Origin of the sequence: Rhodococcus sp. Eu-32 (assembly GCF_003336925.1) — a bacterium.
GTDB lineage: Bacteria > Actinomycetota > Actinomycetes > Mycobacteriales > Mycobacteriaceae > Rhodococcoides > Rhodococcoides kyotonensis_B.
Window position 1 is genome coordinate 1 of record NZ_QGNK01000026.1, and the last position, 56,686, is coordinate 56,686.

Annotated in this window: 54 protein-coding genes (1 of these 54 cut by a window edge); 22 read left to right on the top strand and 32 right to left on the bottom strand. The window is 65.9% G+C overall.

Annotated elements, in window-relative coordinates:
* The 6 genes from DK926_RS23330 to iolC all read right to left on the bottom strand — a co-directional run.
* The coding region (locus tag DK926_RS23330) for an aldehyde dehydrogenase family protein (RefSeq protein WP_114332373.1) at positions 1 to 283 on the bottom strand (283 nt) is incomplete at its 3' end.
* A gap of 8 nt (positions 284 to 291) precedes the next feature.
* Positions 292 to 1,167 carry a sugar phosphate isomerase/epimerase gene (locus DK926_RS23335; protein ID WP_114332374.1) on the bottom strand — a complete coding sequence of 292 codons (876 nt, stop codon included), beginning with the start codon at positions 1,165 to 1,167 and terminating at the stop codon, positions 292 to 294.
* Positions 1,168 to 1,183: 16 nt separating this feature from the next.
* Positions 1,184 to 3,136, bottom strand: a complete 1,953-nt coding sequence (iolD, locus tag DK926_RS23340) for a 3D-(3,5/4)-trihydroxycyclohexane-1,2-dione acylhydrolase (decyclizing) (RefSeq protein ID WP_114332417.1) — start codon at positions 3,134 to 3,136, stop codon at positions 1,184 to 1,186.
* Between the two features lie 2 nt (positions 3,137 to 3,138).
* Positions 3,139 to 4,035: a 5-deoxy-glucuronate isomerase gene (gene iolB, locus DK926_RS23345; RefSeq protein ID WP_068428315.1), complete on the bottom strand. Its 897-nt coding sequence runs from the start codon at positions 4,033 to 4,035 to the stop codon at positions 3,139 to 3,141.
* A 1-nt stretch (position 4,036) separates the two neighbouring features.
* Positions 4,037 to 4,939 carry an aldolase gene (locus DK926_RS23350; RefSeq protein WP_114332375.1) on the bottom strand — a complete coding sequence of 301 codons (903 nt, stop codon included), beginning with the start codon at positions 4,937 to 4,939 and terminating at the stop codon, positions 4,037 to 4,039.
* Entirely contained in the window at positions 4,932 to 5,918 is a 987-nt protein-coding gene (gene iolC, locus DK926_RS23355; RefSeq protein WP_114332418.1) for a 5-dehydro-2-deoxygluconokinase, read from the bottom strand. The genes DK926_RS23350 and iolC overlap by 8 nt, the downstream gene beginning before the upstream one ends.
* 264 nt (positions 5,919 to 6,182) lie before the next feature.
* On the opposite strand from iolC, the gene DK926_RS23360 reads away from it, so the two are divergent.
* Entirely contained in the window at positions 6,183 to 6,920 is a 738-nt protein-coding gene (locus tag DK926_RS23360) for a GntR family transcriptional regulator (protein ID WP_068428309.1), read from the top strand.
* Positions 6,921 to 7,080: 160 nt separating this feature from the next.
* Here DK926_RS23360 and DK926_RS23365 read toward each other — a convergent pair whose 3' ends face one another.
* The gene (locus DK926_RS23365; protein ID WP_114332376.1) at positions 7,081 to 8,082 is read right to left on the bottom strand and encodes a LacI family DNA-binding transcriptional regulator; all 1,002 of its coding nucleotides are present in this window, start codon (positions 8,080 to 8,082) and stop codon (positions 7,081 to 7,083) included.
* Between the two features lie 154 nt (positions 8,083 to 8,236).
* On the opposite strand from DK926_RS23365, the gene DK926_RS23370 reads away from it, so the two are divergent.
* Complete coding sequence (locus DK926_RS23370; protein ID WP_279387103.1) at positions 8,237 to 9,400, top strand: Gfo/Idh/MocA family oxidoreductase; 1,164 nt, start codon at positions 8,237 to 8,239, stop codon at positions 9,398 to 9,400.
* Positions 9,401 to 9,452: 52 nt separating this feature from the next.
* Here the strand turns inward: DK926_RS23370 and DK926_RS23375 are convergent, their stop codons facing one another.
* Genes DK926_RS23375 through DK926_RS23385 form a run of 3 tightly spaced genes read right to left on the bottom strand, consistent with a single transcriptional unit; the run spans position 9,453 to position 12,333 of the window.
* Positions 9,453 to 10,433: a Gfo/Idh/MocA family oxidoreductase gene (locus DK926_RS23375; RefSeq protein WP_114332377.1), complete on the bottom strand. Its 981-nt coding sequence runs from the start codon at positions 10,431 to 10,433 to the stop codon at positions 9,453 to 9,455.
* Positions 10,430 to 11,329, bottom strand: a complete 900-nt coding sequence (locus tag DK926_RS23380; RefSeq protein WP_114332378.1) for a sugar phosphate isomerase/epimerase — start codon at positions 11,327 to 11,329, stop codon at positions 10,430 to 10,432. Before DK926_RS23380 ends, DK926_RS23375 begins: the two co-directional genes overlap by 4 nt.
* Complete coding sequence (locus tag DK926_RS23385) at positions 11,326 to 12,333, bottom strand: Gfo/Idh/MocA family oxidoreductase (RefSeq protein WP_114332379.1); 1,008 nt, start codon at positions 12,331 to 12,333, stop codon at positions 11,326 to 11,328. The genes DK926_RS23380 and DK926_RS23385 overlap by 4 nt, the downstream gene beginning before the upstream one ends.
* Positions 12,334 to 12,443: 110 nt before the next feature.
* Between DK926_RS23385 and DK926_RS23390 the strand changes: the two genes are divergently transcribed.
* Positions 12,444 to 13,478, top strand: coding sequence for a LacI family DNA-binding transcriptional regulator (locus DK926_RS23390; protein WP_114332380.1), 1,035 nt, complete (start codon positions 12,444 to 12,446; stop codon positions 13,476 to 13,478).
* 61 nt (positions 13,479 to 13,539) lie between these two features.
* Here the strand turns inward: DK926_RS23390 and DK926_RS23395 are convergent, their stop codons facing one another.
* Entirely contained in the window at positions 13,540 to 14,565 is a 1,026-nt protein-coding gene (locus tag DK926_RS23395) for a Gfo/Idh/MocA family oxidoreductase (protein ID WP_114332381.1), read from the bottom strand.
* Between the two features lie 62 nt (positions 14,566 to 14,627).
* On the opposite strand from DK926_RS23395, the gene DK926_RS23400 reads away from it, so the two are divergent.
* Genes DK926_RS23400 through DK926_RS23410 form a run of 3 tightly spaced genes read left to right on the top strand, consistent with a single transcriptional unit; the run spans position 14,628 to position 17,853 of the window.
* A complete protein-coding gene (locus tag DK926_RS23400) occupies positions 14,628 to 15,605 on the top strand; it encodes a Gfo/Idh/MocA family oxidoreductase (RefSeq protein WP_114332382.1) in 978 nt (325 codons plus the stop codon).
* A gap of 14 nt (positions 15,606 to 15,619) precedes the next feature.
* Entirely contained in the window at positions 15,620 to 16,447 is an 828-nt protein-coding gene (locus DK926_RS23405; RefSeq protein ID WP_114332383.1) for an aldo/keto reductase, read from the top strand.
* 8 nt (positions 16,448 to 16,455) lie between these two features.
* Complete coding sequence (locus DK926_RS23410; RefSeq protein ID WP_279387104.1) at positions 16,456 to 17,853, top strand: MFS transporter; 1,398 nt, start codon at positions 16,456 to 16,458, stop codon at positions 17,851 to 17,853.
* Positions 17,854 to 17,930: 77 nt separating this feature from the next.
* Here the strand turns inward: DK926_RS23410 and DK926_RS23415 are convergent, their stop codons facing one another.
* Genes DK926_RS23415 through sdhC form a run of 4 tightly spaced genes read right to left on the bottom strand, consistent with a single transcriptional unit; the run spans position 17,931 to position 21,346 of the window.
* Positions 17,931 to 18,713: a succinate dehydrogenase iron-sulfur subunit gene (locus DK926_RS23415; protein WP_068428278.1), complete on the bottom strand. Its 783-nt coding sequence runs from the start codon at positions 18,711 to 18,713 to the stop codon at positions 17,931 to 17,933.
* The gene (sdhA, locus tag DK926_RS23420; protein ID WP_068428275.1) at positions 18,713 to 20,464 is read right to left on the bottom strand and encodes a succinate dehydrogenase flavoprotein subunit; all 1,752 of its coding nucleotides are present in this window, start codon (positions 20,462 to 20,464) and stop codon (positions 18,713 to 18,715) included. Before sdhA ends, DK926_RS23415 begins: the two co-directional genes overlap by 1 nt.
* A 16-nt stretch (positions 20,465 to 20,480) precedes the next feature.
* Entirely contained in the window at positions 20,481 to 20,936 is a 456-nt protein-coding gene (locus tag DK926_RS23425; RefSeq protein ID WP_068428273.1) for a succinate dehydrogenase hydrophobic membrane anchor subunit, read from the bottom strand.
* Entirely contained in the window at positions 20,936 to 21,346 is a 411-nt protein-coding gene (gene sdhC / locus DK926_RS23430; RefSeq protein WP_114332421.1) for a succinate dehydrogenase, cytochrome b556 subunit, read from the bottom strand. The genes DK926_RS23425 and sdhC overlap by 1 nt, the downstream gene beginning before the upstream one ends.
* A 264-nt stretch (positions 21,347 to 21,610) precedes the next feature.
* Here sdhC and DK926_RS23435 point away from each other — a divergent pair, with 264 nt between their 5' ends.
* Genes DK926_RS23435 through DK926_RS23445 form a run of 3 tightly spaced genes read left to right on the top strand, consistent with a single transcriptional unit; the run spans position 21,611 to position 24,465 of the window.
* Complete coding sequence (locus tag DK926_RS23435) at positions 21,611 to 22,024, top strand: cytidine deaminase (protein ID WP_114332384.1); 414 nt, start codon at positions 21,611 to 21,613, stop codon at positions 22,022 to 22,024.
* Positions 22,017 to 23,303: a thymidine phosphorylase gene (locus DK926_RS23440; RefSeq protein ID WP_114332385.1), complete on the top strand. Its 1,287-nt coding sequence runs from the start codon at positions 22,017 to 22,019 to the stop codon at positions 23,301 to 23,303. The genes DK926_RS23435 and DK926_RS23440 overlap by 8 nt, the downstream gene beginning before the upstream one ends.
* 37 nt (positions 23,304 to 23,340) lie before the next feature.
* On the top strand, positions 23,341 to 24,465 hold the full coding sequence (locus DK926_RS23445) for an adenosine deaminase (protein WP_114332386.1): 1,125 nt from the start codon (positions 23,341 to 23,343) through the stop codon (positions 24,463 to 24,465).
* Between the two features lie 22 nt (positions 24,466 to 24,487).
* Here the strand turns inward: DK926_RS23445 and DK926_RS23450 are convergent, their stop codons facing one another.
* The 5 genes from DK926_RS23450 to DK926_RS23470 are packed head-to-tail and all read right to left on the bottom strand — an operon-like array spanning position 24,488 to position 27,811.
* The gene (locus DK926_RS23450; RefSeq protein WP_114332387.1) at positions 24,488 to 25,750 is read right to left on the bottom strand and encodes a primosomal protein; all 1,263 of its coding nucleotides are present in this window, start codon (positions 25,748 to 25,750) and stop codon (positions 24,488 to 24,490) included.
* A 15-nt stretch (positions 25,751 to 25,765) separates the two neighbouring features.
* Entirely contained in the window at positions 25,766 to 26,068 is a 303-nt protein-coding gene (locus DK926_RS23455) for a YbaB/EbfC family nucleoid-associated protein (RefSeq protein ID WP_114332388.1), read from the bottom strand.
* A complete protein-coding gene (locus DK926_RS23460) occupies positions 26,065 to 26,391 on the bottom strand; it encodes a hypothetical protein (protein WP_114332389.1) in 327 nt (108 codons plus the stop codon). The genes DK926_RS23455 and DK926_RS23460 overlap by 4 nt, the downstream gene beginning before the upstream one ends.
* Positions 26,388 to 27,515, bottom strand: a complete 1,128-nt coding sequence (locus tag DK926_RS23465) for a C40 family peptidase (protein ID WP_114332390.1) — start codon at positions 27,513 to 27,515, stop codon at positions 26,388 to 26,390. Before DK926_RS23465 ends, DK926_RS23460 begins: the two co-directional genes overlap by 4 nt.
* Positions 27,512 to 27,811, bottom strand: coding sequence for a type VII secretion target (locus tag DK926_RS23470; RefSeq protein WP_114332422.1), 300 nt, complete (start codon positions 27,809 to 27,811; stop codon positions 27,512 to 27,514). Before DK926_RS23470 ends, DK926_RS23465 begins: the two co-directional genes overlap by 4 nt.
* Positions 27,812 to 27,902: 91 nt before the next feature.
* Here DK926_RS23470 and upp point away from each other — a divergent pair, with 91 nt between their 5' ends.
* Together upp and DK926_RS23480 are read left to right on the top strand one after the other, a co-directional pair.
* Positions 27,903 to 28,526 (top strand): uracil phosphoribosyltransferase, encoded by a 624-nt coding sequence (gene upp / locus DK926_RS23475; protein ID WP_068428260.1) that lies wholly within the window; start codon positions 27,903 to 27,905, stop codon positions 28,524 to 28,526.
* Positions 28,527 to 28,594: 68 nt separating this feature from the next.
* Positions 28,595 to 29,416 (top strand): DUF2797 domain-containing protein, encoded by an 822-nt coding sequence (locus DK926_RS23480; RefSeq protein WP_243636984.1) that lies wholly within the window; start codon positions 28,595 to 28,597, stop codon positions 29,414 to 29,416.
* A 23-nt stretch (positions 29,417 to 29,439) separates the two neighbouring features.
* Here the strand turns inward: DK926_RS23480 and DK926_RS23485 are convergent, their stop codons facing one another.
* Positions 29,440 to 31,044, bottom strand: coding sequence for a phospho-sugar mutase (locus tag DK926_RS23485; protein ID WP_114332424.1), 1,605 nt, complete (start codon positions 31,042 to 31,044; stop codon positions 29,440 to 29,442).
* A 17-nt stretch (positions 31,045 to 31,061) separates the two neighbouring features.
* Complete coding sequence (locus tag DK926_RS23490) at positions 31,062 to 31,889, bottom strand: purine-nucleoside phosphorylase (protein WP_068432000.1); 828 nt, start codon at positions 31,887 to 31,889, stop codon at positions 31,062 to 31,064.
* 165 nt (positions 31,890 to 32,054) lie between these two features.
* On the opposite strand from DK926_RS23490, the gene DK926_RS23495 reads away from it, so the two are divergent.
* From DK926_RS23495 to DK926_RS23505, 3 genes are read left to right on the top strand one after another with little or no spacing between them, the layout of a single operon-like run.
* On the top strand, positions 32,055 to 32,762 hold the full coding sequence (locus tag DK926_RS23495; RefSeq protein ID WP_114332391.1) for an enoyl-CoA hydratase/isomerase family protein: 708 nt from the start codon (positions 32,055 to 32,057) through the stop codon (positions 32,760 to 32,762).
* 15 nt (positions 32,763 to 32,777) lie between these two features.
* Positions 32,778 to 33,950, top strand: a complete 1,173-nt coding sequence (locus tag DK926_RS23500; RefSeq protein ID WP_114332392.1) for a M20 family metallopeptidase — start codon at positions 32,778 to 32,780, stop codon at positions 33,948 to 33,950.
* Entirely contained in the window at positions 33,947 to 35,110 is a 1,164-nt protein-coding gene (locus DK926_RS23505) for a M20 family metallopeptidase (RefSeq protein ID WP_114332393.1), read from the top strand. Before DK926_RS23500 ends, DK926_RS23505 begins: the two co-directional genes overlap by 4 nt.
* A 23-nt stretch (positions 35,111 to 35,133) precedes the next feature.
* Here DK926_RS23505 and DK926_RS23510 read toward each other — a convergent pair whose 3' ends face one another.
* On the bottom strand, positions 35,134 to 35,595 hold the full coding sequence (locus DK926_RS23510) for a gamma-glutamylcyclotransferase (RefSeq protein WP_068431989.1): 462 nt from the start codon (positions 35,593 to 35,595) through the stop codon (positions 35,134 to 35,136).
* Between the two features lie 171 nt (positions 35,596 to 35,766).
* Here DK926_RS23510 and DK926_RS23515 point away from each other — a divergent pair, with 171 nt between their 5' ends.
* Together DK926_RS23515 and DK926_RS23520 are read left to right on the top strand one after the other, a co-directional pair.
* Positions 35,767 to 37,170 (top strand): NAD(P)H-quinone dehydrogenase, encoded by a 1,404-nt coding sequence (locus tag DK926_RS23515; RefSeq protein WP_068431986.1) that lies wholly within the window; start codon positions 35,767 to 35,769, stop codon positions 37,168 to 37,170.
* Between the two features lie 162 nt (positions 37,171 to 37,332).
* Positions 37,333 to 38,526, top strand: a complete 1,194-nt coding sequence (locus tag DK926_RS23520; protein ID WP_114332394.1) for a PLP-dependent aminotransferase family protein — start codon at positions 37,333 to 37,335, stop codon at positions 38,524 to 38,526.
* Here DK926_RS23520 and glpK read toward each other — a convergent pair.
* Positions 38,511 to 40,016 (bottom strand): glycerol kinase GlpK, encoded by a 1,506-nt coding sequence (gene glpK / locus DK926_RS23525; protein ID WP_114332395.1) that lies wholly within the window; start codon positions 40,014 to 40,016, stop codon positions 38,511 to 38,513. The genes DK926_RS23520 and glpK overlap by 16 nt on opposite strands.
* Positions 40,017 to 40,161: 145 nt before the next feature.
* On the opposite strand from glpK, the gene DK926_RS23530 reads away from it, so the two are divergent.
* Complete coding sequence (locus DK926_RS23530) at positions 40,162 to 41,898, top strand: glycerol-3-phosphate dehydrogenase/oxidase (protein ID WP_114332396.1); 1,737 nt, start codon at positions 40,162 to 40,164, stop codon at positions 41,896 to 41,898.
* Between the two features lie 13 nt (positions 41,899 to 41,911).
* On the opposite strand, the gene DK926_RS23535 is transcribed toward DK926_RS23530, so the two are convergent.
* The 4 genes from DK926_RS23535 to DK926_RS23545 are packed head-to-tail and all read right to left on the bottom strand — an operon-like array spanning position 41,912 to position 47,941.
* Positions 41,912 to 42,454: a hypothetical protein gene (locus DK926_RS23535; RefSeq protein ID WP_068431974.1), complete on the bottom strand. Its 543-nt coding sequence runs from the start codon at positions 42,452 to 42,454 to the stop codon at positions 41,912 to 41,914.
* Positions 42,455 to 42,465: 11 nt separating this feature from the next.
* Positions 42,466 to 42,588: a hypothetical protein gene (locus DK926_RS27240; RefSeq protein WP_279387105.1), complete on the bottom strand. Its 123-nt coding sequence runs from the start codon at positions 42,586 to 42,588 to the stop codon at positions 42,466 to 42,468.
* Between the two features lie 29 nt (positions 42,589 to 42,617).
* Positions 42,618 to 43,400, bottom strand: a complete 783-nt coding sequence (locus DK926_RS23540) for a DNA-formamidopyrimidine glycosylase family protein (protein WP_114332397.1) — start codon at positions 43,398 to 43,400, stop codon at positions 42,618 to 42,620.
* Between the two features lie 2 nt (positions 43,401 to 43,402).
* Positions 43,403 to 47,941: an ATP-dependent helicase gene (locus DK926_RS23545; protein WP_114332398.1), complete on the bottom strand. Its 4,539-nt coding sequence runs from the start codon at positions 47,939 to 47,941 to the stop codon at positions 43,403 to 43,405.
* 77 nt (positions 47,942 to 48,018) lie between these two features.
* Between DK926_RS23545 and DK926_RS23550 the strand changes: the two genes are divergently transcribed.
* The gene (locus tag DK926_RS23550) at positions 48,019 to 48,264 is read left to right on the top strand and encodes a modification methylase HgiDII (RefSeq protein WP_114332399.1); all 246 of its coding nucleotides are present in this window, start codon (positions 48,019 to 48,021) and stop codon (positions 48,262 to 48,264) included.
* Between the two features lie 82 nt (positions 48,265 to 48,346).
* On the top strand, positions 48,347 to 48,859 hold the full coding sequence (locus DK926_RS23555; protein WP_114332400.1) for a DUF1992 domain-containing protein: 513 nt from the start codon (positions 48,347 to 48,349) through the stop codon (positions 48,857 to 48,859).
* Here DK926_RS23555 and DK926_RS23560 read toward each other — a convergent pair.
* Together DK926_RS23560 and DK926_RS23565 are read right to left on the bottom strand one after the other, a co-directional pair.
* Positions 48,783 to 50,279 carry an NAD-dependent epimerase/dehydratase family protein gene (locus DK926_RS23560; protein ID WP_114332401.1) on the bottom strand — a complete coding sequence of 499 codons (1,497 nt, stop codon included), beginning with the start codon at positions 50,277 to 50,279 and terminating at the stop codon, positions 48,783 to 48,785. The genes DK926_RS23555 and DK926_RS23560 overlap by 77 nt on opposite strands.
* On the bottom strand, positions 50,276 to 51,517 hold the full coding sequence (locus tag DK926_RS23565; RefSeq protein WP_114332425.1) for an aminotransferase class I/II-fold pyridoxal phosphate-dependent enzyme: 1,242 nt from the start codon (positions 51,515 to 51,517) through the stop codon (positions 50,276 to 50,278). Before DK926_RS23565 ends, DK926_RS23560 begins: the two co-directional genes overlap by 4 nt.
* A 349-nt stretch (positions 51,518 to 51,866) precedes the next feature.
* Here DK926_RS23565 and DK926_RS23570 point away from each other — a divergent pair, with 349 nt between their 5' ends.
* Complete coding sequence (locus DK926_RS23570; protein ID WP_114332402.1) at positions 51,867 to 52,997, top strand: acyl-CoA dehydrogenase family protein; 1,131 nt, start codon at positions 51,867 to 51,869, stop codon at positions 52,995 to 52,997.
* Positions 52,998 to 53,003: 6 nt separating this feature from the next.
* Here the strand turns inward: DK926_RS23570 and DK926_RS23575 are convergent, their stop codons facing one another.
* The gene (locus DK926_RS23575) at positions 53,004 to 53,645 is read right to left on the bottom strand and encodes a ribulose 1,5-bisphosphate carboxylase large subunit (RefSeq protein WP_068431952.1); all 642 of its coding nucleotides are present in this window, start codon (positions 53,643 to 53,645) and stop codon (positions 53,004 to 53,006) included.
* Between the two features lie 95 nt (positions 53,646 to 53,740).
* Here DK926_RS23575 and DK926_RS23580 point away from each other — a divergent pair, with 95 nt between their 5' ends.
* Positions 53,741 to 54,958, top strand: coding sequence for an NAD(P)H-binding protein (locus DK926_RS23580; RefSeq protein ID WP_114332403.1), 1,218 nt, complete (start codon positions 53,741 to 53,743; stop codon positions 54,956 to 54,958).
* Positions 54,958 to 55,668, top strand: coding sequence for a type II CAAX endopeptidase family protein (locus tag DK926_RS23585; RefSeq protein WP_114332404.1), 711 nt, complete (start codon positions 54,958 to 54,960; stop codon positions 55,666 to 55,668). The genes DK926_RS23580 and DK926_RS23585 overlap by 1 nt, the downstream gene beginning before the upstream one ends.
* Here DK926_RS23585 and DK926_RS23590 read toward each other — a convergent pair.
* Positions 55,648 to 56,686, bottom strand: the 3' portion of a protein-coding gene (locus tag DK926_RS23590) for an acyl-CoA dehydrogenase family protein (RefSeq protein ID WP_114332405.1). Its footprint extends 5 nt past the window's final position; the window shows 1,039 of its 1,044 coding nt (coding positions 6-1,044); the start codon falls outside the window, past its right edge; its stop codon occupies positions 55,648 to 55,650. The two genes, DK926_RS23585 and DK926_RS23590, sit on opposite strands and share 21 nt — an antisense overlap.

The window sequence follows — 56,686 nt, forward strand, 5'->3', positions numbered from 1 at the left end:
CTTTGCCGTGTTCGGCGGTGATGATTTCCGCCAACTCGCCCTTGCGTTCGTTCAAGAGTTCGCGGAATTTGAACAGGACCTGTACGCGCTTGGCGAGGGAGGTGTCGCGCCAGGCGGGGAACGCGGCTGCGGCGGCGTCGATGACGGTGCGGGCATCGTCCAGATTGGCCAGTGCCAGTTGTCCGGTGACCTCGCCGGTAGCGGGGTTGGTGACCGGTGCGGTGTTACCGGAGGTGCCGGCGAATTCCTTGTTGTCCAGCCAGTGGCTGATCACGTTGCTCATATCCGTCCTTACTTCTTGAACTTTGCGATGTACTCGTTCATCGTCTTCAGCTGGTAGCGAGACACTTCGTGCGCGTTCTCGTTCTCTCCGAAGACGCTCGACACCATCACGGTGTCTTCCTTGTCGTAGAAGCCCAATTCGCCCAGGCCGCCGAAGAATTCGTCCCAGTTGACGTCGCCGTCACCGATCTTCAGGTGCTGGTGGACGCGTACTGCGTTTCCGGGCGGGTTGGTGATGTAGCGCAGGCCGTGCGAACGGTGGTGGTCCATCGTGTCGGCGACGTGCACCAGGCGCACGAGATCGCCTGCGGTGCGCAGGATTCCTGGCAGATCTCCGCCCATGTGGAACTGGTGGCACGCGACGACGACCATGCCGAAGTTCTTCGAATTGATGCCCCGGATGACGCGAATGGCCGCCTGGCCGTCCTCGACGAAATCGTCCGGGTGCGGATCGATTCGGACGTCGATGCCTTCACGCTCGACGATCGGAACGAGTTCTTCCATCGAACGGTAGAAGGCGCGCTCGGACTCTTCGGCCTTCTCCGGTCGTCCGCTGAACTCGGTGTTCATGACGTTCACGCCGAGGTCGACGGTGATCTGGATGGCACGCTTCCAGTACCGTACGGCTGCTTCGCGGGCGTCCTCGTCCGGGCCGGACCAGCGCAGCACGGGCAGCACCGAGGCGATGCCGACGCCGGCGTCCTTGCAGGCCTTCTTGAACTTGGCGACCAGGTCGTCGTCGGCCTTCGGGTGGTTGAAGAACGGGATCATGTCCACGTGCGGCGTGAGCTGCAGGTACTCGTAGCCGAGGTCGGCCACGACACGAGGCAGCTCCAGCAGCGAGAAATCGTGGTGGAACGGGGTGGGATCGAGTGCGATCTTCATCGTGTGGTGATTCCTGTCAGTTTCCGGACGGACGGAGGAAGGGGCGCTGGATCTTCTTCCACTTCTCGTAGGTGGCGTACGCGGTCTGCGTCGACTCGAGCGTGGAGGTCGCGCTGACCGGAACGTCCCACCACGACTCGGAGTCCGGAGCCGCGATCAGCGGGTCGGTCTCGACGTGGATGACGGTGGACGTCTCGCTCGCCTTGGCGGCCTTGACGGCGTCGGTGAACTCGGAGCCGTTGTTCACGCGGACGACCTCGACGCCGAGGCTGGCTGCGTTGGCAGCGAGATCCACAGGCAGCTTGTCTCCCTGCAGACGGCCGTTCTCCGCGCGGTAGCGGTAGTCGGTGCCGAAGCGCTGCGAGCCGAGGGATTCCGACAGCGAACCGATGGATGCAAATCCGTGGTTCTGCACGAGGATCATGATGATCTTGACGCCCTCCTGCACGGCGGTGACCAGTTCGGTCGCCATCATGAGGTAGGAGCCGTCGCCGACCATGATGAATACGTCGCGGTCGGGCTCGGCCATCTTGGCGCCGATACCGCCGGCAACCTCGTATCCCATGCAGGAGAAGCCGTACTCGACGTGGTAACCCTTGGAATCGCGTGTGCGCCAGAGCTTGTGGAGGTCACCGGGCATCGATCCGGCAGCGCAGACCACGACGTCGCGAGGATCGGACAGCGTGTTGGCCAGACCGATCACCTGGTTCTGGTTCAGTGGTGCCGACGGGTCTTCGATCTTGTAGACCGACGCCACCGTGTCGTCCCACTCCTGTGCGAGTTCGGTTGTACGCGTGCGGTATTCGGACGGAACCGTGTAGTCGCCCAGTTCGACCGCAAGAGCCTCCAGCGCTTCGCGAGCGTCGGACACGACCGAGATGCCACCCTGCTTCACCGAGTCGATCGACGCGACGTTGATGTTGACGAAGCGAACGTCGGGGTTGTTGAACGCGGTGCGCGACGCGGACGTGAAATCGCTGTAGCGCGTGCCGATTCCGATGATGACGTCGGCTTCGGTGGCGAGGGCGTTGGCCGCCGTCGTACCGGTCGAGCCGAGAGCGCCGACGGACTGCGGGTGGTCGTACTTCAGCGAACCCTTGCCCGCCTGGCTCTGGCCCACCGGGATCCCGGTCTTCTCGCAGAACGACGCCAGCGCGTCGGTCGCGCCGGAGTAGATGACGCCACCGCCTGCGACGATCATCGGCTTCTTCGCCGTACGGATGACCTCGGCGGCACGGGCGATGACGGACTTCTCCGGCAGCGGGCGTGCGACGTGCCAGGTACGCGGTGCGAACAGCGACTCGGGCCAGTCGAACGCCTCGGCCTGAACGTCCTGCGGGATGGCGACGGTTGCCGCGCCGGTCTCGACCGGATCGGTCAGCACACGCATCGCACCGAGCAGAGCGCCGGGAAGCTGCTCGGGACGCCACACGCGGTCGAAGTAGCGCGAGAGCGGCTTGAACGAATCGTTGACGGTGACGTCGCCGCTGGACGGAAGTTCGAGCTCCTGCAGCACGGGTGCGCTCGCACGGGTGGCGAACGTGTCGGCGGGCAGCAGCAGCACGGGCAGGCGGTTGATCGTCGCCAGCGCGGCGCCGGTCAGCATGTTCGTCGAGCCGGGGCCGACGGACGCCGTGACGGCCCACGTCTGCAGGCGGTCCTTCTGGCGTGCGTAGGCGACGGCGCTGTGCACCATGGCCTGCTCGTTGCGCCCGAGGACGTAAGGCAGTTCGGGGTCGGTGCCTGCTTCGACGGCGTCGATCTCGGCCTGCAGCAGCGCCTGGCCGAGGCCGGCGACGTTGCCGTGTCCGAAGATGCCGAACGCGCCGGCGAAGAACTTGGTGCGAACGCCGTCACGCTCCACGTACTGGTTCGCCAGGAACTTGACGGTCGCCTGGGACACCGTGAGACGAACTGTGCCCTCGGTGTTTTCGGTCTTGCTCGCCGAGATCGGCGCGGTGGACACCACGATCATGCTCCTTCGGATGCGGTGTTGGTGGAAGAGCTGTGGAGGGGCAGGCGCGGATCGACGGCCTGGTCTGCCCAGGTTCCGCGGATCCAGGTGTGCTCGGGATCGTCGACGATGTTCCAGGCCCGTTCCTTGCCCGGTCCGGCCATGACGTTCAGGTAGTACATGTGGTAGCCGGGGGCTGCGACGGACGGGCCGTGGTAGCCGTGCGGCACCAGCACGACGTCACCGGTGCGGACCTCTTCGAGCACCTCGATCGGACGCTGCGGTGTGCCGTAGACGCGGTGGTAACCAAATCCGTTGCTCTGGTCAGGGCCCGGCGCGATCTCGAAGTAATAGATCTCTTCGAGCGCGGACTCGTGCTCGGTGTTCTCGTCGTGCTTGTGGCCGGGGTACGACGACCAGTTGCCGCCGGGAGTGATCACCTCGCACGCGATGATCGAGTCGGCCTCGAACGTGTCGGCGGTACCGAAGTTGTGGACCTGTCGGCTGCAGTTGCCCGCGCCGCGCAGTTCGACGGAGATGTCGGCTGCCGGAACGTAGCGGAACGGCAGCTTCTTCTCGGCGCGGGCGCCGCAGAGAGCGAACCGTCCGCCGTCGGTGCTGGAGACGGTGTAGGCCGAATCCTTTCCGACGTAAGCGAAGTCGGACGGGCCGTCGAACACCGATGCACGGCCGGCGAGCTCGAACTTCGTGCCGTCACTGGTGACCGTCGCCGAACCCGACAGCGGCACGACCATGATCTCGTCGGGGCCCGACGACAGATCGACGGACTGCCCTGCGGCGAGAGTCAGTGTCCAGAGGCTGGATTCGGTCCACCCCGCGGATTCGGGCGTGACGACGACGTCGAAGCCGTCCTTGGCTCCGTCGCCTGCTGCGATGTAGTACTCGGAGTTCATGTCACCTCACCATGTTCACTGCGGTCGCGACGGCGGCTGCGACGTCGCCGTCCTTGGGGTACAGCAGGGTGCGTCCGACGATCAGACCGCGCACGGCCGGGATCGCGAGCGCGTTCGCCCAGCTGGCGAAGGTCTCTTCCGGAGCGGTCTGCGGGTCGCCGCCGAGAAGAAGCGTCGGGAGCGTCGTGGCGTCCATGACGCGTTCCATCTCGTCGACGACGGGCAGCTTCATCCAGGTGTACGCGGACGTGGATCCGAGGCCCTGGGTGATGTGAATGGACTTGATGACGGCGTCGGTGCTCAGGTCGTTCTTGACGCGTCCGTCGACACGGCGTGACAGGAACGGCTCGACCATGGCGATGAGCTGACGCTCGGCGAGTTCGTCGATGGCCTGGGCGCAGGCGGTCATCGTGGACAGCGTGCCCGGGTCGTCGAGTGCGATGCGGGTCAGCATCTTCGCGCCGTTCATGCGCGCCTTGGCCGTGGCGGCTGCGGTCGCTGCGGTCATGCGGTCGTCGAGCTCGAACGACGCGCCTGCGAGGCCGCCGCGGTTCATCGACGAAAACACGACCTTGTCCTCCAGAGCGCCGAGGAGCACGAGGTCGTCGAGGATCTCGGGGGAGGCGAGGACGCCGTCGACGCCGGGGTTCGCGAGTGCGGTGCGCAGCCGGTCGAGCAGCTCGGTGCGGCTGTTCATCGCCGTCATGTTCGAGCCGACGGACAACGCGCCACGGGCAGGGTGGTCGGCGGCGACGATCATGAGCCGGCCGTTGCCTCGAATGGTCTCACGCGTCGTACGCGTCGCCCAGGCACGCTCGATGGCCTGCGGATCGCCTGCGCGGATCGCGGTGACCTCGGCGTAGCTGGATGCAGCGGGTGCGGGGGTCAAGGTGGTCTCAGACATTCACGGACTCCGTAGCAGCCTTGTCGGCGAGTTCTGCGACCTCGGTCGCGGTGGGCATGGCGGTGGAGCACTCCAGGCGCGAAGCGACGATGGCGCCTGCCGCGTTGCCGTAACGGAGAATCTTCTCGAGCGGCCACTCGGCGAGCAGACCGTTGCACAGCGATCCGCCGAAGCTGTCGCCTGCACCGAGGCCGTTGACGACGTCGACGAAGTTCGGCGGCACGGTGACCGTCTCGTTCTTGGTCTTGCCCATGACGCCCTTCGGGCCCATCTTGACGATGGCGAGTTCGACGCCCAGGTCGAGCAATGCGTCGGCAGCCTTGTTCGGGTCGGTCTCGCCGACGGCGACCTCGCACTCCTCCTTGTTGCCGACGGCGACGGTGACGTGCTGGAGCGCCTTCTGGACCTGCTCGGTCGCAGCGGCGGTCGTCTCCCAGAACATCGGACGGTAGTCGAGGTCGAGGACGGTCAGCGGCGCGCGTCCGCGTGCTTCCCATGCCGTGAAATGTGCACTGCGGCTGGGCTCTTCGGACAGACCGGTGACGGTCGACCAGTACAGGCGTGCGTTCTTGACCGCGTCGACATCGATGTTCTCGGGTCGGATCTGCAGGTCGGGTGCCGACGGCTTGCGGTAGAAGTACAGCGGGAAGTCGTCGGGCGGGAAGATCTCGCAGAAGGTGACGGGGGTGGCGAACTGGGAGTCCGTGACGACGAAACGGTTGTCGACGCCCAGGCGGGCCAGCTCGTTCGACACGTAGCGACCGAAAGGATCGTTCCCGACACCGGAGATCAGTGCCGACTTCCGTCCGAGGCGTGCTGCGGCGACGGTGACGTTCGCTGCGCTTCCTCCGAGGAACTTGCCGAAGGACTCGACGTCCTCGAGACCGACACCGGTCTGCAGTGGGTAGATATCGACGCCGCTGCGCCCAATGGCGAGGACATCGAAGGCCGTGGTGGTGGCATCGGCTGAGGTGGTCAAGTTCGACTCCAAGGGTGTTTGGGGACTGACGGTCGAGAAGTTCTGACGCAAGGGCCTGTGCTACTACTGTGCTGCAGACCACATGTTGATGTCAATACTTTGTCCTGACATTCTTACTTCCAGTCATGCCGATGTTAGTGTTCGCCTACACTTCCGATCAAGCCGGGCTGTAGATTTACCGCCCCCGAGGAGATACGGAGCCGGACAGTGACTGCTTTCGATGCGTCGACGTCGGATGCGCCTACGAGCGGCGCGAGTTCGACGGTGGCCACGCCCCTGTCGGTCGAACTCGACCGCGGCAGCCCGGTTCCTCTGTACTTCCAATTGGCGCAGGCGATCGAGTCGGCCATTCTCGGCGGGCAGTTGGCCCCGGGAGATCGGTTCGAGAACGAACTGGCACTTGCCAAACGACTGAATCTGTCACGTCCGACCACGCGTCGCGCAATTCAGGAACTCGTCGACAAGGGACTGCTGGTCCGTAAGCGCGGTGTCGGCACTCAGGTCGTCCAGAGTCCAGTGCATCGACCCGTCGAGCTCACCAGTCTCTTCGACGACCTCGCGCGAGCCGGACAGAGCCCGTCGACCAAATTGCTCGACTACCACGTCGGGACGCCGTCGGAAGAGGTCGCACGCGAACTCAACATCTCCGCCGACACCGAGATCGTCACCATCCGCAGGCTTCGCAGCACCAATGGAGAACCGTTGGCGCTGATGGCGAATCACCTGCCGTCGTCGATCGCGCCCGATCCCGACGAGCTCGAACATCACGGCCTCTATCAGTCGCTGCGGACGAGGGGCGTGCACATCCGCCTCGCACGCCAGCGGATCGGAGCCAAGGCCGCCGACCGCGACGAGGCGCTGCTGCTCGACGAGAAGTACAAGGCCCCGCTGCTCACGATGCACCGCACGGCGTTCGACGACTCGGGGAGCGTCGTCGAATTCGGCTCGCACGCCTACCGTGCGTCGCGGTACTACTTCGACACGACGGTCGTCGATCGCTGACTCACCCCGCATTCTTCGGCATCGATGGTCCGTGGCATCCGACAGACAGTTGCCGCGGACCATCGATGCGCGGGAGTGATGGCGCCGGAGTGATGGCGCCGGAGTGATGGCGCCGGAGTGATGGCGCCGGAGTGATGGCGCGGGAGTCATGGCGCCGGAGTCAGGGCGCCGGCGGGGCCGTCGACCCGCGCACCTGAATAGCGGGTGGCACCAACGTCAGCGAGCCGGGGCGATCCGGGTCGGCGATGCGATCGACGAGCGCCGTCGCGGCTCGCTCGCCGACTTCGATCGTCGCGTTCTCGACGCTTGTCAGCCGGACGTGGCGTAGCTGAGCGATGGACGTGTTGTCGTAGCCGACGATCGACACCTGCTGCGGAATCGACAGTCCGCGTTCCTGGCAGGCGGTCATCGCGCCGATCGCGACGATGTCGTTGACGGCGAAGATCGCGGTGGGGCGCGTCCGTCCGTCGAGGATGCGCGAGCAGGCCGCGTGGCCTGCGTCCTCGGTCATGCCGCCGGGCTCGACGCGAATGTGCCGCTTCAGGCCGTGCGAGACCATGGCGTCGCGATAGCTCTGCGCTCTGATGTCGGCGACGGCCCCGGTTCCTGCGATGTGGGTGATGCGTCGATGACCCTGTGCGACAAGGTGTTCGACGGCCAAGTGGGTGCCGAGTTCGTCGTCGTTGGCGACGACGTCCACGCCCGGGAAGTCGAGGTCGCGGCTGGCGACGACGACCGTCGGAATCAGCGCTGCTGCTTCGGCGATGGCAGGCGTCGGCCGCCGGGTGCCGACGAGAGCCAGACCGTCGAGGCGGAGGTCCATGAAGCTGCGGACGAACGATTCGTCGGAACTGCGATCGAGACGACCGTCGGCCAGGAACATCTTCAGATCATGTTGCTGCAGAATCGAATTCATGCCCTCGAGGCAGTCGACAAACCATGGGTTGCGTAGGTCGTTGAGGAGAACTCCGACGATGTGTGTGCGATTCTGCGTCAGGCTGCGCGCGCTCAGATTGGGGCGGTAGCCGAGTTCGCGGATCGCGTCCTCGACAGCCGCGCGCTTCTCCTCGCTCACCGAGCTGGATCCGCGGAGAACAAGGGAGACAAGCGATTTGGATACACCGGCGTGCGCTGCGACGGTACGAATGGTCGGCTGCGCCACGTTCGTGTCCCTTCTCGGCGGTGTCTTCGTCAGACGCTAGCAGGGTCGGTGTTGACACGTCGGCGTCGTGTGACGCAGACTCTAGTACAGATTGGACCGGTCCAAAACCGTGTTCGGATCCCGGACGTTCAGTATTCGTGAGGAGACAGATCCAGTGAGTTCATCGCAGAACATCCGTGTGGGTGTCGCCGGCTTCGGTTGGATGGGCCGCGTGCACACGCAGGCCTACGCGCGCATCCGCCACCACTATCCCGAACTCGCGCTGACTCCGGTGCTCGCGTCGGTCGCCGACGAGGTGCCCGGCCGCGCCGACGAGGCTGCCGCGCAGTTCGGCTTCGAGACGTCGACCACCGATTGGCACGACATCGAGAAGGACTCGTCCATCGGCGCAGTGTCGATCACCGCCCCGAACTTCCTGCACCGCACCATCGGTACCGCGATGGTCGAGGCAGGCAAGCACATCTGGATCGAGAAGCCGGTCGGCCTGTCCGAGGACGACGCCCGCGCTGTCGCCGTCGCCGCGGACAAGGCAGGTGTACAGACCGCAGTCGGCTTCAACTACCGCAACGCCCCGGCCGTCGAAGAGGCGAAGGCACTGATCGAGGCCGGCGAGATCGGTACCGTCACCCACGCTCGCTTCCGGTTCTTCAGCGACTACGCGGCGCACCCGGACGGCGCGCTCAGCTGGCGCTTCGAGCGGGCACGCGGCGGCAACGGTGTGCTGGGCGATCTCGCGTCGCACGGCGCCGACCTGCTCTGGTACCTGTTGGGAGACATCGACTCTCTCGTCGCCGACACCGCGATCTTCGTGCCGCAGCGTGCGAAGCCGACGGGCGCGACCAGCGGTCATGCCCTCGCGACCGGTGGCGAGCTCGGACCGGTGGAGAACGAGGACTACGTCAGCAGCCAGGTGCGTCTGGCATCGGGTGCGCGCGCGACGCTCGAGGCGAGCCGCGTGTCGGTAGGGGAGCAGAACGCGTACGGCTTCGAGATCCACGGCACCAAGGGTGCTGTCTTCTGGGACTTCCGGCGCCTCGGCGAACTGGGCCTCAGCGTGGGTGACCGGTACCAGGATCAGCCGGTGTCGACGATCTTCGTCGGCCCGAAGCAGGGTGAATACGGCGCGTTCCAGCCGGGATCCGCGTCGTCCATGGGCTACGACGACCTGAAGGTCGTCGAAGCCAAGCGATTCCTGCAGTCCATCGCCGACGGCAAGCCGGTCGGCGCGACGATCTGGGATGCGGTGCGCAGCGCGCAGGTGCTCGACGCGATGACGCGCTCGGTCGAGTCGGGGAGCTGGGTGAAGCCGGGCGCCTGAGCGGGCGACCCGAAGATCCCCCGTACGCACATGCGCACGGGGGAGCCGAACCTCAGCGGGGCGACATTCCGGCGGCGCGGTACGCGTCGTCGATCATCGCCATGTTGTCGACGGCGTCGTCGAGCCCGATCGGCAGGGGTGTCCCGTTCTGCAGGTGATCCGCGAACGCCTCCAACTGATACGTGTACGACGACTGCGTGCCGAGATGCTCGACGCGGGTGTCGGATCCGACCGTGACGGTGACCCGGTCGTCCTTGTTGGGCTTGATGTAATCGTGCGCGAACGCCTCGCCTTTCGACCCGATGACACGGAGCGTGAACAGGTAGTCCTCGTCGATCATCGAGTTGCGGGACACAGCTGTTGCGCCGCTGGGGAATTCGAGTTCGACATCGATCGATTCGTCGACGCCCGGGAATCGTTCGACGGCCTTGGCTGCGCCGATGGTCGGTGCGCCGCCCGCGAATCGGCCGAAGGCCCGCAGCGCATGCAGGGCGTAGCATCCCAGATCCATCATCACGCCGCCTGCGAGGTCGAGCGACCATCGTAGGTCGCCCGGCTCCGGTGCGGGCATGCGCATGACGACGTCGATATGGCGGAGGTCGCCCAGTGTGCCGTCCTCGACCACCTGCAGCAGTCGCTGCGTCACCGGATGGAACAGGTAGTGAAACCCTTCCATCACAACGATATTCGCCTCTCGGGCGGCTTCCGCGACGGCGAACGCCTCCGTGCGATCGCGCGCGAAGGGCTTCTCCGTCAGCACATGTTTGCCCGCCTCGACCGCCGCGAGGTTCCACGGCGCGTGGAGCGAGTTCGCGAGCGGGTTGTAGACCACGTCCACTTCGGGATCGTCGATGACGGCCTGGTAGGAGTCGAGAACCCGCTCCACACCGTACTTCTCGGCGAACACCTCGGCACGCGTCCTGTCGCGTGCAGCGCACGCGACAAGACGGTGTCCGAGAGTGTTCGCCGGTTCGACGATCGCTTCTTCGGCTATGCGAGACGCGCCGAGGACGCCGATCCTTAGTTGATTCACGCCGACGAGGCTACCCGGGCTTCCACGACGCTTCTGAGGTAGGAGACGCTGGAAATGACGTCGGACACAGGTCCGGCGCCTGCGGGCTCCTCGGCGAGGATGGTGTCCTGCTCGAGCACGAACCAACCGTCGAAGCCCGCGTCGAGCAGCTCGTTCACCACGCGCGCGATGTTCACGTCACCGGTTCCGAGCGGGGTGTACATACCTTGCGCGACGGCCTCGGTGTAGGTGAGTTCGCCGGCTTGTACACGCGCGGCGAGGGCGGCGTCGACATCCTTCAGGTGCGCGTGCGTGATGCGCGACGCGTGTGCCTCCACCAGGTCCAGCGGATCGGTGCCGCCGATGAGGAGGTGTCCTGTGTCGAGGCACAGCGGAATCGTCGAGCCGTTCAGAACGCGGTAGACCTCGTCGCGCTTCTCGATCATCGTGCCGACGTGCGGGTGGAGCACGGCGCGGATTCCGCGCTCGGCTGCCGCGGCCTGAAGTCGATCGAGATTGTGCAGCAACGTGTCCCACTGCGCAGCGTCGAGTTCGGGACGCGAGTCGTAGCCGTCGGCGCCGGTCGCCGCGGCGAGGACGAGGACCTCGGCCCGGGAGGCGATGAACGCGTCGAGAAGCGGTCCGATGCCGGGAACGGGATCGTGATGCGCGTGGTGCAGCAGCACCGGTGCGAATCCGCCGACGGACTTCAGGCTGTACTTGTCCAGCGTGGCGGCGAGCTCGTTCGGATCGGCGGGCAGAAAGCCCTCGGGGCCGACCTCGGTGGCGGTGAGCCCGGCGTCGCGCATCTCGGTCAGGACGCGGTCGGAGTCGATCTGGTAGCCCCAGCCGGGGACCTCGCAGACACCCCAGGAAATGGGTGCGCCTGCAATGCGGATGTCAGCGGAAGTGGTCACAGTCGTACCTCGTCGATTCGCACCGGGCGGTGCTGTTGCAGGGACAGGGTCGCGGCCTCGGCGATGTAGGCCACTTCGAGCGCATCGCGCGCGGTGCAGGGAGATTCGATGCGCCCGGCCGCCATGTCGACGAACGCGCCGAGTTCGACCTGGTACGCCGACGTGAAGCGGTCCATGAAGAAACTGTGCGGCGTACCGTTCGGGAACGTCGCTGCCGCCTCGAGATTGCGCACGGGGACCTGCTCATCCCAGCCCGCGACGACGGCGTCGGCCGAGCCGTGGACCTCGAGGCGGCAGTCGTAGCCGCGTGCGTTGTAGCGCGTGTTCGACACGACGCCGATGGTGCCGTTCTCGAACGTGAGCGTCGCCGTGGCGGTGTCGACGTCGCCGTACTCGGTGAACGCCGGATCGCCCTGGTTGGAGCCTGCCGCGTAGACCTCGGCGACCTCGTGACCGACGATCCACCGCACGATGTCGAAGTCGTGGACGCTGCAGTCGCGGAAGATCCCACCGGACACGGCGACGTAGTCGAGTGGCGGGGGAGCAGGATCGAGCGTCGTCGAACGCACGGTGTGCAGCCAGCCGAGTTCACCGGCGTCGACGGCGGTCTTCGCCGCGGCGAATGCGGGTGCGAATCGGCGGTTGTATCCGATCTGGACCTGGACGTCGCTCGACTCGATGGCCTGGACGACGGCGAGGCTCTCGCCAGGTGTCGCCGCGAGCGGCTTCTCGCAGAAGACAGGGATTCCCGCGTCGACGCAGGCGAGCACCAGCGACGCGTGTGCGGGCGTTGCGGCTGCGACGACGACACCGTCGACGCCGGATTTCAGCAGCGCGTCCGCGTTGTCGACGGCCTTGGCGTCGAACTTGGCGGCGACGGATTCGGTGACGGCGGGTCGCTCGTCGGTGACGACGAGGCCGTCGACACCTGCCAACGTGCTCAGTGTTTCGGTATGGAATGCGCCGATGCGGCCGAGGCCGACGACGCCGATGGTAACGCCCATCAGTGTGGTCCTCACAAGGGAAAGAAGAAATTCGGGTACACCGAGTCTGACGGCGTCCTGCCGTACTATCAACCGGCAGACACCATCAAAAACGCCTCAGGAGGGCGCCCGTGGCGCATCGGTACAAGGTTCGCGAGATCGCGCAGCAGTCCGGGCTGAGCGAGGCGACCGTCGACCGTGTCCTCCACGACCGCCCCGGCGTGCGCGCAAATACGAGAGCCGAAGTGCAGCAGGCGATTTCGGATCTGGACAAGCAGCGTTCGCAACTGCGACTGAACGGTCGAAAATTCCTGTTCGACGTCGTCATGCAGACCCCGGCGCGATTCTCGGCCGAGTTCCGTGCGGCGCTCGAGGCGGAACTGCCGATGCTCGCGCCCGCGGCCGTGCGATGCAGGTTTCACTTCAGGGAGACCGAGTCGGTGGCGGCGATGGTCGACACGCTGGGAAAGTTCACGGCCAGGGGATCGCACGGTGTCATCGTCAAGGCGCCCGACGATCCGGACGTCGTCGCGGCGATCGACCGTCTCGTCGACCTCGGCATTCCGGTGGTCACCTACGTGACGGACGTGCCGGCGAGCAAGCGTCTCGACTACGTCGGAATCGACAACCGTGCAGCCGGGGCGACGGCGGCGTATCTCGTGGACAGTTGGCTCGGGGACTCCGATGCGTCGGTGTTGATCATCCTGACCAGCAACATCTTTCGCAACGAGGGGGAGCGCGAGATAGGGTTCCGCAGCACGTTGCGCTCGCTCGGAGGCGAACAGGGCGACGCCAATCGGCGTCGCGTCGTCGAGATCACCGACAGCGAGGGGCTCGACGAGACCGTCGAGAAGCTCGTCGACGCTGCGTTGTCGGCGCATCCGGACATCGAGGCCGTCTACTCGATCGGGGGCGGGAACACCGGTGCCGTGCGCGCGTTCGAACGTGCGGGTCGTCGCTGCCGGGTGTTCGTCGCGCACGACCTCGACAGCGACAATCGGCCGCTACTGCGGTCGGGTGCGTTGTCGGCCGTACTCCACCACGACCTCAGGGCCGATGCGCGGCGGGCGTGCCGGCTGCTGATGCAGGCGGGCGGCGGGCTCGACGGCATGGTCGACGAGCGGTCGCAGATCCATGTCGTGACCAGGTTCAATACGCCGGCGTGAACAACCACGTGCACCGAAATACACAGAGGGCTGTGTATTTCGGTGCACGTGCAGGTGCGCGCTAGCGCTGGAACGGCCCGCCTGTAATGCCGAGCTGCTCGCGGATGCTGTCGACGATCGCCAGCGTCTCGACGGCGTCGGAGATCGTGTGGACCTTCGACTCGAGCCGACCCTCGGAGATCGCGCGAGCGGCGTCGACGGCAGCGAAGTGCAGACCGTCGACCTGTAGGCCCTTGTCCTCGCGGTAGACGATCGTCTCGCCACCGCGGATCGCGAGGGTGAACGAACCGGGCATGAAGAACGGGCCGTGGACGGTCAGCGTCGCGTCGCGACCACAGACCACGGCGACGGTCGGGGTGTCGCTCAGAATCGTCGTGTTCATGACGGCGTGGTTGCCGTCGCCGTCGGTCAGAATCGCGGACACCTGACCGTTCAGTTCGTCGTTGGCGGGCTGCCCGACGGCGGTGACCGACGTGGGCGCGCCGAGAACGAAGTGAATGAACGACGCGTCGTACGTGCCCAGGTCGAGCAGTGGTCCGCCGGCGAGCGAGGGGTCGTAGATGCGGTGGTCCGTCGTGAAGTGCTCACCGTGGTCGACGAGGACCGTGCGAACCGGGCCGAGCACGCCGCTCTCGAGAATCTGTGCGATCACGTCGAACTTGGGGAGGAACTTGGTCCACATCGCTTCGCCCGCGAACACGCCTGCGTCGGCGGCTGCGGCGCCGATCTCGGCTGCGCGGGCGGCGTCGACCGCCAGTGGCTTCTCGACGAGGACGTGCTTACCTGCGGCGATGGCAGCGAGCGCGCACGCGTGATGTTCGGTGTGCGGAGTTGCGACGTAGACGATGTCGACGTCGGGATCGGTCAACAACGCGTCGTAGCTGCCGTGCGCGCGGGGAAGAGAGTGCTGCGCGGCGAACTCGTCCGCCCGTCCCTGATTGCGGGAGGCCACGGCGACCACCTGCTGCGTCGAGTACTTCTTCAGCGATTCGACGAACCGGTGAGCGATCCATCCTGGACCGAGGATTCCCCAGCGGAGGGAGGGTGCGTCCATCGGATCGGGGACGCGTGACCGTGGAATCGTCATCTGCAGTGCCTGTTCTCGAGAAAAGCTTCTTTGTTAGGACATTCGGATGTCATACTCAGGGCATGACTGTACGCGTTGGAATCGTCGGTGTCGGCGTTATGGGTGCCGACCATGCTCGCAAGATCAACGGCCAGATCTCGGGTGCGGAGGTGACGGTCGTCGCCGATTTCGACGCGGACCGCGCCAAGGCCGTCGCGGCGGAGATGCGCGACGCGACCGTTGCATCCGACGGCTTCGAGCTCATTTCCAGCGATGCCGTGGACGCGATCGTCGTCGCATCGCACGACTCCACGCACGCCGAGCTCGTCCACGCTGCCCTCGCCGCGAACAAACCTGTGCTGTGCGAGAAGCCGCTGGCCCCCACCGCGCCGGAGTGCCGCGAGATCATCGCCGCACAGGGCGATCGGAACCTCATCTCGGTGGGCTTCATGCGCCGCTTCGACCCCGCGTACAACGAACTCAAGCGCGCGTCGGCGCCCGAGCGCATCGGCGAGACGCTCGTCGCGCACTGCATCAGCCGCAACGTCGTTGCCGGGCCCGGTGATTCGGCCGCGACGATCACCAACTCCGCGATCCACGAACTCGACTGCATGCCGTGGCTGCTCGGATCGCCGATCACCGAGGTGAGCTGGCACGCGGGCCGTACGTCGAAGCACTCGGGGGTTCGTCAGGATCCGCAAATCATGTTGCTGCGCACCGAGTCGAACGTCCTGATGACGCTCGAACTGTTCGTGAACGCACGCTACGGCTACGACACGCGCTGCGAGATCGTCGGCGAAGAAGGCATCGCGCAGTTTGCAATACCGGCGCACGTCATCGTCGACAGCGAACTGAAGCGGTCCATCGAGTATCCGCTCGATTGGGTGCCGCGCTACGCCGAGGCGTACCGCTACGAACTGCAGGAATGGGTCGACGCGATCTCCGAGGGTCGCCCGTCGACGCTCGCCACCGCCGAGGACGGCCTGCGGGCAGGTGTGGTCGCCGACGCGTTGGTGGTATCGATGAACTCGGGCGGCCGTACGGTCACCGTCGACTACTGATCGAAAGAGGTCTCATGACACCGACATTCACCCTCGCCGACGGAACATCCCTCCCTGCAGTAGGTCTCGGCACCGTCAAGGCCGACGGGGAGGACATGACGGCTACCGTCGGGTCGGCGTTGGACGCCGGTTACCGTCTGATCGACACGGCGCTCAGGTACGAGACCGAGGGTGGTGTCGGTGATGCCGTGCGCGCGTCGAGCGTCACACGCGACGACATCCTCGTGACGACGAAGATCCCAGGCCGGTACCACGGTTACGACGAGGCGAAGGAGTCGGTGAGACTCTCTCTGGCCAACCTGGGGCTCGAACAGATCGATCTTCTGCTGATCCACTGGCCGCTGCCGAAGGTCGACAAGTACGTCGACACGTGGCGGTCCATGATCGACATGCAGAAGGACGGACTGGTCAAGTCGATCGGCGTCTCCAACTTCACCGAGGCTCACCTGGACCGGATCGCGCAGGAGACCGGAGTGCTGCCCGTCGTCAACCAGGTCGAACTGCATCCGTACTTCCCGCAGGCCGACCTGCGGGCTTACCACGCCGAGCACGGCATCGTCACCGAGAGTTGGAGTCCGCTCGGTCGTGGATCGGAGCTGCTGAAACTGGCACCCATCGCGGATGCTGCTGCAGCGCACGACGTCTCGGCCGGACAGGTGGTGCTGCGCTGGCATCATCAGCTCGGTGCAGTACCGCTGCCCAAGTCGTCGAACCCGGATCGTCAGCGTCAGAACCTCGACATCTTCGGATTCGAACTGACCGACGCCGAGGTCTCGGCCATCTCCTCGCTCGAACGCGGCCGGATCTGGGATCAGGACCCCGACACGTACGAGGAGTTCTGAGCACGTCTGTGACTCCGGTCTTCCCACGCGGTCTCGCGCTGCTCGTCGCGGGCGGGTATTTCATGGAGATTCTCGACGCGACGGTCATCGCGACCGCAGTGCCCGCGATGGCAGAGTCCTTCGGGGTCGACGCCGTCGATGTCGGAATCGCGATCTCGGCGTACATCCTGACGCTGGCGATCATGATTCCCGTCAGCGGCTGGATGGCCGACCGCTTCGGTGTTCGACGCGTATTCCTCGCCGCCATCGTCGTGTTCACCGTCGCGTCGGTGGGATGTGCGCTGAGCCCGTCGCTTCCCGTACTGGTCGCAATGCGAGTACTTCAGGGTATGGGCGGGGCCATGATGGTTCCGGTCGGCAGGCTAGCGGTGCTCCGTGCAACGTCGAAGTCCGAATTGGTCCGAGCCATAGCGTATTTGACGTGGCCTGCACTGACCGCTCCGGTGATCGCACCTGCACTGGGCGGTGCACTCGTCACGTTCGCGTCGTGGCGCTGGATCTTTTTGATCAACGTTCCGCTCGGCATCGCGGGCTTCGTGGTCGGGCTGCGCGTCGTCCGCGGCGTCGACGGTGACGTCCCGACGCGAACGCTGGACTGGCGTGGATTCGTCCTCACCGCGGTCGGCATCGCCGCGCTGATCGTGTCCCTCGACAGCATCCGGACCGACGGAACACCGTGGGCGGCCGTCGGTATCGGCCTCGCGGTGGCGGCTGTGGTTCTGACGTCGGCCGTCCTGCACCTGCGACGCACCGAGCATCCGTTGCTGGATCTCACCGTGTTACGCGTCGACACGTTCCGGAACACCGTGACGTACGGATCGTTCTATCGGATGGTCATCACCGCGGTGCCGTTCCTGTTGCCGCTGATGTTCCAACTGCGGTTCGGCTGGTCGCCGTTCGTGTCGGGACTGATGGTCATCGCGTTGTTCGTCGGCAACATCGCGATCAAGCCGGCGACGACGCCTCTCATGCGGCGCTTCGGAATTCGAACGGTCATCATCGCCGACGGCGCACTGTCGGTCCTCTGCTTCGGAGCGATCGCGCTTCTCGCCGTCGACACGTCGCCCGTCGTCATCGCCGCGGTACTCGTGGTCAGCGGCGCCCTGCGGTCGATCGGATTCACGGCGTACAGCAGTCTGGCGTTCGCCGACGTCGACAGCGAACGGCTCAACCATGCGAACACGTTCAACGCGACCGCGCAGGAACTGTTCTCCGGCTTCGGCATTGCGCTCGGAGCCATTGCGCTGACGCTGTCCACCGCCATCGTCGAGGCTCTCGGGCGTCCCTCGGGGGAGGCGTTCTCGATGTCGTTCGCCGCTCTGGGCGTGCTCATGATCGTCATCGTGGTCGGGGGTCTCGGGCTGCGCACGGACGCGGGGCGCGCAGTCACGGCTGTTGCGCGCTGAGCCCTGAAAACATCGATGGCCCGTCGCAGCTGTCCATCAGCTGCCACGGGCCATCGATGCGCGAAAGGGGGAGGAGACTAGCGAGCGAAGAGCAACGCCCGCTTGACCTCCTGGATCGCCTTGGTCACCTGGATGCCACGAGGGCACGCGTCGGTGCAGTTGAACGTCGTGCGGCAGCGCCACACACCTTCGACGTCGTTGAGGATGTCGAGACGCTCGGAAGCGCCCTCGTCACGGCTGTCGAAGATGAAGCGGTGCGCGTTGACGATCGCGGCCGGTCCGAAGTAGCTGCCGTCGCTCCAGAAGACGGGGCACGACGTGGTGCAGCATGCGCAGAGGATGCACTTGGTCGTGTCGTCGAACCGGGCGCGGTCGGCCTGGCTCTGGATGCGCTCACGCGTCGGCTCGTTGCCGGACGTGATGAGGAACGGTTTGACGGCACGGAACGCGTCGAAGAACGGCTCCATGTCGACGACGAGGTCCTTCTCGACCGGCAGACCCTTGATGGGCTCGATCGTGATGGTCAGCGTCTTCGACGAGTCCTTCGGCAGCATGTCGCGCATCAGCACCTTGCAGGCGAGACGGTTGACACCGTTGATGCGCATCGCGTCGGATCCGCAGACGCCGTGCGCGCACGAGCGGCGGAACGTCAGGGTGCCGTCGAGGTAGCCCTTCACGTACAGCAGCAGGTTGAGCAGACGGTCGGTCGGCAGCGTCGGGACCTGGAAGGTGTCCCAGCGCTGTCCGTCGCCGTTCTCCGGGTCGAAGCGGGCGATCTTCAGGTTGACGATCACCGCGCCGTCGGGCATGGGAGGAAGGTCGGACTTGTCTTCGCTCTTGTCGATCGCTGGTGCGCTCATCAGTACTTCCGCTCCATCGGCTCGTAACGGGTCTGGACGACCGGCTTGTAGTCCAGACGGATGTCGGTGAGCAGGCCAGTGCCTTCCTTGTAGGCCATGGTGTGCTTCATGTACTCGTCGTCGTTACGGTTCGGGTAGTCCTCGCGGGCGTGTCCGCCACGCGATTCCTTCCGGTTGAGGGCTCCGACGACGGTGACCTCCGCCATCTCCAGCAGGAAGCCGAGTTCGACGGCCTCGAGGAGGTCGCTGTTGTAGCGCTTCCCCTTGTCCTGCACGGTGATGTGGTTGTACCGCTCCTTGAGGGCGCGAACGTCCTTCAGCGCGGTTTCGAGGCGCTCCTCGGTACGGAACACCGACGCGTTGTTGTCCATCGACTGCTGCAGCTCGCTGCGGATGTCGGCGACGCGCTCGTGTCCGTGATCGGACAGCACCAGCTCCAGCCACTCCTCGACCATCTTGGCCGGTTCGTCGGGCAGCGGGGTGAAGTCGACCGAGTTGGCGTACTTCGCGGCCGCGATGCCCGAGCGACGTCCGAAGACGTTGATGTCGAGCAGCGAGTTGGTGCCGAGACGGTTCGCGCCGTGCACCGACACGCATGCGCACTCACCGGCTGCGTACAGACCGGGAACGATGTCGTCGTTGTTGCGCAGGACCTCGCCGTTGATCTTGGTCGGGATGCCGCCCATGACGTAGTGGCACGTCGGGTAGACGGGGACCGGCTCCTTGACGGGGTCGACGCCGAGGTAGGTGCGCGAGAACTCCATGATGTCGGGGAGCTTCTCGTCGAGAACTTCCTCGGGGATGTGCGTCACGTCGATGTAGACGTAGTCCTTGTTCGGACCGCCGCCACGTCCCTCCAGCACCTCGAGAACCATCGAACGCGCGACGATGTCGCGAGGCGCGAGGTCCTTGATGGTGGGGGCGTAGCGCTCCATGAAACGCTCGCCGGACTCGTTACGCAGGATGCCGCCCTCACCGCGAACGGCTTCGGAGATGAGAATGCCGAGGCCTGCGAGACCTGTCGGATGGAACTGGTGGAACTCCATGTCCTCCAAGGGAAGTCCCTTGCGGAAGACGATGCCCATGCCGTCACCGGTGAGGGTGTGGGCGTTGGACGTCGTCTTGTACATGCGTCCCGAGCCGCCGGTCGCGAAGACGATCGACTTGGCGTGGAAGATGTGCAGTTCACCGGTCGCCAGCTCGTAGGCGATGATGCCGGTGGCAACGGGTCCGTTGTCGGTCTCGGTGAGGCAGAGATCGAGCGCATAGAACTCGTTGAAGAACTCGACGTCGTGCTTGACGCAGTTCTGGTACAGCGTCTGCAGGATCATGTGGCCCGTGCGGTCGGCTGCGTAACAGGCACGGCGAACGGGAGCCTTGCCGTGGTCACGGGTATGGCCACCGAATCGACGCTGATCGATCTTGCCCTCGGGCGTCCGGTTGAACGGCAGGCCCATCTTCTCGAGGTCGAGAACGGCGTCGATGGCTTCCTTGGCCATGATCTCGACCGCGTCCTGGTCGGCGAGGTAGTCGCCACCCTTGACGGTGTCGAAGGTGTGCCACTCCCAGTTGTCTTCCTCGACGTTCGCGAGAGCGGCGCACATGCCGCCCTGCGCCGCACCGGTGTGCGAACGCGTCGGGTAGAGCTTGGTCAGTACCGCGGTGCGGGCGCGGGGGCCCGCTTCGATGGCCGCGCGCATGCCTGCGCCACCTGCGCCGACGATGAGCACGTCATAACGATGTTCCTGCATGAATGCTTCAGTTCCCTTAGCTTGCCGAAATGTTCGGATCGAAGGTGAAGATGACGTACGTGCCCAAGCCCATGATGAGAATCATCGACAGGACGAGCAGCGTCGTCAGCCAGAATCGGGTCGAGTCCTTGCGCGAGTAGTCCGCGATGATCGTCCGCAGGCCGTTGCCGCCGTGCAGCTGAGCCAGCCAGAGCATCGTCAGATCCCAGAACTGCCAGAAGGGGCTGGACCAGCGTCCGGCGACGAACGCGAAGTTGATGCGGTGCACGCCGTCGTCGAGCATCAGCATGATGAACATGTGGCCCAGGACGAGGACGACGAGGGCGAGGCCCGAGAAGCGCATGAACAGCCACGCGTACAGCTCGAAGTTGCCGCGCGACGAACGCCGCGGCGAGCGCGGGTTGTCCAGGCTGGCCGGACGGTCGTAGGTCTTGCCGAGGGACTTGGCCTCGGATCCTTGTGTCGTTGCCATCAGTGACCGCCCGCCGTGAACATGTTGTAGAAGATTCGACCCGCTCCGGGGATCACGACCACGAACCAGATCGCGGCGACGATCCACAGCATCAGCCTCTGGTACTTCGGTCCCTGTGACCAGAAGTCGACCAGCATGACGCGGATGCCGTTCAGAGCGTGATACAGAACTGCGCCGACGAGGCCGATCTCCATGAGGCCGACGAGCGGCGTCTTGTAGGTGTCGATGATCGCGTCGTAGGTCTCGGGGTTGACACGCACCATGGCAGTGTCCAAGACGTGGACGAACAGGAAGAAGAACGTCAACACGCCAGTGATTCGGTGAAGAACCCAGGACCACATTCCCGGATCTCCGCGGTACAACGACCGCTTACGCTCCTTGGCCGGAGCGACTTCCGTCGTGCTACTCATCGAGTGCAAAGCCTCCAACGTCATTGGTGGACGCGTCGAGCCTGGTTGCCGGGCTGACCCTGGCTCGATTTGTCGAACTCCGGCTCCACCGGTATTCAAAGAGCCGCCGTCTTTGAACTGTAAACCCATTGGAAAGCCGGAACTAATTCGACTCGAGATTCGTACCGAGATCGAAATATGACTTAGGTATGCCTTCCCAATTCTTCGTGATCGGTTCAGTGAAGTGCGATGCGGCGTCCCTCGTCGCGTGATTGGATGGTGCGTATGCCGGAAATCGACTGGAAAACGTTGCGCGACAAAGCCCGTGGCGCTATGAGGCAAGCCTACGCACCGTACTCGAACTATCCCGTCGGCGCGGCCGCTGTCGTGGACGATGGCCGAATAGTCACCGGATGCAATGTGGAAAATGTCTCATATGGTTTGGGCCTGTGCGCCGAGTGCGGCCTGGTGTCCAACCTTCATTCCACCGGCGGTGGCCGGCTGGTTGCATTCGCCTGTTGCGACAGCCGTGGAGCGCGGTTGATGCCGTGCGGGCGCTGTCGACAGCTGCTGTACGAGTTCGGCGGCGGCGATCTCCTCGTCGATACCGACGACGGCCCGACCCCGTTGGCGCAGCTTCTTCCTGCTGCTTTCGGTCCCGACGACCTCGAGACAGGACGGGTGGACGGGCATGTCTGACGCCGTTTCCGTCATCACCTCCAAGCGTGACGGCCACGAACTCTCGACCGCTCAGATCGACTGGGTCGTCGACGCATTCACGCACGGCCGCGTCGCCGACGAGCAGATGTCCGCGCTGGCCATGGCCATCCTGTGGCGGGGTATGTCCCGCGCCGAACTGAGCGCATGGACGTCGGCGATGATCGCCTCGGGCAGTCGAATGGACTTCTCGGCGTTGTCGAAACCGACCGTCGACAAGCACTCGACCGGCGGTGTCGGGGACAAGATCACGCTGCCGCTGGCGCCCGTCGTCGCAGCCTGTGGCGCCGCGGTTCCGCAACTGTCGGGACGCGGGCTCGGACACACCGGGGGCACCCTGGACAAGCTCGAGTCGATTCCCGGGTGGCGGGCGGATCTGAGTGCCGACGAGATTCACTCGATACTGGCCGATCCGGCCGTCGGTGCCGTCGTGTGCGCGGCCGGTGCGGATCTCGCGCCTGCGGACAAGCGGCTGTACGCGCTGCGCGACGTCACCGGCACGGTCGAATCGATTCCTCTGATCGCGAGTTCGATCATGAGCAAGAAGATCGCCGAGGGCACCGGGGCGTTGGTGCTCGACGTCAAGGTCGGAGCCGGTGCGTTCATGAAGAACATCGACGACGCCCGCGAGCTCGCCTCTGCGATGGTCGATCTCGGCGCCGACGCCGGTGTCCGCACGATTGCGCTGCTGACCGCCATGGATTCTCCGCTCGGCCTCACGGCGGGCAACGCTCTCGAGGTCGAGGAATCGCTCGAGGTCCTCGCGGGCGGAGGTCCGGCCGACGTGGTCGAGCTGACGGTCACGCTCGCACGGACCATGCTCGTCGCGGCAGGCATCGAAGGCGTCGATCCGGCGGATGCGCTCGCCGACGGTTCGGCGATGGACCGTTGGCGTGCCATGGTCGCCGCTCAGGGCGGCGATCCGACGGCTGCGCTTCCCGTCGCGAAGGAGTCCCTGACGGTCACCGCCGAGCGAAGCGGCGTGGTCAGCGGCCTCGACGCGCTGTCGGTGGGCCGTGCAGCATGGCGTCTCGGCGCCGGTCGTGAACGCCAGGGAGAACCGGTGCAGGCCGCCGCGGGAGTGCGGCTGCACGCGAAGCCGGGAGACCGCGTCGCCGTCGGCCAACCCGTCGCCACTCTGTACACGGACACGCCGGAGAAGTTCGACTACGCGACCGAGGCCATCTCGGACGCCTGGACGATCGGCGACTCGCCGTTCGAGGCGTCTGCCCTCGTGCTCGGGCGGGTCGGGGATCAGTAACCCGGCGGCGGCAGGATCGGCGCGATACCGTTCGGACATGAGTACCGCCGATCCTGTCTCCCCATCGAACAGCGGCGCGACGCCGCTCGATCTCCCGTCCATCACGACCGCGCCGAAAGCGTTGCTCCATGACCATCTCGACGGTGGTCTGCGGCCGCAGACCGTGCTCGAGCTCGCCGATCGGTGCGGGTACGACGGTCTGCCCGAATCGGACGGTGCCGCGCTGGCGCAGTGGTTCCGCAACGCCGCCGACAGTGGTTCGCTCGAACGGTATCTGGAGACGTTCGCGCACACCGTGGCCGTGATGCAGACGCCCGAGGGTCTGATTCGCGTCGCGCAGGAGTGCGCCGAGGATCTCGCCGACGACGGCGTCGTCTACGCGGAAGTGCGGTTCGCGCCCGAACAGCACCTCGAACGCGGACTGACGTTGGATCAGGTCGTCGAACACGTGCTCGAGGGATTCCGGGCGGGTGAGTCGGCTGCGCGGGTGCGGGGCAAGCGAATTCGGGTCGGGTGCCTGTTGACGGCGATGCGTCATGCAGCCCGGTCCCGTGAGATCGCCGAACTCGCCGTCCGATTCCGTGATCGCGGGGTCGTCGGGTTCGACATCGCGGGCGCCGAGGCCGGGTTCCCTCCGAGCCGCCATCTCGACGCGTTCGAGTACATGCGAGCGTCCAACGCGCACTTCACCATTCACGCCGGCGAAGCCTTCGGTCTGCCGTCCATCCAGGAGGCGGTCGCCTTCTGCGGCACGGATCGCCTCGGACACGGTGTCCGGATCGTCGACGACATCACCGTCGGGTCGGACGGTGATGCGTCGCTGGGACTGTTGGCCGCCTACATCCGCGACACCCGCATGCCGCTCGAGCTGTGCCCGAGCTCGAACGTGCAGACCGGGGCCGTCGACAGTCTCGAGAAGCACCCGTTCGATCTGCTCGCGCGGCTGCGCTTCCGCGTTACGGTCAACACCGACAACCGGCTGATGAGCGACACGACGATGAGCTGTGAGATGCACAAGCTGGTAGGTGCGTTCGGCTACGGCTGGACCGACCTGGAACGGTTCACGATCAACGCGATGAAGTCCGCGTTCATCCCGTTCGACGAGCGACTCGAACTCATCGACGACGTCGTCAAGCCGGGATACGCGGTACTCGTCGGCTAGCTTTCGCTGGCGCCGGCAGTTCCTACTGCTTGCGGAGGCGGGCCTCGAACTCACGCTCGAGTGCTCGCCACGCCTCGGCTTCGGCGTCGAACGGCGCGCTCGGAGCGAGACGGTTCGGGTCCGGTTCCAGCGTGTACGAGACGTACCACCCGAGCGGAGTCGACGTCGCGAGTGCGGTTTCGACGGACTCGTCCCCGGCGAAGTCGGCGGCATCGGTGAACAACTCGACGGCCAGGTCGAGTTGGTCGACGTCGACCGCAGAAGGCCCCTCGGCGAGGTCATCCGCGAGACCCGGAAGAACGTAGACGTTCTCGTCGGTCACCTCGATCTCGAGCGATCCGTCGACTGCTGCGGTCTGCACGTCGGTGAACGTGCTCACCTTCGCCAGATCGTGGTCGTGGTCGTCGGCGAGGTAGCGGGCCAGCGACCGCTCCGACCCGAAGACGGTGATGCTGCCCGCGCGGCCGAGGAAGATCGGCTCGTCGTCGATGTAGCACCGCAGCGTGTACAGCGTGTCGTCGGACGTGATGATGCGGATGGGATCGATACCGACGTCGGTCCAGAAACCGTCGTCCGACGCAGCCCGGGCGACGGGGTCGACGTCTTCTTCGGCTTCCTCGTCCGTCTCGTCCTCGTCGGTTTCGTCCTCGTCTTCCGACAGGTCGTCGGCGTCGACGATGTTCTCGGCAGCGGCGAGTAATTCGGCCTCGGCGACTTCGACGGCGGACGCGTCGACGTCCGGTGTCTTCACGACGGAGTCGATCGCGTCGACGACGTCGTCCCAGCTCCCCGCGACCGCGGACCCGATCCGGTCCCAGAGCGCCTCGCCGTCCTTGCCGAGGAATGCCTCGACGCCGACGCCGACCGCACCGAGGTGTGGGTTCTTCGCGAAAAACGAAGTGACGGAACCCAGTTCGCAGACATCGCCGAGTGTCTGCACCATCTCGAACGTCGCGTTCAGTTCGGCCAGAACATCCGAGTCGGGTTCCTCGGCGACGAGTTCGGGAACGCCCACGAGGTCGAACCGGTGCAGGTCGTCGGGCTCGAGCTCGTTCGCGGCGAGCGCGGACACGACCGTCCACGACGGATGGTCGACCAGATCGTTGTCGTCGTCGTTCCGGATGAACGCGGCCAGGTGCGCCACCGCCTCGAAACCGTACAGATCGTCCTCGTGACCGAGGAACGCTTCCCATTCGTCGTCGCCTTCGCGCCATTCCGGCGCCCAGAGGGTGACGAAGTCGCCGCGGGTGAGACCTAGTTCGATCGGGATGATGTCGCCAGCCATGGCCGGAAGCCTATCTCAGGTTTCCGTGAGAGAACTTTGCATGTCGCGCAGGATCGCCTCTCGCCGTGCCAGCGCATCTCGGGCGGCGGCCTCCGCGGTCGCGACGATGACCGAACCGAGGCGTGAAGCGGATTCGCGTGTCAGATCGGGTGCCAGGTCGAGTCCGACGACGGCGCCGTGGCTGTCCACTTCGACTTCGACGACACCGTCCGGGGAACGATGCACGATGCGGAGCCCGGCGAGCGTCTCCGCTGTACCCTGCATCGAGTCCAGGGCCCGCTGTCCGCGGGAGATCAAGCCCTCCAACGGTTCGGTCATACCGACCGCAACCAACTGGTCGGTTCCTCGTCGTCGGCGAGGTGTCGGTTCTCCGCGTCGGCGACTGCTGCCCGGGTGGGTAGGCCGAGACGGTCAAGAACGTCGGTGGGCACTCCGTCGTCGGCGAGGAGATCGCGTCGGTGCGCCTTGGCCGACTCGGTGGCGCGACGACACAACTGCAGGATGGTCGCTGCCAATTCGGTGCCGCCGAAACGCAATTCGTTCGGGTCGATGTAGATGTCGACGGGCCGTCCGTGTTCCGTGGCTCGGACGCGCACGGAGTCGCTGCGTGTACCGGCGACCGCGGTGACGTCCTGCGTCATGCGGTCGGCCTGTAGAAGCCCTGGAAGCTCATGCCGCTGTTGGTCGTCCGAATTGCGCTGACCTGCACAGGATCTCCCGCTTCGACGAACTGGCCGTTTCCGATGACCATGGCGACGTGACCGTCCCAGACCGCGAGGTCGCCCGGCATCAGCTCGTCCTCGCTCACCTGCGGACCGATGTCCTGCTCCTGGGCGAGGCGGGGAAGTTGGACGCCCTGCTCGCCGTACGCCCACTGCGTCAGCCCGCTGCAGTCGAGTCCGCGGCCCGGTTCGGTGCCGCCCCACACGTAGGGAACGCCCTGCTGGCTCAGCGCGCTCCGCACCGCGCCCGCCGCCTGCTCGTTGGGAGCGACCGCGACGGTGCCGTCGGGAAGCGCGACCTCGACGCCGCGGCCTCGCGCGCCCACGGCAGCAGACTCCCGCTGCGGGGCGAAGGTCGACATGCCGCTGTCCGATACGGCCGCCGCGGGCGACGTCGACGCGTAGGTCTGCGGCTCGGGGAGCGACGGCACGGAAACCGACTGCGCGAAGTTCCGCAGGAATAGGTTGCTCGGATCTGCGCCGGTTGCCGCGGGCACTGCCGCCGGAACGGTGGGTGCCGGGGGAGCGCCCGGCGGCGCCGGTACCGGGGGTGGCGACGCCAATGCCGTCATCTCGCCCGCATGCACGGCCAGTTCGGCCCGCACCCGCGCGACGACGGCGAGCGCACGCTGGAGGTGTTCGACCGCGGCGGCGATGATCATCGTCTGCCCCGGAGGTGTCAGCAGAACCGGCGCGGACGACACGGCGATCGTGGTGAACGACTGCACGATGCCCTGCAGCTCGACGACTCCCGCCTGTACCTTCTCGCATGCTCGGTCGATGATCACGGCCATCTCGTCACCGTGTCGGGCGAGGCGCGTCGCGCTGCCGTGAGCTTCCTCGGCGAGGTCGACAGCCGCGGCTGCAGCTCGGCCGCTCCACGTCGTGGCGAGTTCGGAGACCGCGGTTTGCCCGATGCGCTGCACTGTGTCCAACGTGCGGGACGATGCTCGAAGTACGTCGGCGGGACTGCCCGTCGGGACATGGCCGGAGCCGAACGCCCCGAGTAGATCGACGATCGGCGTGGAAAGAAGTTCGATCACGTAAGACTCCCGGCGGTGGCGATGTCCGTCATCTCGTATCCGACGCCCGACGCAGCCGCCTGAACGCCGAGGCCGGCGACGACCTCGGCGAGGCGTGCCACTGCCGTCGTGTGAGCCGCATGCACGCCAGCGGCTGCGCCGAGGAACTCGGAGCCGATCGGCCCGAAGATCGGGGCGAGCAGGGCTGGCCCCGCCGCCGTCGACGCTGCCGCCGCGCCTGCCACCTGTGCAGCGAGAGAACCCGCGGTGGCCGAGTATCGCTGTAGCTCGGCTGTGGACGTCGCTAGTTCCGCCATGGTTCCTCGAACTCCCTGCGCGTGGAAAGTGACTACAACCCGTTTCGACGCACGTTCGGCTCGAACGGTTCCCACACCTATCCTTGTGCCCATGGAAATTCACGTGGTCGAACATCCACTGGCCGCCTCCTTGCTGACGACGATGCGCGACGAGCGCAGCGACAACGCAACATTTCGGTCCGCCCTGCGCCAGCTCACCCACATGCTGGTGTACGAGGCCACCCGCGATGCCGAGATCGAGAACTTCGACGTCAAGACTCCGGTCGCCGTCACTCAGGGCACTCGACTGTCCCGTCCGCCGCTGCTGGTTCCGGTCCTGCGCGCAGGCCTCGGCATGGTCGAGAAGGCGAGCGGATTGATTCCGCAGTCCCGCGTCGGGTTCGTCGGCATGGCTCGCGACGAGGAGACGCACCAGCCGGTGCCGTACATGGAATCGCTGCCCGACGACCTGTCGCAGACCCCCGTCTACGTCCTCGACCCGATGCTCGCGACGGGTGGGTCGATGGTGCACACGATCGAGATTCTGATGGGTCGCGGTGCTGCCGACGTGACGGTCATCTGCGTCGTCGCCGCGCCGGAGGGTGTCTCGGCGCTCGAGAACTCGGGTCTGCCGGTACGTCTGGTGGCGGCGAGCATCGACGACGGACTCAACGAGAACGCCTTCATCGTCCCCGGCCTCGGTGACGCGGGCGACCGGCAGTTCGGCCCACGCTGAACGTCTCGCTCGTCCTCGGCGTCACGTGGCCTGCCGGTGAAGGCGATCCGCGGCTCCGCGTCGTCGACGTGGAGACGCGAGACGTCGTGTACGTCGAACTGCGTGGTGCGAGAATCGGATTCGAGTCTCTCGGGGACGGTCGGTGGTGTACGGGCCGAGTTGCGTTCTCGCCGAAGGGCTCCGAATACGTTCCCTGCCCGACGCAATCGCCCGCCGAGGTCGGTGCGCAGTGCGAGGTGTGCGAATCCAAGGACCCGTTTCGGTTCGTCCACACCTTGCACCGTGGAGGTTTCGTCTCGCGTGACCTCGAAGCGCATGTGATGCAACCACATTGGTTGTACATCGCGACGTTCGCGAACGGTGTGCACAAGGTCGGCACCGCGGCGAACACGCGTAAGTGGGGTCGGCTCGCCGAGCAGGGCGCGATCTGTGCGCAGTACGTCGCCTGGGCCACGGACGGCAAAGTGATCCGTGTGCTCGAAGACAAGGTGACCGAGGTGCTGCAGGTGCGGCAGTCGGTGCGGTCGTCGGCCAAGGCTGCGGCGCTGGCGTTGCCGGTCGACACCGCTCGCCTCGACGCGGCGACGGCTGCGTTGGCAGGGAGGGTCCGCGACATTCTCGGTCCCGGCGACGACAGCTTCCACACCGTCGACGAGGCCTGGCGTGTCGCGGGCTTCCGGGATCTGGCGTCCGGCAATCGGGTTGCCTATCCCAGCCGACTTGACTCGGGCACACACGGATTCACCGTCGATGCCTGTATCGGCCAAACGGCCGTCGTCGACATCGACGGCGAGTCCTACGTCGTCGACCTCCACGAGCTCACCGGTCGTCGGGTGCGGTTCGGTGACTACGACTCGACGCTGCCGGCCGTGCAGTCTGCACTCTTCTGACGTGCGCGCGAATGTGTAGCGGGCTATACATTCGCGCGCACGAGTGACGCAGTCGCCTTCCTCAACTCCTCCAGCGTGGCCTCGGCGGCCGAGCGTGCATCCGCCAGCCCGGCTCGATCGGCAACGGGCACCACGGCTTCGAGGTAGGCCTTCACCTTCGGCTCGGTGCCGGACGGTCGCACGACGACGCGGATGCCGTCCCCGGCGAGTTCGACGGCGTCGGTGCGCAGGGGTCCGCGTTGGGAGAGGAAGTCGGTGACGGTGACGTCGATGCCCGCGAGCTCCGTGGGAGGCGTCGCACGCAGCGTCTTCATCATCGACGCGATGTCGTCCAGGTCGGTCACGCGCTTCGACACCTGAGCTCCCGCATGGACACCGAATTCGACGGCCAGGTCGTCGAGCATGTTCTGCAAGGTCCGCCCGTCCGCCGCGCCCAGCGCCGTGAGGTCGGCGAGAACGACGGCGGCGGAGATGCCGTCCTTGTCCAGGACGTGCTCTGGGTCCACGCAGTGGCCGATCGCTTCCTCGTAGGCGTAGACCAGGCCCTGCCCGGCTCGGACGAGCCATTTGAATCCGGTCAAGGTCCGGGCGTACCGCGCACCGCGGGCGGGAGCGAGCGCGGCCAACAGCTGCGACGACACGATCGTGTTGGCCACCAACGAGTTCGGCGGTGCCGTCGTCAGAATGTGATCGGCCAGCAGTGCGCCGGTCTCGTCGCCGGTGAGCATGCGCCACCCCGTCGGTCCGGGAATGCCGATCGCACATCGGTCGGCGTCGGGATCGAGTGCTATCGCGAGGTCGGCGTCCACCTCCGCGGCGAGAGCGAGCACGGCATCGGCCGCGCCCGATTCCTCGGGGTTGGGGAACGCGACGGTCGGGAACTCGGGGTCGGGCGCGAATTGACTCTCGACGACGTGAATGTCTCGAAAACCGAGTCCCCGCAACGCCGTCAGCGCGAGCTCGCCGCCGACGCCGTGCAAGGGCGTCAGGGCGATTCTGATCGCGCGACGCGGGGAACGGACGAGCGCGGGCAACGTGTCGAGATAGCGGGCCGCGACGTCGGATCCACCGGGCGACACCTGTGTCCGGGGTACGTCGACTGCGGGGCCGACAGCCGCGATCTCCGCTTCGATCTCCTTGTCGGCGGGCGGAACGAGTTGTGCGCCGCCGCGGAGATAGACCTTGTACCCGTTGTCCGCGGCCGGATTGTGCGACGCGGTGATCTGCACTCCGAGATCGGCGCCCAACGCTCGCACCGCGAACGCGAGCACAGGCGTCGGCAGCGGCCGGGGCAGGAGAACGACCGAAAACCCCTGAGCGGCCAAGGTTTCCGCCACCGCGGTCGCGAACGTCTCGGAGCCGTGCCGCGCGTCGCGACCGACGACGACGGTCGATCCGCCCAGGCACTTCTTCTGCAACCACGCACCGATGCCTGCCGACGTCCGAACGACGACGGCGACGTTCATCCCGTTCGGTCCCGCACGCACCTCGCCGCGCAGGCCTGCGGTGCCGAACGAGAGAGGAGCGCGAAAGCGTTCGGCCAGTTCGTCGTCCGTCAGCTCGGACAGTTCCTCGCGCGTCGACGGGTCCGGGTCGCCGGCGATCCACGCGGCGACCTGCTCGGCCAGCGCCGATGGCTCGGACGTCACAGCGACGTCACCAGGCGGTGCAGCAGATCACCCATCCGCGATGCGGATGCCTTGCCCGCCTCGAGAACTTCGGCGTGGTTCAGGTGCTCACCCGTCATGCCCGCGGCCAGATTGGTCACGAGCGAGATACCGAGCACGCGTGCGCCCTGTGCGCGGGCAGCGATGGTCTCGTGGACGGTCGACATACCGACGAGATCGGCACCGAGCGTGCGCAGCATGCGAATTTCGGCGGGTGTCTCGTAGTGCGGACCGGGCAGACCGGCGTACACGCCGTCTTCGAGCGACGGGTCGATCTCGCGGGCGAGATCGCGCAGATCGGAGGAGTACGCGTCGACCAGATCGACGAATTCGGCACCGACGAGCGGCGACCGAGCCGTGAGGTTGAGGTGATCCGAGATCAGCACGGGTTGTCCGACGCTCATGCCCTCCCGGATGCCGCCCGCGGCGTTCGTCAACACGACCGTCTTCACTCCGGTCGCGATGGCCGACCGGACCGGATGCACGACGCGTCGCAGATCGTGGCCCTCGTACGCATGGGTGCGGCCCTGCAGTAGCAGGGTGTGGGTGCCGCCGACGTTCACCGACGTGATGGTGCCCGAATGACCCGACGCCGACGGCGCTGCGAATCCGGGCAGGTCGGCCATCCGGAGTGTGGCCGTCGGAGTGCCGAAAGGTTCTGCCGCAGCCTGCCATCCGGACCCGAGCACGATTGCGACCGAATGCGAGGAGACTCCGGTGGCGTCTGCGATCGCGGCGGCAGCGGCGGACGCTGCGCCGGTCGGGTCGGTGGTCGGGTCGGGTCGCTGCTCGTCTGTAGTTCCCACGGGGTTCAACCCTAGGAGATAGGGCCGTTCCCGTCTCAGCTACACCGCGGGTGGGCATGGTGTTCCACTGTCGATGTCCGGCACGCGGGATCCCGCATCGTCGGCGCCGAGACTGGTACACCATGCCCACTACCGAAGAAGTTACTGCCGGGTAGTATCCGGCTCATGCCTTACCTCGAACGCGACGGCGACGTGCATATCCTGTTTCTCGGTCCCGAGGGGTCGACCGAGGACTCCGAGAATCGGTTTCACCCCGACTGGATCGACAGCGTCCACTCGCTGCTCGACGAGGTCGAGGCGATCTCGGGTCCGTCTGCGTTGGTGACGTCGGCGACCGGCAAGTTCTTCACCAACGGCCTCGACACCGATTGGCTGTTCGCGAACCTCGACAAGATCACCTCGTACCTCGACCGCGTCCACACCCTGTACACGCGGCTGCTCACGTTCCCGATGGCGACCGTCGCCGCGGTGCAGGGGCACGCATTCGGTGCAGGCGCGATGCTCGCGACGGCCCACGACTTCCGCGTCGTGCGCGCCGATCGTGGCTTCTACTGCCTCCCCGAGGTGTCGCTGAACATGCCGTTCACGGTCGGCATGTCCGCCCTCATCACCGGCAGGCTGCCGAAGCAGACGGCCGTCGAGGCCATGACCACGGGCAGGCGCTACGGCGGTCCCGACGCGGTCGCCGCCGGAATCGCCGACGCGGTGGCCGACGTGGATCGTGTACTGCCGGACGCCGTCGCGCGTGCGGCGGCGCTGACCGGCACCCGCGGACCGAACCTCGCGGGCATCAAACGGGGCATTCACGCCGACGTCCTCGCAGCACTGAACACTCCGACGGGCGAGAGCAACTTCAGCTTCGGAAACCAGTAGTGACAGACTGGGTCGGTGATCGATGAGACCGATGCAGGTGTGCACAGCGCTGCAACCGACCTGATAGAGCTCTCGCACTCGATTCATTCCGAGCCGGAACTGGCGTTCGAAGAGCACAAGAGCGCCGCAAAGGTGATGGAGCTTCTGCGAGCGGCCGATTTCGACGTCGAGTCCGGTGTCGCGGACATGCCGACCGCGTTCACGGCGAGCTTCGGCAGTGGCGAACTGGTCGTCGGAATCTGTGCCGAGTACGACGCGTTGCCGGAGATCGGGCACGCGTGCGGCCACAACATCATCGCGGCGTCGGCGGTGGGCGCGGCGTTGGCGCTCGCACCCGTCGCCGACCGGCTCGGCATCACTGTTCGGGTTCTGGGGACGCCCGCCGAGGAGACCGGTGGCGGCAAGGTCCTCATGCTCGAGCGTGGCGTGTTCGACGACGTCGCAACGGCAATCATGGTTCACCCGGGCCCGTTCGACATCGTCGGCGCAACGTCGTTGGCATTGTCGGACATCGCCGTGTCGTTCACCGGACGCGCGGCACACGCGTCGGCTGCGCCCGAGTGGGGCATCAACGCCGCCGACGCCGTCACCGTGAGTCAGGTGGCGCTCGGCCTGATGCGCCAGCATCTGTCACCGGGTCAGCAGGTGCACGGCATCGTCAGCGACGGCGGGCTCGCGCCCAACATCGTGCCCGGTCACGCCGAACTGCTCTACTACCTGCGGGCCACGACGTCGGAGTCGCTCGAGGCGCTCACGAAGAAGGCGTACGCCTGTTTCGAGGCAGGCGCGATCGCGACCGGGTGCACGCACGAGATCAGAACGGTCTCGCCGACCTATGCGGAGTTGACGCCGGATCCGTGGCTCTCGGCCGCCTATCGCCGCGAAGCGGAGTCGATCGGACGCACACCGCTCGCACCGGAGTTGGAAGGATTTCGCCCACTGGGCAGTACGGACATGGGAAACGTGACGAATGTTCTACCCGGCATCCACCCGATCATCGGACTCGATTCCGGTGGGGCCGTGACGCATCAACCGGAGTTCGCCGCGGCCTGCGTCACCGAGTCCGCCGACAGGGCGGTGCTCGACGGCGCACAGCTCCTCGCGCGGACGACGGTTCGCGCGGTGACCGATGCCGATGTGCGTGCACGTCTGCTCGGCGGCGTCGAAGCGCGGGCGGCTGCACGATGATCGAGGACTTCGCGCTCGTCGACAAATGGATTCTCGAGCACGCCGACGAGCTGTCGCAGTGGCGTCGTCACATCCACGCCAATCCCGAACTGGCACGGCGTGAATTCGCCACGACGGCGTTCGTCGTCGAACAGCTCGAAGCCGCCGGATTGACGCCCAAGCTGCTGCCGGGAGGCACCGGCCTGACGTGCGACATCGGCCCGGACGGCCCGCGCGTCGGGCTCCGTGCCGACATGGATGCATTGCCGTTGCAGGAATTCACCGGCGCGGCCTATTCGTCGACGGTCCCCGGCGTCTCGCACGCGTGCGGCCACGACGCGCATACGACGGTTCTGCTCGGTACCGCGCTCGCGCTCGCGTCGCTTCCCGCTCTGCCGTTCGGTGTTCGACTGATCTTCCAGCCGGCGGAAGAGGTCATGCCGGGAGGTGCGCTCGACGTCGTCGCTGCAGGTGCGTTGAAGGACCTGACGAAGATCTTCGCGCTGCACTGCGATCCGCGACTGGAGGTCGGCAAGGTCGGTGTGCGCGTCGGCGCGATCACGTCGGCCGCCGATACCGTCGAGCTGCGGTTGGACTCACCGGGTGGGCACACGTCGCGGCCGCACCTGACGACCGACCTCGTGTACGCGCTCGGCACGGTCATCACCGGATTGCCCGGGATGCTCAGTCGCCGAATCGACCCCAGGACCAGCACCGTCATGGTGTGGGGAGCGGTCGTCGCGGGCCAGGCACCCAACGCGATCCCGCAGACCGGCATGCTGACCGGAACGGTCCGTACCGGCGATCACGACACGTGGGCATTGCTCGAACCGATGGTGCACGAGATCGTCGCCGGGTTACTTGCGCCGACGGGTGTGCAGTACGAGCTTCACTACCGGCGCGGGGTCCCACCCGTCGTCAACGACGAGGCCGCGACGCGTGTCTTCGAGAAGGCGATTCACCGGGTCGGACCCGCGGCGCTCGCCGACACCGCGCAATCCGGTGGTGGAGAGGATTTCTCGTGGTACCTCGAGGACATCCCGGGATCCATGGCGAGGCTCGGTGTGTGGTCCGGATCAGGTCCGCAGCTCGACATTCACCAGCCGACGTTCGATCTCGACGAGCGAGCTCTCGCCGTCGGCGTCAAGGTGATGACGAGCATCGCGCTCGACCCGAACTAGCGGGCTATGTACTTCCGTACACGTCAGGTAGTCCCCGGCCCGACGTTACGGCTGTTGCGGGTGCGGAGTCCGCGCACGTAGTCGGCGGGCGCACCGGCGATTTCGGCGGCGTCGGCCATGACGCCGAGGTAGCGAGCCGACGGCAGACCACCCTCGTACGCGTCGACCACGTACAGCCAGGCCAGGACGGGACCGTCCTCGGTGTCGATGCGCAGGCGGATCTTGCGGTGGAAGCCGAGTTCGGATCCCTCCCAGCGGTCGAGGCGCTCTTCGTCCTCGACCGGAACGTCGTAGAGCACGACGAAGACCTTGGAATCGGCGTCCTCGACGACGGTGGCCAGTGCACCTTCCCAGCCGATGTCGCCACCGGCGAACGTCAATCGCCAGCCGTGCAGCCACCCGGTTCCGGAGATCGGAGAGTGCGGGCAACGCTGCAACATCTGCTCCGGATGCATGTTGGATCCGTAAGCGGCATAGATCGGCACGTCGGCAAGCCTAAACCGTCGGGTGTGTCTGCCACGCGTCGGAAGCCCTGAATCGGGCGTTTCGGCAGGTCGAAGGCAAGTGAAGCAATCCTTACCGATGCAGAGACTTCGCGAAGGGAATAAGTTTGAACCCACAGGCGCTCGAACTCACTCCCACAAGGAAGAGGCTCAATGACCCGGATCGTGATCATCGGTGGCGGACCCGCAGGGTACGAGGCAGCGCTGGTGGCAGCACAACACGGGGGCACTGTCACTCTCGTCGATTCGGAAGGAGTGGGTGGCGCCTGCGTTCTGTGGGACTGCGTGCCGTCGAAGACGTTCATCGCGTCGACGGGCATCAGGACGGAGATGCGACGCGCGACCGATCTCGGTATCTCGCTCGATCCGTCGAAGGCCACCGTCGCGCTCCCGCAGATCAACGAGCGTGTGAAGAGCTTGGCGCAGGCCCAGTCGGCGGACATCGCGGCGCGCGTGCGCTCGGTCGGCGTCGAACTGCTGTCCGGACGCGGCGAGATGATCGACAGCCAGGTCGGAATGGCTGCCCACCAGGTGCGTGCCACCCTCGCCGACGGCAGCGAGCGCATCCTCGACGCCGACGTCGTCCTGATCTCGACGGGTGCGAGCCCGCGGGTTCTGAAGGGTGCCGAACCGGACGGTGAGCGCATCCTCAACTGGCGTCAGCTGTACGACCTCGACGCGCTGCCCGAGCACCTGATCGTCGTCGGATCCGGTGTCACCGGTGCCGAGTTCGTGTCGGCGTACACCGAGATGGGCGTCAAGGTGACCGCCGTGTCGAGCCGCGACCGCGTGCTGCCGCACGAGGACGAGGATGCAGCGCTCGTGCTGGAGGAGGCGTTCAACGAGCGTGGTGTCACGCTGGTCAAGCACGCCCGTGCCGAGTCCGTTCAGCGCACCGACTCCGGCGTGATCGTCACGCTCGCCGACGGCCGAACCGTCGAGGGCAGCCACGCGTTGATGACGGTCGGCTCGGTCCCGAACACGTCGGGCCTCGGGCTCGAGAAGGTCGGCATCGAACTCGATCGCGGCGGATACCTGCGCGTCGACCGCGTCTCGCGAACGTCCGTGTCGGGCATCTACGCCGCCGGTGACTGCACCGGCCTCCTGCCGCTCGCCTCGGTTGCGGCGATGCAGGGACGCATCGCGATGTACCACGCTCTCGGTGAGGGCGTCACGCCGATCAAGCTCAAGACTGTCGCGTCGGCGGTGTTCACGCGCCCCGAGATCGCGTCGGTCGGCGTCAGTCAATCGGCCATCGACAAGGGCGAGGTTCCGGCGCGCACGGTCATGTTGCCGCTCGCCACCAACCCGCGCGCCAAGATGTCCGGTCTCAAGCGCGGTTTCGTGAAAATCTTCTGCCGTCCGGCCACCGGCGTCGTCATCGGTGGCGTCGTCGTCGCGCCGACCGCGTCCGAGCTGATCCTGCCGATCGCGATGGCCGTGCAGAACAACCTGTCGGTCAACGACTTGGCTGCGACCTTCTCGGTGTACCCGTCGCTGACGGGGTCGATCACCGAGGCGGCGCGGCAGCTCATGCGTCACGACGATCTGGACTAGTGCGGCTGTCGAAGGCACACCTTCTCGCATCGTGGGATTGCAGTACCACAATTTGAATTGTCATGACATAATGGCCTGAGCCGACCACCATCCGGCACACTTCGCACCCCAGTCGATCCTCGGGTAGCTCGTACATCCGTATTTCGCTGCTGGGAGAAATCCATGACAACCATTCCGTCGTTGGCTCGTCGCCTCGATTCCGTGCAGAGTTCGGCGATTCGCGACCTGCTCGCGTTGACTGCGCGTGACGACGTCATCTCGCTCGCCGGTGGGCTTCCGGCCACGGAACTCATTCCAGCGCAACGGGTTCGCGAAGCCGCGGCTGCGGTGCTGTCCGAACCTCAGGCCGTTCAGTACGGCGAGACCCCGGGATGGCGGGGGCTGCGCGAGGTGATCGCCGGGCGTGAGTCCGACGCGATCGGACGCGTCGTCGATCCATCGAACGTCGTCGTGACGCACGGCTCGCAACAGGCGCTGACCCTGGTGGCGCAGGCTCTGTTGGACCCCGGCGCAGTGGTCGTGGTCGACGAACCCGCGTATACCGGTGCGCTGCAAGTGTTTTCGATCGCCGGTGCCGACATCCACGCAATTCCGATCGCTGCCGACGGCATGGACACGTGCGAGCTGGAGCGCCGTCTCGCGGCTGGTCTGCGCCCGGCCCTGGTCCATACGGTCGCAAACTTCCACAATCCTCGTGGCGTCACGATGTCGCACGACAAGCGAGCGCATCTCGCGGCGTTGGCCGATCGCTACGGATTCTGGATTCTCGAGGACGACCCCTACGGCGAGATCTGGTTCGACGCGCCGCCGTCGCCGCCGATCGCGGCGCACTCGGACCGTGTCGTCCGGCTGTCGAGTGCGTCGAAGATCCTGGCACCGGCGCTACGGGTCGGCTGGATGGTCGCGCCGAAGAGAGTGTGCGACGCCGTCGAACTGCTCAAGCAGGGTGCGGACCTGTGCGGCTCGTCGATGACCCAGCAGATGACGGCCGAGATGCTGTCGGACACATCGTGGCTCGGGATGCATCTGGACCGTCTGCGCAGTGCGTACGGACAGCGCGCGACCGCGCTGCGGACTGCAGTGGAAGCAGAGTTCGACGATCGAGTGCACATCTCGCCCGCCGACGGCGGAATGTTCGTCTGGCTGACGTTCCGTGACGGCACGGACACGACCGCACTGCTCCCCACGGCGCTGGAGAACGGGGTGGCGTTCGTGCCCGGTCGGGCGTTCGCCGACGCGCCGCAGTACTCCGGTGCGGCGCGGCTCTGTTTCGCGAGTTCAGCGGAACCCGTTCTGCAGGAAGCAGTTCGACGTCTGAAGTCGGCTCACGCCGACACGGCTCACACGCTGTCGTAGGTGCGTTCGACGGCGCGGTTCCAGGTTCGGTACATCTCTTCGCGGACATCCTCGTCGAGATCGGGTTCCCACGTCTTGTCGGCGGCCCAATTGGCGCGGATGTCGTCCTCGCCGTTCCAGTAGCCGACGGCGAGGCCCGCGGCATAGGCTGCGCCCAGCGCGGTGGTCTCGTTGACGACCGGGCGCACGACGGGAACGCCGAGCACGTCGGATTGGAACTGCATGAGGAGCTCGTTGACGACCATGCCGCCGTCGACCTTGAGTGTCGTCAGGGTCACGTCGGAATCCGCGTTCATCGCGTCGATGACCTCGCGGGTCTGAAATGCAGTGGCTTCCAACGCTGCTCGGGCGATGTGCCCCTTGTTCGCGAAACGAGTGAGGCCGGAGATGACGCCGCGGGCGTCCGGACGCCACCGCGGCGCGAACAGACCGGAGAACGCAGGCACGAAGTAGACACCGCCGTTGTCGTCGACGGTGTCCGCCAATTCCTCGATTTCTCGGGCGTCGCGGATGATGCCGAGATTGTCGCGCAACCACTGCACGAGCGAGCCTGTCACCGCGACGGATCCTTCGAGCGCGTAGACGGTGGCCGCATCGCCGAGTTTGTAGCAGACGGTCGTGAGCAGTCCGTGCTCGCTGCGGACCGGTGTCGTTCCCGTGTTGAGCAACAAGAAGTTACCGGTGCCGTACGTGTTCTTCGCTTCGCCGGGAGACAGACATGCCTGCCCGAAGGTCGCGGCCTGCTGATCACCCAGGATCCCCGAGATGGGCACTCCCGCCAGCACGCCTCGTGGCCGAACCTCACCGTAGATCTCCGACGACGTCCTGATCTCGGGCAACATCGACATCGGGATCTGGAAGTCCGCGCAGATGTCCTCGCGCCACTGCAGCGTCTCGATGTCCATCAGCAACGTGCGCGACGCGTTCGTGACGTCGGTGATGTGTTTGCCGCCGTTCGTGCCGCCGGTCAGGTTCCACAGCACCCACGAGTCCATCGTGCCGAAACACAGTTCTCCCGCATCGGCACGCTCGCGCGCCCCGTCCACGTTGTCGAGAATCCACCGCACCTTCGGTCCGGCGAAGTACGTCGACAGGGGGAGCCCGGTGACGCTCTGGTATCGGTCTGCACCTGCGTCGCCCGCGAGTGTCCTGCACAGTTCGTCGGTGCGCGTGTCCTGCCACACGATGGCGTTGTACACGGGTTTGCCCGTTGCCCTGTCCCAGACGAGCGCGGTCTCGCGTTGGTTGGTGATGCCGACGGCGGCGATGTCCTGCGCCTTGACGTCGGCGTTTCCGAGCGCGGCGCCGACGACTTCACGCACATTGACCCAGATTTCCTCCGCGTCATGCTCGACCCAGCCTGCACGCGGGAAAATCTGCCGGTGCTCCTTCTGCGCCGAGCCGACGGGTTTGCCGTCGTGTCCGAAGATGATGCACCTGCTCGAGGTGGTTCCCTGGTCGATCGATGCGATGAAGGTGTCGGACGTCACCAAAGCTCCCTTGTTCGGCCGGATCTATCGTTTCGGGTCGCGCGGGTATACGTGACGAACGGTAGCCTTGCGGTGAATCTCGGAGAAGCACGACATCCGGGTAGAGCACGGCTGCTTCGAATCGACGCGACACGGGAGCGAGTTCTTGAGCAACAAGTCGAACACCACATCCCTCGGGCCACAGGCGCGCGACGACGCGTGGGAGCAGCTGGGATCCGAACAGTTCGACGTCGTGGTCGTCGGCGGTGGCGTGGTCGGAGCCGGAGCGGCACTCGACGCGGCGACGCGTGGGCTCAAGGTGGCGCTCGTCGAGGCACGTGACTTCGCGTCCGGTACGTCGAGCCGATCGTCGAAGATGTTCCACGGTGGTCTGCGCTACCTCGAGCAGCTCGAGTTCGGTTTGGTCCGTGAGGCTCTGCACGAGCGTGAGCTGTCGCTGTCGACCCTTGCTCCTCATCTGGTCAAGCCGCTGAAGTTTCTGTTCCCGCTGACGCATCGTGTCTGGGAACGTCCCTACATCGCGTCGGGAATCTTTCTGTACGACCGCATGGGCGGCGCCAAGTCCGTTCCCGCGCAGAAACATCTGACGCGCTCCGGCGCGCTGCGGATGGCTCCCGGCATGAAGCGCAAGTCGCTGATCGGCGGAATTCGCTACTACGACACCGTGGTCGACGACGCCAGGCACACGATGACCGTCGCGCGGACGGCGGCTCAGTACGGGGCCGTCGTTCGGACGTCGACGCAGGTCGTCGGATTCCTGCGCGAAGCCGATCGAGTGTCGGGCGTGCGGGTGCGTGACTCCGAGAACGGCGCCACCATTGAGGTACGCGGCCACGTCGTCATCAACGCGACGGGTGTGTGGACCGACGAGATCCAGGCATTGTCGTCGCAACGCGGTAGGTTCCGTGTTCGCGCATCGAAAGGCGTGCACATCGTCGTCCCGCGCGATCGCATCGTCAGCGAGGCGGCCATCATTCTGCGCACCGAGAAGTCCGTGCTGTTCATCATCCCGTGGGGTGCTCACTGGATCATCGGCACCACCGACACCGACTGGAAGCTCGATCTCGCGCATCCGGCGGCGACGAAAGCCGACATCGACTACATCCTCGGCGAAGTCAACACGGTTCTGGTGACGCCGTTGACGCACGAGGACATCGACGGTGTCTACGCCGGATTGCGGCCGCTGCTGGCGGGGGAGAGCGACGAGACGTCGAAGTTGTCCCGTGAACACGCCGTCGCGCGCGTTGCGCCCGGACTCGTCGCCATCGCGGGCGGCAAGTACACGACGTACCGGGTCATGGCCAAGGACGCCGTCGACCTCGCGTCCGACGACATTCCGGCGCGCGTCGCGTCGTCGATCACCGAGAAGGTGCCGCTGCTCGGTGCCGACGGCTACTTCGCGCTGGTCAACCAGACCCACCACCTCGCCCAGATGTACGGTCTGCATCCCTATCGGGTCACGCATCTGCTCGATCGGTACGGTTCGCTGATCGACGACGTTCTCGCGCTGGCAGCCGACAAGCCGTATCTGCTGCAGCCCATCACCGACGCGCCCAGCTACCTGCAGGTCGAGGTCGTTTACGCGGCGGTGGCCGAGGGCGCGTTGCACCTCGAGGACATCCTGGCGCGTCGCACACGCATCTCCATCGAATACTCGCACCGCGGCGTCAACTGTGCCGAGCAGGTCGCGGGACTGGTGGCGCCCATTCTCGGATGGGATGCGTCGGACGTCGATCGAGAGGTGACCACCTACACGGCGCGCGTGGAGGCTGAGATCAAATCACAGATGCAACCGGACGACGATTCTGCGGATGCACTGCGCGTCGTCGCCCCGGAGGCGCGTCAGGAGATCCTCGAACCGGTGCAGCCCGGAACGCACTGACCTGTGCCTTCCGTCAGTGCGTCAGCACTATCTTGACGGACACGATGAGCGCAGCCGCGACGGCCAACGCGATGGATCCGAGCAGCGTTCCGCGCGTTGGTTTCTCGCCGCGCAAGCGGCCGATGACGAAATTGGTCGACGCGATGCGCGCGATAATGACGACCTCGGCGGCGATCTGACCGATCGCCGGGTCGAGCAGTCCCCACCAGCCGACGGCGAGCAGAGCTGCGGGCAGGACCGTTGCGCTGAGGATCGGCACCGAGTCGCGTAGTTGCTCCCACCGTCCCGCGCGCGACAGATGCGAGCCGGTGCGCACGGTCTGCCCTACCCCTTCGGCGAACGCGTGCGCCACGAAGGTCGACACTCCGGTGCCCACGACGATCGCGACTCCTTGAAACGTGTGTTCCTCCGGTGACGTCAGGGGAATCAGCGCAGCGAGGATCAGGATGTTGCCGTACACGTAGGCGCTGATCCGGCTGGCCGCGTTCTCGCGGTCGAGCGGGTCGGTGCGCGACAGCAGCGGGCGATGCAGCAGGTGTCGCAGATTCGGCGCCATGGTGAGGGAGCCTAGTGCGGCGCGGCGCGGACCATCTGCTGTTCTCGGGTACGGACGAGCGACCGAGGAGCACGTGCTGCAATCGGGCCCGACGCGGCCATCGCGACGAGGGTGAGTATCGCCAAGAAGATCATGATTCGATCCTGGCGCGACTTCCTGTGGATCAGCTGGGACTGGGCTGGCAGTACGGGCAGTAATAGATCTGCCGCTCTTCCATCGGATTGTCGCCGAGGAGCCCGAACTCGATCGTCGTGCCGCACCGCCTGCAGGGTTTTCCTTCTCGGCCGTACACCCAGAAGTGGCGGCCCGCCCGGCGGTCGCCGGTGGTGACGCGCTGGTTGCGGTCCTTGTTGGCCCAGATCGTTCGATACGACAGGTCGACCATCTTGCCGATGTTGCCTGCCTCGCGCACCGGGGTACGTGGGTCGATGCCGCGAAGGAAGCAGATCTCGTTGCGGTAGACGTTGCCCAATCCGGCGAGGTTGCGTTGATCGAGCAGCGCGAGACCGACGGCGCGGTCGGGATCGGCGGAGATGTTCGCGACGGCTGTGCCTGCATCCCAGTCGTCGCCGAGCAGATCGGGACCGAGGTAGCCGACGGCCTCGTCCTCGTTCTCGAGAATCTCGAGAACGCCGAGTTCGAAGCCCACGGCCGTCGCGTCGTCGTTCTCGAGAATCGCCCGCGCCTGGAATGCAGGTCGCCGCCACTTCGCGCCGTGGGGATAGACCTGCCACGTCCCTTCCATCTTCAGATGGCTGTGAATCGAATGACCTGCCACACGGATCAACAGATGCTTGCCGCGCGATGCGACCGAGTCGACGGTCTGACCGGTGAAGTCGACTGTGGCATAACGCGGCACACGAATGTCGCAGCGAGTGAGCACTTTTCCTTCGAGTGCGGCGCGAAGTTTGTTCGCAGCACGATAGACGGTGTCGCCCTCGGGCACGGCTACCCCCGCAGCCTGAGGCCGCGCGGTGTCGCAGAGAAACCTGCTGCTACAAGCGTTTTCGAGAAGGCGGTGCCGTGGATGTCGTGTCCGTCGACGCGTTCGACGAGCAGCTTGTCGACGCCACCGCGCTTCACCGTCGCGGCCAATGCCTGTGCGGCCGTCGCAGTGACCTCCTCGTCGTTGGAAAACGTCAACACGGTCTTCCCTCCTCGTTCGACGAACAGAGTGAGTTCGCCCTCGTGCAGGACAACGAGTGCACCTGCTTTGCGTCCCGGTCGGTGTCGCGGGGTGTCGACGTCGTCGTCGGGCTTCGGCCACGGCAGCGCGGCGCCGTACGGGTTGGCGGGATCACACGCAGCCAGAACGACGGCGCCCGTCTTCTCCCGCTCGTTGTAGCTGCGCAGCCGGTCGACGACCTCGGATGTCGAGAACTGTGCGCCGCCGAGCGAATCGACGAAGTAGCCGCGTCGGCTGCGACCGGAGTCCTCGAATGTCGTCAGCACCTTGTACATCGTCGCGAACCCGCCCGGGATTCCCTCGTTCATGACGGAACCCCGCGTCACGACGCCGTACCGTTCGAGCAGCACGTCGGCGGTGGCGTGCGCGCGAACGGTCGGATCCGGTTCGAGTTCGGGGACACGGGACCAGCGTCCGCCTGCCGTCGGCGGACCGCTGCGTGACGGTAGCGTCGGGCGCTCGAATCGCCGATACGACCGCAGACGCGGTGTGCGTCTGGGCGCCCGGTGGCTCGGCGCCGACCTGGTGGTGGTGGCGTTCAGCAGGGCGCGTAACGGCGCGAACGTGTCGTTGCTGAGGCGGCCGGCCCAGACGAGCTCCCACAATGCTGCGACCAGGCTGTCGTCGTCGGTGCTGCCGACGGTGTCGGACAGTTGGCGGAAGAAGTACGCGCCGCCTGCCGCGACGGCGTCGAGCACGTTGATCTGCAACTCCGACAGGTCGGCTTCGGCAGGCGGCGCCAATGTCAGGGGCGCCGTGTCGGCCATGTGCAGACAGACCCAGCCGTCCTTCGAGCTGATGGACCCGTGGCCGGACCAGACCACCTCACCGGTGGAGGTCAGTTCGTCGAGCATCGCGGGGGAGTAGTCGCGTACGCGCGACGACAGAACGAGCGACTCCCACGCCGACGCCGGAATGGGCACCCCCGCAAGCTGTTCCACGACCGACGCCACTCCGTCGATGCCACTGAGCTGGCGACTGTCGACGTGTTGCCACGCCGGGAGGAAGCGTCCGAGGGTCGCGGTGCCGACAGGTTCCACTTCCTGTCGCGCGGCCGCGAGAGACCGACGCCGGAGCCTGCGCAGTACCTCGGCGTCGCACCACTCGCTCCCGGTCTTCTCGGGCCGGAACTCGCCTTCGACGACGCGCTTGTCGGCGCCGAGGGTCGCCAATACACCCCGTACGACGGCGGTTCCGATACCGAACCGTGCTGCGACGTCGTCGACCGAGAACGGTCCGTGCGTACGGGCGTAGCGGCTGATCAGATCGGTCATCGGGTCGTCGACCGGTTCGATGAACGCGTTGGGCGTTCCGATCGGAAGGGGTACACCGAGCGCGTCGCGCAGGCGGCTGGCGTCTTCGATCGCGGCCCACCACGTGTTCCCGGCGTACGTGACCTCCAACGCCCGTCTGGCCGAGGCCAATTCGTTCAGCCAGAGTCGCGACTCGTCGCCGTGGGTCCTGGCGTCTACCTCGTCGGCGGTGAGCGGGCCGAGCAAGCGTAGGAGGTCGGCGACGCCTTCGATGTCCTTCGCGCGCCGATCGGGCACGAGGCGTTGCAGTTCGAGTTCGGTGGTCTCGATGACCGACTGATCGAGCAGTTCCCGCAGTTCGACGCGTCCGAGCAACTCGGCGAGCAGCGCAGAGTCCAGCGATAGTGCCTGCGCACGACGTTCGGCGAGCGGACTGTCGCCCTCGTACATGAACGCGCCGACGTAGTTGAACAGCAACGAGTTGGCGAACGGCGACGGCGACGGTGTCTCGACCTCGACGATCCGGATCTGCCGACGCCCGATCTGCGCAAGGATCTCTTCGAGAGCAGGGAGGTCGTACACGTCCTTCAGGCATTCGCGCACGGTCTCGAGCAGGATCGGGAATGTCGGATAGCGGCGGGCGACATCGAGCAGTTGCGACGCGCGCTGCCGCTGCTGCCACAGGGGTGCACGCTTTCCCGGATTGCGTCGGGGAAGAAGCAGTGCGCGCGCGGCACATTCACGGAAGCGCGATGCGAACAGCGCCGAACCACCGACCTGCTCGGTGACGATGTCGGCGATCTCGTCGCTGTCGAACACGAACAGGTCGGCGCCGGGCGGATTGTCGTCGGTGTCGGGGAGTCGGACGATGATGCCGTCGTCGGACGCCGTCGGTGCCGCGTCGATGCCGTAGCGCTCGATCAGCCGCGCGCCGATCGCGAGTGCCCACGGGGCATGCACTTGCTGGCCGTAGGTCGAGTGCAGCACGAGGCGCCAGTCGCCCAGTTCGTCGCGGAACCGTTCGACGATCATCGTGCGGTCCGTGGGAAGTTGCCCGGTCGTCTCCTTCTGTTCGTCGAGAAGCGAAATCAGGTTGGTGACCGCGTTGGTGTCGAGACCGTCGCCGCTCAGTCGCGCGTCGAGGCCCTCGCGTTCGGACGTACTGCGGAGGAACTCGCCGAGAGCCCGACCCAGTTCGGCGGGACGGCCGAGGCCGTCGCCGTGCCAGAACGGCAGACGCCCGGGCTGACCGTACGCCGGGCTGACGAGCACGCGGTCGTGGGTGATCTCCTCGATGCGCCAACTGGTGGCGCCGAGTGCGAACACATCCCCGACACGCGATTCGTAGACCATTTCCTCGTCGAGTTCGCCGACGCGAGAGGCCTTTTCGCCGACCATGTACACCGTGAAGAGTCCGCGGTCGGGGATCGAACCGCCGGACGTGACGGCAAGCCGCTGCGACCCGGGACGGCCGGTGAGGGTGTTGGCGTCGCGATCCCACACCAGGCGAGGACGTAGTTCGGCGAATTCGTCCGACGGATAGCGACCGGACAGCAGGTCGAGCGTCGACTCGTAGGCCGAGCGTGGCAGGGTCGCGAAGCTGCCGGTGCGCCGGACCGCGTCGAACCAGTCGTGTGCGTCGATGGGCTCGAGCGCACACGCCGCAACGGTCTGCTGCGCGAGGATGTCCAACGGATTGGCCGGTACGGCAAGCGCTTCGATCTTGCCGGTCGTCATCCGCTCGACGGTGACGGCGCAGTGGATCAGATCGGTGCGATGCTTCGGGAAGAGCACGCCTTTCGAGATCTCACCCACCTGGTGGCCGGCGCGTCCGACGCGCTGGAGTCCGCTCGCCACGGACGGGGGTGCTTCGACCTGAACGACGAGATCGACTGCGCCCATGTCGATTCCGAGCTCGAGACTGCTGGTGGCGACGACGCATCGCAGTCGGCCGGATTTGAGGTCGTCCTCGATGAGGGCGCGCTGATCCTTGCTGACGCTGCCGTGATGGGCGCGTGCGAGAAGCGGCTCGGCCCCGTGGTTGACCTCGCCCGAGCTGCCGAGCTGCGATGCGGGCCCGTGTGCGGTGTCGATTCCGTCGCCGAGTCGCTCGGCGTACACCTCGTTGAGTCGGGCCGTCAGACGTTCGGCCAGGCGACGAGAGTTGGCGAAGACGATGCACGACTTGTGGTCGAGGATCAGGTCGACCATCTTCTCCTCGACGTGTGGCCAGATGGACCCCTGCTGCGGCGCGGCCGACGCGTCTCCTTCGGCGGGCGTGGTGACTCCGAGCTCGGTCATGTCCTCGACCGGCACCTGCACCGTGAGGTCGAACGTCTTCGGCGCGGGCGGGGCGACGATCTCGATCGGCGCAGCGCCGGTGAGGAATCGGCCGACCTCCTCGTGCGGCCGGACCGTCGCGGACAGGCCGATGCGTTGCGCGGGTTTCGGCAGCATCAGGTCGAGGCGTTCGAGCGAGAGCGCGAGGTGCGACCCGCGCTTCGTGCCCGCGACGGCATGGACCTCGTCGACGATGACGGTGTCGACGAGCGTCAGAGCCTCGCGCGCCGACGACGTCAGCATCAGGAACAGTGACTCCGGGGTGGTGATGAGGATGTCCGGGGGAGTCTTGATCATGGTGCGGCGGTCGGCCTGACTTGTGTCACCGGACCGGACACCGACGGAGATGTCGGGCGGTTCGAGGCCGAGACGCTTGGCCGTCTGAGTGACACCGACGAGCGGTGCGCGCAGGTTGCGTTCGACGTCGACCGCGAGGGCCTTCAGCGGCGAGATGTAGAGAACTTTCGTCTTGCGTTCGGCCTGAACGTCCCGGGTGGCCAGCTGATCGATGGACCACAGGAACGCCGACAGCGTCTTGCCCGAACCGGTCGGCGCGACGACCAACGTGTGGCGACCGCTCGAGATTGCTTCCCAGGCCCCTGCCTGCGCGGACGTCGGACTGTGGAACGCGCCGGCGAACCACTCCTGCGTCGGCGCGGAGAAACGCGCGAGTGCCGCCGTCGCGTCGGTCTCTACTTTTCGGGCCATTCGACCATGATGCCCCGAGGCACCGACAACGAACCTCGAACGTGTGGGGACGGCGCTCGCTGGGTACTGGACCAGCCATGACCGACGACCAAGAGATCATGCAGAAGATCACCGCAGAACTCGACGCTCGACTGGGCAAGGAAACCAACGGCCTGCAGAACGAAGTTCCGCCGGGGGCCAGCGTTCAGGAAGACGACGGTGAGCGCGGTCCCCTCGGGCGGGACTACCACCTGGCCGCGAAGTACGCGCAGGCACTGGCCATCGGCGAGCCGCAGCTGATCGACCGGGCCGAGTTCGATCGCCTGGTCGAGCTGTACGGCTGAGCCCCTTGTGAGTGCTTATGTAGAGCCTGCTCTACATAAGCACTCACGTGCGCCGAAGGCGCCCGACAGGCATCATCGATGTGTGACGGAAAGAAAGAAGCACGGCGTCACTTTCGAGTCGTTCGTCGACAAGCAGATTCGAGAAGCGCAGGAGCAAGGCGCGTTCGAGAACCTCGAGGGCGCAGGCAAGCCGATCCCGAAGGGGACCGGTCCGCACGACGAGTTGTGGTGGATCAAGGGCTATCTGAAACGAGAGAACCTGTCCACCGATGCGCTCCTGCCCGAATCGTTGCAGCTACGCAAGGAAATCGAGAAACTTCCGGCCGTCCTGATCGACATGCGGCTCGAGGAGTCGGTTCGCAGCCATCTGCGCGATCTGAACGCCCGCGTCGTCGCCTGGATTCGGGTGCCGTCGCCTCCGTTGATTCCCATCTCTCCGGTCGACGTCGACGCGTGGGTCGAGCAGTGGCGAGTGAACCGGGCCGCGGTCGACGCCGCCGCCCGGGCCTCCCGTGCGTCTAGCCCCGGATCGTCTGCGGCGCCGACGACGCGGCCTGGCTGGTGGCAGCGCCTGCGGGCCCGATGTGCGCGATGACGTCGTCGATCGTGCGTGCCGAGATGTAGGTGGCCACGGACACGCGGCCTCGCACGCGCTTCGGAACCAAGGGGTCGTCGGGTGACGGCGAGCGGGAACCCTCGTCGACGACGATGGATATCGGTCCACCGAACGTGCGCCGTGCGTACTCGACGGCTTCGGTGACAGCCCTGTCGAACTGCGCCTGGTCGACGCGGCCGCGAGGGCCGGTGCTGAGCCCGTGCCCCGGTGGATCGACCGCGACGACGTCGTACCCGCGCTCTCGCAGTTCCACGGCCAGCGGAGTGCAATAGCGAGCGTGTGAGCCAGGTCGGGCAGGCAGGACGATCGTCCTGCGCCCACCCCCACGATGCAGTTCGCAGTGCACACTTCCGTCGGGTGTCCGCAGTTGAACGTGTTCACCTGCGGCGACGCCCACGACTGCCGATGCCGGTGCCAGGGCTGCCTCACACGCGGCGTCGCGTTCGAGAGCGTATTCGGGCAGGAGAATCGGCCGTCCCTGCAGCAGGATCATGATTGCCGCGCACTCTCGCGACGTCAGCGTCGGCGACCATCCGGTGGCCGTGTGCAGGGCCGTCGAGTCGACGACGGGTTCGCCTGCCGTCACCCATTGGCCCGAGAACGGCGTGAGGCCCAGACGGAAGGCGATGTTCGCGGCGACGACGGCCGCACGTTCAGGCACGTCGAACAGCTTCTGACCCTGCATCGCAGCGAGTTCACGCACGCCTGTCCAGTCGCGTGGCCCGACGTTGTACGGTCCGTCGAGATCCTGTTTCACCGCCCGGTGGAACGCGTCGGCGAGGTCGTGTTGATGCAGGAACTGGTACGACGCGCGATCAGCCTGTGGGAATGCGCCGATCGTGGACGTGAACTGATCGATGCCGTCGTTGGAGAAGTCGGGACCGATGATGTACGTCGGCCGGAGCATGCTGACAGCCATCTCGCCCGGGTGTCGCCGCAGCCACCATTCCGCGTAGTGCTCGACCTCGGCCTTGTCGTGGAAGTAGTACCGGTCGGGATCGCCTGCGGGATAGTCCTTCTCGGTCAGAGGCTCGTCGTGGATGTCCGGGCCGTACGCGTTGATGCTCGACGCGATGACCATGCGTCGTACGCCTGCGCGGTACGCGCTGTCGAGCACGTTGCGCGATCCGCGCTGGTTGATGTCGTGTGTCGTTCGTTTGTCGCGCAGTTCCTCCACGACGAACGCGAGATGGACGACGACGTCGCACCCCCGAAAGATGTGTTCCATTTCCGGAGATCGGATGTCGGACCGAACGGACTGCAATTTGGGATGCACGAGGGGAGTCCGTCGACGCGCGATTCCCACGACCGACTCGACGTCGTCGTCGTCGAGCAAGCCAGGGAGTATCGCCCGAGCGAAGTCGCTCGTCGCTCCGGTCACCGCGATGCGAAGTGTCACGACGGCAGCTCCGCGCGGCTTTCGGCGACCGTGTCGGCGATGGTCTCGATTGCGGTCCTGATGTGCGAATCCGTGTGCGACGCCATGGCGCACAGCCGCAACAGGGCCCCGTCGCGTGGGACTGCAGGGTGCAGAGCCGCGCTGGTGAAGATGCCTCGGTCGAACAGTGTGCGCCATAGGCTCATTGCGACGAGATCGTCGCCGACGTGCAGTGACACGATCGGAGACGCGGTGTCACCGCCCGGTGTCCTCGATCGCGCGCCGACGTCGAGACCGGCGTCGGCCAGTCCTTTTCGTAGTGTTTCTGCGTTGTGCAGTACGCGGTCGGCGCGTTGACGACCTTCGTCGCTGCGGATGAGCCTGACCGACGCGAGGGAAGCGCCCACTGCTGCCGGCACCCCCGACGTCGTGAACAGAAAGGCGCGGGCGTGGATGCGCAGTGTGTCGAGCAGGTCGTTCGAGCCTGCGATGAATCCGCCGGTGGAACTGGGACTCTTCGACAGCGAGGCCATACGGATGTCGGTGTCGTTCTCGGTTCCGAACAGTTCGGCGGCGCCGGTCAGTCGGTCGCCGTATACGCCGAGACTGTGTGCCTCGTCGACCATCAGTGCTGCACCGTATTTCGTGCACAGGGCGGTGATCTCGTCGAGCGGAGCGAGATCACCTTCCATCGAATACAGACCGTCGACGATGACCAGGACGGCACCGTCGCCGTCGACCGGTTCCTGCAGCTTGGCTTCGAGATCCTGCAGGTCGTTGTGTGCGAACTTGCGAATTCGGGCACCGGACAGCTGGCTTCCGTCGCGAATCGACGCGTGCGCAGCGGAGTCGACGACGATGACGTCCTGTTTGCCGACGACAGCGCTGATCGTGCCGACGTTCGTCTGATAGCCGGTGGTGAACACCATGGCCCCCTCGGTGCCATGCCATTCGGCGATCTCGTTCTCCAATTCGAGGTGGAGATCCATCGTGCCGTTGAGCAGTCGGCTCCCGGTGATGGCGGAGCCGAAGGTGTCCAGCGCCTCTCGGGCGCCGCGTTTGATGTCGGGGTGGTCGGCGAGTCCCAGATAGTTGTTGGAACCCAACATGATCTTGTCCACGCCTTCGACCTGTACGACGGGCGCGGTTGCCGATTCCATGACGCGGAAATAGGGGCTGACGTCGGCGTCACGAACGGAGCGGAGCAATTCGACGCGGTCGTCGCCGTCGAGTCTCTTGATCAATCGGTTTACGGTCATCTGTCCCTGGTCTCCTAGGGCATCGTCGGGTGCACGGAAGTCGAGCACTACGTAGATTCGATGGTCGCGAACTCGAGAAGTAGTTCGGCGCGGGTGCGTAATCGGATGGGTGTGGAGAACGAATTCGGAACGGAAATTTCCATTTCCGCAGATCGAAACTCTTTTTATGGACAAAACAAACTCGCAACCCGGTTTCCATCGACACAAGAAACCTCGAACCGGAGGTTTCGGCAGGTGAGACTGCGGGTAGATCGCCGACCGGTCGCGAATTCGATTGTCGCTGTTCAGTCATGCCCACGGTGCGAACCGCTCGTGTGCATATCACTCTTGTATTCATCGAAGGAGAAACATGACTGCATTGATGGTTCGAGAACGCGAAATTCTGGAGAAATATCTTCCGGGTCTTCTGGACTATTTGGACGAAACGCCCTTGGCCGATCTCGAAGGTCGTAGCGGTGATGCCATTGCGAAATTCCGAGAAGCCGGGGGTACCGCCCTCATCGTTCCGAAGAATCTCGGGGGGTTGGGTGCGACGGCACTCGACGCGGTCCGCGCGCAGCGGGCCATCGGGTCGCGGTCGCCGTCGCTCGGTGCGGCGACGACCATGCATCATCTGTCCATTGCGTCGCTGAACGAGTTCGCGCAGGAGGCGTCCGACGACGACCGTGCGTTGATCGCGGCGCTCGTCGAGCAGCGAGCCGTCATCGCATCGGGCTTCTCCGAGGGAAATCCGGGCGGCAGCGTGTTCATCCCCACGATGAAGGCGACGAAGCGGGGGGATTCGTACATCATCAACGGCAGCAAGAAGCCCTGTAGCTTGTCGGGTTCGATGGATTTGTTGACCGCTAGTGTCGAGGTCGAAGGCGTCGGCGACAAGGACGGCGAGCGTGCAGTCGCGTTGATTCCGTCCAATCTGGACGGGGTGACCGTGAACCGGTTCTGGGACACCGACATCCTCGCCGGCGCGCAGAGCGACGAGGTGAAGCTCGACGACGTCGAGGTGCCGGCAAGTTTCGTGCTGCTCAACATCGACGACGATCCCGACGGCATTCACGAGATGACGGGCTACCTGTGGTTCGGCATGCTGATCACGGCCAACTACCTCGGCGCCGCGTCGATGCTGCTGGAGAAACTCCTCGCGGCGGACAAGGGCGACTTCGAGGGCTACACCAGGGCGGCGGCTGACATCGAGAACGGCATGGCTGCAATCGAATCCGTGGCGTGGGAATTCGATTCCGGGGCGCGGGGGCAGGATTTGTCCGCCCGACTTCTGTTCTGCCGCATCGCGATTCGCGACGCTCTGGTGCGTGCGAGCTCTGCTGCGATGGAGTCGCTCGGCGGCATCGGATTCATCAAGTCGCCCGAGATCGGCTACCTCGCGGCTGCCATCCAGGCGTACGCGTTTCATCCGCCGTCACGCCGTACCATCTCCGAGACGCTGACCAAGTATCACGGCGGTGACGAATTCGCGTTCGTGTGAGGAGATTTAGTGGTGGTCTTCCTCGTCGGCGAGCTTCTCCTCGCCTCGGTTGCGGAAGAACTTGAACCCGGGGATGCCGATGACTGCGCGTCGAACATCTTTCGTGACGGCGAGCAGTTCGTGAATTTCCGGAGACACTGTGTCGAGCGTGGCCAGAATGGGAATGACCGCTTCCATGTGTTTCACGAGCCCGGGGAGTTGGTCGACCATCTCGATGGCCGCGTCGACCTCGTCCTCGGACAGATGGTCGACGAATTTCTTGGCGAACGGGGCGGACTGTTGAGCAATCGGATCGAACAATTCCACCAATTCGAGTGCGGTGGTGGAGGTCGCACCGGCCGTCAGCACCACGTCGTTCGCTGCTCGGGTGGTCGACGCAGCCCCGTCGACGACGCTGTCCACGCGATCGATGACACCTCCCGTTCGGTCGATCAGGCGCTGCGCGGCGTCGACGACGGCGTCGATACGGGCGACGAGCACGGCGGCTTCGTCGAGCAGCGCACTGATGCGTCCCGGCAGTTCGACCGCGAACGTCACCGACTCGCGGGCCCATCGGGCGCTCGCTTTCACCACGCCGATCCCGAAGCCGACCGCCGACTTTCCGTCGACGGGGTCGGGGAGTCGGACGCCTGCCAGCACCAGTGCCATGCACACGACAATGCCACAGCCGACAACGCCGCAGCCGACGACGCGACGGCCTGCAACGCCACGGCCTCCGCACGCAACGACGCTAGCCTCGAGTCATGAACATTCTCGTCACCGGAGCGAGTGGCTACATCGGTTCCCGGTTGATCGCGTCGTTGTTGGCGGCCGGTGACTCGGTGTGCGCGGCGTCCCGTACCCCGGAAACGCTCGACGCGTTCGACTGGCGCGACCGGGTGGACACCGTCGAACTCGATGCAGGCGACCCCTTGTCGCTGAAATCCGCGTTTCGAGAAGCCGGACCCGTCGACGTCGCCTACTACCTCGTCCACGGCATCGGTGAGGCCGACTACCGTACCCAGGACACGACCGCGGCTCGTCACTTCGGAGAGGCCGCATCCGCAGCGGGTGTTCGGCGCATCGTGTATCTGGGCGGATTCGTTCCCGACGACGAAGAGCTGTCGGAACACCTCGCCGGTCGCGCCGACGTGGGACGAGCGCTCGCCGTCGACGACGTCGAGGTGGTCTGGTTGAAAGCCGCGATCGTCATCGGCGCAGGGTCGACGTCGTACGAGATGTTGCGGTATCTCGCCGACCGACTTCCGATCCTGCCGTTGCCGGACTGGCTGGACCACCCCGTACAACCGATCGCGGTCGACGACGTGTTGTTCTACCTGCTCGCCTCTCGATCCACCGTGCCGGCCGGCGCGTACGACATCGGCGGCCCCGACACGGTGCCGTACCGCGATCTGTTGTTCGCCTACGTCGATGCCGCCGGACTGACGCGCATCGGGGTGCCGACGCCCGGTGTTCCGACCAGCCTCGCAGGGCGCGTCATCGGAAAGATCATTCCGGTTCCCGACGGGTTGGCCGAGGATCTCGTCGAGTCGCTGCACAACACGATGACGACGTCCGAGAACAGAATCCGCGACATCGCAGGCGAGCCCGACGGTGGACTGACCACGATCGAGGACGCGATGCGCCGCAGCGTTCTCGGCAGTGTCGGCACGCCGCCGGGGGTGGCGGCGCTCAAGGATCCGTTACGCCTCGCGAACACCGATGCGGCGTGGAGCGGAGGTGACGCCCTCGGCATTCGCCGTTACGGGGTCGCGGCGTCGTCACGGCGGACATGGAGCCTGCTCGAGGCCCTCGGCGCACGTACGCTGCTCTACTCGTGGCCGGTCGCGGCGGTCGTGCGCACTCACCTCGATGTCGCGCAGGACGTTTCCGAACGAGCACGATCGGCAATGCGACGCATGATGACAGCGCGACGCACGACGAAGGACCGAGCGAGTCACGATCGAACAGGGGAGGTCTGATGCCGGGCTGGCAGTCCAGCGTCGTCGACGTGATGCGATCCGCACTCGTCGACAAGGTCGACAGAAACCACGACGAAACCGACAAGGCCTTCCTGCGGCGACGCATCGTGGTGGTCGTGACTCTCGTGGTGGGCGCGACGCTTCTGGGTGTCTCACTGTCGGTCAGACCGGGAGACAGCGCGTTCTACCCGTTGACGCTCGGTCTCGCGGCTGCATGGATCGTGGGAGGGTTCGCGTCCGGGCCGCTCCATCTCGGACGGATTCGTTTCAACGAATCGATGAGACGTCCGATCATCACGCCGATCGTCATCGGATTGATGGCAGGCGCGGTGTTCGTCGTCGGCGCGCTGATCGTGCGGGAAATTCCACCGTTGGCCGACTTCACCGAGAACGTCCTGGCTCACGCCAGATTCGGTTCGCTGGCGCTGATCGTGTTCATCACGCTGCTCAACGGCGTCGCCGAGGAAATCTTCTTCCGCGGCGCGCTGTACGCCGCCATCGGCAGGAACAAGGCCGTTGTCATCACGACGCTCGTCTACACCGTCGTCACGCTCGCCAGCGGCAACCCGATGTTGGCGTTCGCGGCCATCACACTCGGGTTCGTTCTCGCGCTGCAGCGGCGTGCATCCGGTGGCATCCTGGCGCCGATCATCACGCACGTCACCTGGTCGACCGTGATGGTGTTCGTGCTACCCCCGCTCTTCGCCTGACCCCGTCCGTTCGCTCGACAACCCCTTCAGCAGCGCCGTCTTCATCTGCGGCCTGCTCGCGGCGACGAGCGTGAACGTCGCCTCCCGCATCAGTCGTTCGGCGGTCCCGTGGCCGACCAATGCGCTGCTGCCGGTAGCCGCGACGAGCGCGGCCGCGGTGCGCACCGCCAGTTCCGACGCGTCTGCCCGCGCGCAGAACATGTCGTACCGGCCCGCGAGCGCGTCGTCGAAGTTCGCGCGAGCGCCGGCATGCAGCCGCCGGTACGCGTCGACGTCGACGCCCAACTCCTCCATCTGCTGGATGCAGCGTCGTGCGATGCCCATCGCCATGCATCCGTTGATCCACGAACCGTAGAGCTGACCTGCCTGGAACTGCGAGTCCGTGACGACCGACACGACAGACGCGTCGTCGACGTGGAAGTTCTCGAAGCGCAGACGCACGGTGTTGCTCGCGTCGGCGGCGATCAACGTCAGCGGCTCGACGGTCAGGCTACCGGTGTCGGTGCCGTCGACTGCCTGTGCGGAAACGATGGCATGGACGATCGAATCGTCGAACTCGTCGCGCGCCGACAACTGGACCACGTCGACGATGCCCCATCCGGATACGAAAGGTGCCGATCCGTCGAGGACGTATCCGGAAGCCTCACGGCGCGCGTACAACTTGGGCGGCCTCGGAATGGCACCGGCGAATGCGACGCCTGCTGTCATGGAGCCGTCGACGAGCTCGTCGAAGTACTTGTTTCTGAGCCCCTCGTTCGGGCTGTTCGCGAGGGACATCACGACTCCGCCGTGCTGCATCCACGTGAACGCGGTGGAAAGGCAGGCGCCGCACAGTGTTTCGAAGATGTCCGGCAGTTCGGACATGTCGGGGCCGTCGTCGCGCGCCGCCAAGCCGTAGAAGCCCGCGGCGGCAAGAGCATCGAAGTGGCTGCGCGGAATTTCTCCCGCTGCGTCGACTGCGTCGGCGGCGGGAAAGAGCACCGTGTCGGCGAGGTCTCGGGCTCGCTCCGGCCAGGAC

Excerpts from the sequence above, each read along its gene's own strand:
- DK926_RS23335 (WP_114332374.1), bottom strand. The coding sequence starts at position 1,167 with ATGAAGATCGCACTCGATCCCACCCCGTTCCACCACGATTTCTCGCTG.
- iolB (WP_068428315.1), bottom strand. The coding sequence starts at position 4,035 with ATGAACTCCGAGTACTACATCGCAGCAGGCGACGGAGCCAAGGACGGC.
- DK926_RS23350 (WP_114332375.1), bottom strand. The coding sequence starts at position 4,939 with ATGTCTGAGACCACCTTGACCCCCGCACCCGCTGCATCCAGCTACGCC.
- DK926_RS23385 (WP_114332379.1), bottom strand. The coding sequence starts at position 12,333 with ATGGGCGTTACCATCGGCGTCGTCGGCCTCGGCCGCATCGGCGCATTC.
- DK926_RS23395 (WP_114332381.1), bottom strand. The coding sequence starts at position 14,565 with ATGACGATTCCACGGTCACGCGTCCCCGATCCGATGGACGCACCCTCC.
- DK926_RS23400 (WP_114332382.1), top strand. The coding sequence starts at position 14,628 with ATGACTGTACGCGTTGGAATCGTCGGTGTCGGCGTTATGGGTGCCGAC.
- DK926_RS23405 (WP_114332383.1), top strand. The coding sequence starts at position 15,620 with ATGACACCGACATTCACCCTCGCCGACGGAACATCCCTCCCTGCAGTA.
- DK926_RS23415 (WP_068428278.1), bottom strand. The coding sequence starts at position 18,713 with ATGAGCGCACCAGCGATCGACAAGAGCGAAGACAAGTCCGACCTTCCT.
- sdhA (WP_068428275.1), bottom strand. The coding sequence starts at position 20,464 with ATGCAGGAACATCGTTATGACGTGCTCATCGTCGGCGCAGGTGGCGCA.
- DK926_RS23425 (WP_068428273.1), bottom strand. The coding sequence starts at position 20,936 with ATGGCAACGACACAAGGATCCGAGGCCAAGTCCCTCGGCAAGACCTAC.
- sdhC (WP_114332421.1), bottom strand. The coding sequence starts at position 21,346 with ATGAGTAGCACGACGGAAGTCGCTCCGGCCAAGGAGCGTAAGCGGTCG.
- DK926_RS23435 (WP_114332384.1), top strand. The coding sequence starts at position 21,611 with ATGCCGGAAATCGACTGGAAAACGTTGCGCGACAAAGCCCGTGGCGCT.
- DK926_RS23440 (WP_114332385.1), top strand. The coding sequence starts at position 22,017 with ATGTCTGACGCCGTTTCCGTCATCACCTCCAAGCGTGACGGCCACGAA.
- DK926_RS23445 (WP_114332386.1), top strand. The coding sequence starts at position 23,341 with ATGAGTACCGCCGATCCTGTCTCCCCATCGAACAGCGGCGCGACGCCG.
- DK926_RS23450 (WP_114332387.1), bottom strand. The coding sequence starts at position 25,750 with ATGGCTGGCGACATCATCCCGATCGAACTAGGTCTCACCCGCGGCGAC.
- DK926_RS23455 (WP_114332388.1), bottom strand. The coding sequence starts at position 26,068 with ATGACCGAACCGTTGGAGGGCTTGATCTCCCGCGGACAGCGGGCCCTG.
- DK926_RS23460 (WP_114332389.1), bottom strand. The coding sequence starts at position 26,391 with ATGACGCAGGACGTCACCGCGGTCGCCGGTACACGCAGCGACTCCGTG.
- DK926_RS23470 (WP_114332422.1), bottom strand. The coding sequence starts at position 27,811 with ATGGCGGAACTAGCGACGTCCACAGCCGAGCTACAGCGATACTCGGCC.
- upp (WP_068428260.1), top strand. The coding sequence starts at position 27,903 with ATGGAAATTCACGTGGTCGAACATCCACTGGCCGCCTCCTTGCTGACG.
- DK926_RS23495 (WP_114332391.1), top strand. The coding sequence starts at position 32,055 with ATGCCTTACCTCGAACGCGACGGCGACGTGCATATCCTGTTTCTCGGT.
- DK926_RS23505 (WP_114332393.1), top strand. The coding sequence starts at position 33,947 with ATGATCGAGGACTTCGCGCTCGTCGACAAATGGATTCTCGAGCACGCC.
- DK926_RS23515 (WP_068431986.1), top strand. The coding sequence starts at position 35,767 with ATGACCCGGATCGTGATCATCGGTGGCGGACCCGCAGGGTACGAGGCA.
- DK926_RS23520 (WP_114332394.1), top strand. The coding sequence starts at position 37,333 with ATGACAACCATTCCGTCGTTGGCTCGTCGCCTCGATTCCGTGCAGAGT.
- DK926_RS23535 (WP_068431974.1), bottom strand. The coding sequence starts at position 42,454 with ATGGCGCCGAATCTGCGACACCTGCTGCATCGCCCGCTGCTGTCGCGC.
- DK926_RS27240 (WP_279387105.1), bottom strand. The coding sequence starts at position 42,588 with ATGATCTTCTTGGCGATACTCACCCTCGTCGCGATGGCCGCGTCGGGC.
- DK926_RS23545 (WP_114332398.1), bottom strand. The coding sequence starts at position 47,941 with ATGGCCCGAAAAGTAGAGACCGACGCGACGGCGGCACTCGCGCGTTTC.
- DK926_RS23550 (WP_114332399.1), top strand. The coding sequence starts at position 48,019 with ATGACCGACGACCAAGAGATCATGCAGAAGATCACCGCAGAACTCGAC.
- DK926_RS23565 (WP_114332425.1), bottom strand. The coding sequence starts at position 51,517 with ATGACCGTAAACCGATTGATCAAGAGACTCGACGGCGACGACCGCGTC.
- DK926_RS23570 (WP_114332402.1), top strand. The coding sequence starts at position 51,867 with ATGACTGCATTGATGGTTCGAGAACGCGAAATTCTGGAGAAATATCTT.
- DK926_RS23575 (WP_068431952.1), bottom strand. The coding sequence starts at position 53,645 with ATGGCACTGGTGCTGGCAGGCGTCCGACTCCCCGACCCCGTCGACGGA.
- DK926_RS23580 (WP_114332403.1), top strand. The coding sequence starts at position 53,741 with ATGAACATTCTCGTCACCGGAGCGAGTGGCTACATCGGTTCCCGGTTG.
- DK926_RS23585 (WP_114332404.1), top strand. The coding sequence starts at position 54,958 with ATGCCGGGCTGGCAGTCCAGCGTCGTCGACGTGATGCGATCCGCACTC.